At 66.6% G+C, this 56,935-nt stretch carries 53 protein-coding genes and 4 tRNA genes (2 of these 57 running past the window's edge); 24 read left to right on the top strand and 33 right to left on the bottom strand.

What is annotated here, in order from left to right; genetic code table 11:
• Both ACFWPK_RS05060 and ACFWPK_RS05055 read left to right on the top strand, forming a co-directional pair.
• On the top strand, nt 1-271 hold the 3' portion of the coding sequence (locus ACFWPK_RS05060; protein WP_378913257.1) for an FAD-dependent oxidoreductase. Its footprint begins 986 nt before the window's first position; 271 of the gene's 1,257 nt are visible here — the last part of the coding sequence; its start codon lies beyond the left edge, outside the window; the stop codon is at nt 269-271.
• Nucleotides 272-383: 112 nt separating this feature from the next.
• A complete protein-coding gene (locus ACFWPK_RS05055) occupies nt 384-1,025 on the top strand; it encodes a hypothetical protein (RefSeq protein ID WP_378913256.1) in 642 nt (213 codons plus the stop codon).
• 4 nt (nt 1,026-1,029) lie between these two features.
• On the opposite strand, the gene ACFWPK_RS05050 is transcribed toward ACFWPK_RS05055, so the two are convergent.
• On the bottom strand, nt 1,030-1,878 hold the full coding sequence (locus tag ACFWPK_RS05050; protein WP_378913255.1) for a helix-turn-helix transcriptional regulator: 849 nt from the start codon (nt 1,876-1,878) through the stop codon (nt 1,030-1,032).
• Nucleotides 1,879-1,978: 100 nt separating this feature from the next.
• On the opposite strand from ACFWPK_RS05050, the gene ACFWPK_RS05045 reads away from it, so the two are divergent.
• Both ACFWPK_RS05045 and ACFWPK_RS05040 read left to right on the top strand, forming a co-directional pair.
• Entirely contained in the window at nt 1,979-2,989 is a 1,011-nt protein-coding gene (locus tag ACFWPK_RS05045) for an aldo/keto reductase (protein WP_378913254.1), read from the top strand.
• Nucleotides 2,990-3,045: 56 nt separating this feature from the next.
• Entirely contained in the window at nt 3,046-3,726 is a 681-nt protein-coding gene (locus tag ACFWPK_RS05040; protein ID WP_378913253.1) for a hypothetical protein, read from the top strand.
• 63 nt (nt 3,727-3,789) lie between these two features.
• Here the strand turns inward: ACFWPK_RS05040 and ACFWPK_RS05035 are convergent, their stop codons facing one another.
• The gene (locus ACFWPK_RS05035; RefSeq protein WP_378913252.1) at nt 3,790-5,121 is read right to left on the bottom strand and encodes a serine hydrolase domain-containing protein; all 1,332 of its coding nucleotides are present in this window, start codon (nt 5,119-5,121) and stop codon (nt 3,790-3,792) included.
• A 23-nt stretch (nt 5,122-5,144) separates the two neighbouring features.
• Entirely contained in the window at nt 5,145-5,663 is a 519-nt protein-coding gene (locus ACFWPK_RS05030) for a hypothetical protein (RefSeq protein ID WP_378913251.1), read from the bottom strand.
• Between the two features lie 114 nt (nt 5,664-5,777).
• Here ACFWPK_RS05030 and ACFWPK_RS05025 point away from each other — a divergent pair, with 114 nt between their 5' ends.
• The gene (locus tag ACFWPK_RS05025; protein WP_378913250.1) at nt 5,778-6,449 is read left to right on the top strand and encodes a TetR/AcrR family transcriptional regulator C-terminal domain-containing protein; all 672 of its coding nucleotides are present in this window, start codon (nt 5,778-5,780) and stop codon (nt 6,447-6,449) included.
• Between the two features lie 40 nt (nt 6,450-6,489).
• Here the strand turns inward: ACFWPK_RS05025 and ACFWPK_RS05020 are convergent, their stop codons facing one another.
• The gene (locus ACFWPK_RS05020; RefSeq protein ID WP_378913249.1) at nt 6,490-7,020 is read right to left on the bottom strand and encodes a CGNR zinc finger domain-containing protein; all 531 of its coding nucleotides are present in this window, start codon (nt 7,018-7,020) and stop codon (nt 6,490-6,492) included.
• Between the two features lie 38 nt (nt 7,021-7,058).
• On the opposite strand from ACFWPK_RS05020, the gene ACFWPK_RS05015 reads away from it, so the two are divergent.
• On the top strand, nt 7,059-8,057 hold the full coding sequence (locus tag ACFWPK_RS05015) for a DMT family transporter (RefSeq protein WP_378913248.1): 999 nt from the start codon (nt 7,059-7,061) through the stop codon (nt 8,055-8,057).
• Between the two features lie 93 nt (nt 8,058-8,150).
• Here ACFWPK_RS05015 and ACFWPK_RS05010 read toward each other — a convergent pair whose 3' ends face one another.
• Nucleotides 8,151-9,074: a DUF3558 family protein gene (locus tag ACFWPK_RS05010; RefSeq protein WP_378913247.1), complete on the bottom strand. Its 924-nt coding sequence runs from the start codon at nt 9,072-9,074 to the stop codon at nt 8,151-8,153.
• 373 nt (nt 9,075-9,447) lie between these two features.
• A complete protein-coding gene (cynS, locus tag ACFWPK_RS05005; protein ID WP_378913246.1) occupies nt 9,448-9,897 on the bottom strand; it encodes a cyanase in 450 nt (149 codons plus the stop codon).
• 156 nt (nt 9,898-10,053) lie between these two features.
• Between cynS and ACFWPK_RS05000 the strand changes: the two genes are divergently transcribed.
• Nucleotides 10,054-10,893: a formate/nitrite transporter family protein gene (locus ACFWPK_RS05000; RefSeq protein ID WP_378913245.1), complete on the top strand. Its 840-nt coding sequence runs from the start codon at nt 10,054-10,056 to the stop codon at nt 10,891-10,893.
• Between the two features lie 21 nt (nt 10,894-10,914).
• Here the strand turns inward: ACFWPK_RS05000 and ACFWPK_RS04995 are convergent, their stop codons facing one another.
• From ACFWPK_RS04995 to rplJ, 8 genes are all read right to left on the bottom strand, one after another.
• Nucleotides 10,915-11,259: a hypothetical protein gene (locus tag ACFWPK_RS04995; RefSeq protein WP_378913244.1), complete on the bottom strand. Its 345-nt coding sequence runs from the start codon at nt 11,257-11,259 to the stop codon at nt 10,915-10,917.
• Nucleotides 11,260-11,488: 229 nt separating this feature from the next.
• Nucleotides 11,489-11,896: a type II toxin-antitoxin system VapC family toxin gene (locus ACFWPK_RS04990; protein WP_378913243.1), complete on the bottom strand. Its 408-nt coding sequence runs from the start codon at nt 11,894-11,896 to the stop codon at nt 11,489-11,491.
• Nucleotides 11,893-12,093, bottom strand: coding sequence for a hypothetical protein (locus ACFWPK_RS04985; protein WP_378913241.1), 201 nt, complete (start codon nt 12,091-12,093; stop codon nt 11,893-11,895). Before ACFWPK_RS04985 ends, ACFWPK_RS04990 begins: the two co-directional genes overlap by 4 nt.
• Nucleotides 12,094-12,177: 84 nt before the next feature.
• A complete protein-coding gene (locus tag ACFWPK_RS04980) occupies nt 12,178-16,131 on the bottom strand; it encodes a DNA-directed RNA polymerase subunit beta' (RefSeq protein ID WP_378913240.1) in 3,954 nt (1,317 codons plus the stop codon).
• A gap of 105 nt (nt 16,132-16,236) precedes the next feature.
• Nucleotides 16,237-19,737: a DNA-directed RNA polymerase subunit beta gene (locus ACFWPK_RS04975; RefSeq protein ID WP_378913239.1), complete on the bottom strand. Its 3,501-nt coding sequence runs from the start codon at nt 19,735-19,737 to the stop codon at nt 16,237-16,239.
• A 642-nt stretch (nt 19,738-20,379) separates the two neighbouring features.
• Nucleotides 20,380-21,459: an ABC transporter ATP-binding protein gene (locus ACFWPK_RS04970; protein ID WP_378913238.1), complete on the bottom strand. Its 1,080-nt coding sequence runs from the start codon at nt 21,457-21,459 to the stop codon at nt 20,380-20,382.
• Between the two features lie 231 nt (nt 21,460-21,690).
• Nucleotides 21,691-22,074, bottom strand: coding sequence for a 50S ribosomal protein L7/L12 (gene rplL / locus ACFWPK_RS04965; protein WP_378913237.1), 384 nt, complete (start codon nt 22,072-22,074; stop codon nt 21,691-21,693).
• Between the two features lie 62 nt (nt 22,075-22,136).
• On the bottom strand, nt 22,137-22,700 hold the full coding sequence (gene rplJ / locus ACFWPK_RS04960) for a 50S ribosomal protein L10 (RefSeq protein ID WP_062988862.1): 564 nt from the start codon (nt 22,698-22,700) through the stop codon (nt 22,137-22,139).
• Between the two features lie 418 nt (nt 22,701-23,118).
• On the opposite strand from rplJ, the gene ACFWPK_RS04955 reads away from it, so the two are divergent.
• Nucleotides 23,119-24,741, top strand: coding sequence for an MFS transporter (locus ACFWPK_RS04955; protein WP_378913236.1), 1,623 nt, complete (start codon nt 23,119-23,121; stop codon nt 24,739-24,741).
• 94 nt (nt 24,742-24,835) lie between these two features.
• Here ACFWPK_RS04955 and rplA read toward each other — a convergent pair whose 3' ends face one another.
• The 10 genes from rplA to ACFWPK_RS04905 form a co-directional block, all read right to left on the bottom strand.
• The gene (gene rplA, locus ACFWPK_RS04950) at nt 24,836-25,549 is read right to left on the bottom strand and encodes a 50S ribosomal protein L1 (protein WP_266293661.1); all 714 of its coding nucleotides are present in this window, start codon (nt 25,547-25,549) and stop codon (nt 24,836-24,838) included.
• Between the two features lie 81 nt (nt 25,550-25,630).
• Nucleotides 25,631-26,065, bottom strand: a complete 435-nt coding sequence (gene rplK, locus ACFWPK_RS04945; RefSeq protein WP_063004011.1) for a 50S ribosomal protein L11 — start codon at nt 26,063-26,065, stop codon at nt 25,631-25,633.
• A 216-nt stretch (nt 26,066-26,281) separates the two neighbouring features.
• Nucleotides 26,282-27,103, bottom strand: a complete 822-nt coding sequence (gene nusG / locus ACFWPK_RS04940; protein ID WP_378913471.1) for a transcription termination/antitermination protein NusG — start codon at nt 27,101-27,103, stop codon at nt 26,282-26,284.
• A 112-nt stretch (nt 27,104-27,215) separates the two neighbouring features.
• Entirely contained in the window at nt 27,216-27,596 is a 381-nt protein-coding gene (secE, locus tag ACFWPK_RS04935; RefSeq protein WP_378913235.1) for a preprotein translocase subunit SecE, read from the bottom strand.
• Nucleotides 27,597-27,627: 31 nt separating this feature from the next.
• Nucleotides 27,628-27,700: transfer RNA gene (locus ACFWPK_RS04930), tRNA-Trp, on the bottom strand.
• A 194-nt stretch (nt 27,701-27,894) separates the two neighbouring features.
• The gene (locus tag ACFWPK_RS04925; protein ID WP_378913470.1) at nt 27,895-28,968 is read right to left on the bottom strand and encodes a fused (3R)-hydroxyacyl-ACP dehydratase subunits HadA/HadB; all 1,074 of its coding nucleotides are present in this window, start codon (nt 28,966-28,968) and stop codon (nt 27,895-27,897) included.
• A 163-nt stretch (nt 28,969-29,131) separates the two neighbouring features.
• Nucleotides 29,132-29,302, bottom strand: coding sequence for a 50S ribosomal protein L33 (gene rpmG / locus ACFWPK_RS04920; protein WP_056814348.1), 171 nt, complete (start codon nt 29,300-29,302; stop codon nt 29,132-29,134).
• A 36-nt stretch (nt 29,303-29,338) separates the two neighbouring features.
• Nucleotides 29,339-29,414: transfer RNA gene (locus ACFWPK_RS04915), tRNA-Met, on the bottom strand.
• A 59-nt stretch (nt 29,415-29,473) separates the two neighbouring features.
• A tRNA-Thr gene (locus ACFWPK_RS04910) sits at nt 29,474-29,546 on the bottom strand.
• A 231-nt stretch (nt 29,547-29,777) separates the two neighbouring features.
• Nucleotides 29,778-29,860: transfer RNA gene (locus ACFWPK_RS04905), tRNA-Tyr, on the bottom strand.
• A gap of 177 nt (nt 29,861-30,037) precedes the next feature.
• Here ACFWPK_RS04905 and ACFWPK_RS04900 point away from each other — a divergent pair.
• Nucleotides 30,038-30,529, top strand: coding sequence for a YajQ family cyclic di-GMP-binding protein (locus tag ACFWPK_RS04900; protein ID WP_056814350.1), 492 nt, complete (start codon nt 30,038-30,040; stop codon nt 30,527-30,529).
• Between the two features lie 120 nt (nt 30,530-30,649).
• Here ACFWPK_RS04900 and htpX read toward each other — a convergent pair whose 3' ends face one another.
• Both htpX and ACFWPK_RS04890 read right to left on the bottom strand, forming a co-directional pair.
• The gene (gene htpX, locus ACFWPK_RS04895; RefSeq protein WP_378913234.1) at nt 30,650-31,513 is read right to left on the bottom strand and encodes a zinc metalloprotease HtpX; all 864 of its coding nucleotides are present in this window, start codon (nt 31,511-31,513) and stop codon (nt 30,650-30,652) included.
• Nucleotides 31,514-31,575: 62 nt separating this feature from the next.
• Nucleotides 31,576-32,598, bottom strand: coding sequence for a polyprenyl synthetase family protein (locus tag ACFWPK_RS04890; protein WP_378913233.1), 1,023 nt, complete (start codon nt 32,596-32,598; stop codon nt 31,576-31,578).
• A gap of 145 nt (nt 32,599-32,743) precedes the next feature.
• Between ACFWPK_RS04890 and ACFWPK_RS04885 the strand changes: the two genes are divergently transcribed.
• The 3 genes from ACFWPK_RS04885 to ACFWPK_RS04875 are packed head-to-tail and all read left to right on the top strand — an operon-like array spanning nt 32,744 to nt 34,941.
• On the top strand, nt 32,744-34,021 hold the full coding sequence (locus ACFWPK_RS04885) for a geranylgeranyl reductase family protein (RefSeq protein ID WP_378913231.1): 1,278 nt from the start codon (nt 32,744-32,746) through the stop codon (nt 34,019-34,021).
• Nucleotides 34,022-34,053: 32 nt separating this feature from the next.
• The gene (locus ACFWPK_RS04880) at nt 34,054-34,515 is read left to right on the top strand and encodes a helix-turn-helix domain-containing protein (RefSeq protein WP_378913230.1); all 462 of its coding nucleotides are present in this window, start codon (nt 34,054-34,056) and stop codon (nt 34,513-34,515) included.
• 9 nt (nt 34,516-34,524) lie between these two features.
• Nucleotides 34,525-34,941 (top strand): VOC family protein, encoded by a 417-nt coding sequence (locus ACFWPK_RS04875; RefSeq protein ID WP_378913229.1) that lies wholly within the window; start codon nt 34,525-34,527, stop codon nt 34,939-34,941.
• A 42-nt stretch (nt 34,942-34,983) separates the two neighbouring features.
• Here the strand turns inward: ACFWPK_RS04875 and ACFWPK_RS04870 are convergent, their stop codons facing one another.
• Nucleotides 34,984-35,481 (bottom strand): DUF2505 domain-containing protein, encoded by a 498-nt coding sequence (locus ACFWPK_RS04870; protein WP_378913228.1) that lies wholly within the window; start codon nt 35,479-35,481, stop codon nt 34,984-34,986.
• A gap of 94 nt (nt 35,482-35,575) precedes the next feature.
• Between ACFWPK_RS04870 and ACFWPK_RS04865 the strand changes: the two genes are divergently transcribed.
• From ACFWPK_RS04865 to ACFWPK_RS04850, 4 genes are all read left to right on the top strand, one after another.
• Nucleotides 35,576-36,016 carry a DUF3592 domain-containing protein gene (locus ACFWPK_RS04865; RefSeq protein ID WP_378913227.1) on the top strand — a complete coding sequence of 147 codons (441 nt, stop codon included), beginning with the start codon at nt 35,576-35,578 and terminating at the stop codon, nt 36,014-36,016.
• Between the two features lie 72 nt (nt 36,017-36,088).
• Nucleotides 36,089-37,231, top strand: a complete 1,143-nt coding sequence (locus tag ACFWPK_RS04860; protein WP_378913226.1) for a glycosyltransferase family 4 protein — start codon at nt 36,089-36,091, stop codon at nt 37,229-37,231.
• A gap of 51 nt (nt 37,232-37,282) precedes the next feature.
• Nucleotides 37,283-37,996 carry a demethylmenaquinone methyltransferase gene (locus ACFWPK_RS04855; RefSeq protein WP_378913225.1) on the top strand — a complete coding sequence of 238 codons (714 nt, stop codon included), beginning with the start codon at nt 37,283-37,285 and terminating at the stop codon, nt 37,994-37,996.
• A gap of 198 nt (nt 37,997-38,194) precedes the next feature.
• On the top strand, nt 38,195-42,475 hold the full coding sequence (locus tag ACFWPK_RS04850; protein ID WP_378913224.1) for a molybdopterin-dependent oxidoreductase: 4,281 nt from the start codon (nt 38,195-38,197) through the stop codon (nt 42,473-42,475).
• Nucleotides 42,476-42,484: 9 nt separating this feature from the next.
• On the opposite strand, the gene ACFWPK_RS04845 is transcribed toward ACFWPK_RS04850, so the two are convergent.
• A complete protein-coding gene (locus ACFWPK_RS04845; RefSeq protein WP_378913223.1) occupies nt 42,485-43,528 on the bottom strand; it encodes an aldo/keto reductase in 1,044 nt (347 codons plus the stop codon).
• 82 nt (nt 43,529-43,610) lie between these two features.
• Here ACFWPK_RS04845 and ACFWPK_RS04840 point away from each other — a divergent pair, with 82 nt between their 5' ends.
• The gene (locus tag ACFWPK_RS04840; RefSeq protein WP_378913221.1) at nt 43,611-44,243 is read left to right on the top strand and encodes a TetR/AcrR family transcriptional regulator; all 633 of its coding nucleotides are present in this window, start codon (nt 43,611-43,613) and stop codon (nt 44,241-44,243) included.
• 58 nt (nt 44,244-44,301) lie between these two features.
• On the opposite strand, the gene ACFWPK_RS04835 is transcribed toward ACFWPK_RS04840, so the two are convergent.
• Nucleotides 44,302-44,907, bottom strand: coding sequence for a TIGR03086 family metal-binding protein (locus ACFWPK_RS04835; RefSeq protein WP_378913220.1), 606 nt, complete (start codon nt 44,905-44,907; stop codon nt 44,302-44,304).
• Nucleotides 44,908-45,089: 182 nt separating this feature from the next.
• Between ACFWPK_RS04835 and ACFWPK_RS04830 the strand changes: the two genes are divergently transcribed.
• Nucleotides 45,090-45,344 carry a hypothetical protein gene (locus tag ACFWPK_RS04830; protein WP_378913219.1) on the top strand — a complete coding sequence of 85 codons (255 nt, stop codon included), beginning with the start codon at nt 45,090-45,092 and terminating at the stop codon, nt 45,342-45,344.
• On the opposite strand, the gene menD is transcribed toward ACFWPK_RS04830, so the two are convergent.
• The 3 genes from menD to ACFWPK_RS04815 form a co-directional block, all read right to left on the bottom strand.
• Nucleotides 45,299-46,972, bottom strand: a complete 1,674-nt coding sequence (gene menD, locus ACFWPK_RS04825; RefSeq protein WP_378913218.1) for a 2-succinyl-5-enolpyruvyl-6-hydroxy-3-cyclohexene-1-carboxylic-acid synthase — start codon at nt 46,970-46,972, stop codon at nt 45,299-45,301. The two genes, ACFWPK_RS04830 and menD, sit on opposite strands and share 46 nt — an antisense overlap.
• Before the next feature lie 269 nt (nt 46,973-47,241).
• Nucleotides 47,242-47,502 carry a hypothetical protein gene (locus tag ACFWPK_RS04820; protein WP_378913217.1) on the bottom strand — a complete coding sequence of 87 codons (261 nt, stop codon included), beginning with the start codon at nt 47,500-47,502 and terminating at the stop codon, nt 47,242-47,244.
• A gap of 365 nt (nt 47,503-47,867) precedes the next feature.
• The gene (locus ACFWPK_RS04815; RefSeq protein ID WP_067449837.1) at nt 47,868-48,314 is read right to left on the bottom strand and encodes a DUF6918 family protein; all 447 of its coding nucleotides are present in this window, start codon (nt 48,312-48,314) and stop codon (nt 47,868-47,870) included.
• Between the two features lie 141 nt (nt 48,315-48,455).
• Here ACFWPK_RS04815 and ACFWPK_RS04810 point away from each other — a divergent pair, with 141 nt between their 5' ends.
• The 5 genes from ACFWPK_RS04810 (at nt 48,456) to ACFWPK_RS04790 (ending at nt 53,021) form a co-directional block, all read left to right on the top strand.
• Complete coding sequence (locus ACFWPK_RS04810) at nt 48,456-49,349, top strand: 1,4-dihydroxy-2-naphthoyl-CoA synthase (protein WP_378913216.1); 894 nt, start codon at nt 48,456-48,458, stop codon at nt 49,347-49,349.
• Nucleotides 49,350-49,362: 13 nt separating this feature from the next.
• Entirely contained in the window at nt 49,363-49,755 is a 393-nt protein-coding gene (locus tag ACFWPK_RS04805) for a VOC family protein (RefSeq protein WP_378913215.1), read from the top strand.
• Between the two features lie 274 nt (nt 49,756-50,029).
• Nucleotides 50,030-51,154, top strand: coding sequence for an o-succinylbenzoate--CoA ligase (gene menE / locus ACFWPK_RS04800; RefSeq protein WP_378913469.1), 1,125 nt, complete (start codon nt 50,030-50,032; stop codon nt 51,152-51,154).
• 59 nt (nt 51,155-51,213) lie between these two features.
• Nucleotides 51,214-52,200: an ATP-binding cassette domain-containing protein gene (locus ACFWPK_RS04795; RefSeq protein WP_378913214.1), complete on the top strand. Its 987-nt coding sequence runs from the start codon at nt 51,214-51,216 to the stop codon at nt 52,198-52,200.
• A complete protein-coding gene (locus ACFWPK_RS04790; protein WP_378913213.1) occupies nt 52,197-53,021 on the top strand; it encodes an ABC transporter permease in 825 nt (274 codons plus the stop codon). Before ACFWPK_RS04795 ends, ACFWPK_RS04790 begins: the two co-directional genes overlap by 4 nt.
• Before the next feature lie 54 nt (nt 53,022-53,075).
• On the opposite strand, the gene ACFWPK_RS04785 is transcribed toward ACFWPK_RS04790, so the two are convergent.
• Nucleotides 53,076-56,618, bottom strand: coding sequence for a BTAD domain-containing putative transcriptional regulator (locus ACFWPK_RS04785; RefSeq protein ID WP_378913212.1), 3,543 nt, complete (start codon nt 56,616-56,618; stop codon nt 53,076-53,078).
• A gap of 190 nt (nt 56,619-56,808) precedes the next feature.
• On the opposite strand from ACFWPK_RS04785, the gene ACFWPK_RS04780 reads away from it, so the two are divergent.
• On the top strand, nt 56,809-56,935 hold the beginning of the coding sequence (locus ACFWPK_RS04780; protein ID WP_378913211.1) for an SRPBCC family protein. The gene runs 338 nt beyond the window's last position; 127 of the gene's 465 nt are visible here — the first part of the coding sequence; it begins with the start codon at nt 56,809-56,811; its stop codon lies beyond the right edge, outside the window.

Below are 56,935 nucleotides of genomic sequence, written 5' to 3'. Positions count from 1 at the left end.
GACAGCCGACCTGGAAAAGGTGCAGCGCAGGCGGATGCTGCCCGCGAGCTTCACCCAGCGATCCCAGCGTGGCGAGCACGACATGCTCATCGGGCCCGCGCTGCGGGGAACCCTGCACACCGCGCCCCTGCCGCTGCGCGTCGTCGACGCCGTGCCCGCGCTCGCCGGACTCACCGCCTACCTCGGCGGCATCGGCCTGCGCCCCGAGCACGCACCGGAGTTCGCGCGACGTCCACCGACCGGCGCCGAACCGTCGAGCGCGACACGCTGATCCGCCCTACCGCCCAGCCGGCGCTCGACTTTCCGAAACGGGCCACAACGGCTAGGTTTGCCGCGACGAACGGGACTAATCGGACCGGATTGAGCAGCAGGAGGCTTGCGGGATGAGGATCGGCACTGGGGTCGGGGCGGCACTGCTCGCGCTGGGGGTCATCGTGGCGGCGGCCGGAAACGGGCACGCCGAGCCCACTGCGGTTGTCGCCGAACAGCCGACCCCGGCACCTTCGCTGCGTGGGGTGGACAAGGGCCTGAACTACCAGGTGAGCGCGACCGACGATCGGCGCGCGGTGGTCACCAGCATCGACACGGGGCGGTTCCAGCTCGTCCACGACGCGAAAGTTGTCGCGGTGACCGATGAATCGGGTGCCGTGCTCGCCGCGCTGCCGATGGTCGTGCGCGTCGGCGAGCACGCGGTGCCGCTCACCCCGTCGATCGACGAGAAGGGCACCAGCCTGACTCTCACCCCGATCAGCGAATCCACCGCACCGGTGCGCGACATCAGCGCACAGGAACGCTTCTTCGCCGAAACCCAACGCCTGCAGCCGAAGATCATCGAGGGCGCCGCCATCGGGGCAGCCATCGGTTTCGTTCTCGGCTTCCCGCTCGGCCTGTTCATTCTGGACTTCATCACCGTCCCGGTCGCCACGGTGGCGGGCGCGGCGATCGGCGCGCTCGCCGGGTACGCCTTGGCAGGTGGTCAGCCCGCGATCGACACCGCGCTGGCCTATGTCACCGGGGCGCCCTGATCGCCTATCGCGTTGTAGGGCTGAGTAGCTGGGTACCGATCACGCGCAGTAGCGCCATCTTCTCCGCCGCGTCGGTGCCGGGGCGCGGCAGGTAGACGAGCAGTCGCTGGGCCGCGTTCGGGGTGAGCAGGGTTTCGCAGATCGTATCGATCAGACCGATCTCCGGGTGCAGGAACTGTTTGGTGTCGGAGATCCGCACGGCCACTTCGTGTTCGTTCCACAGCTCTTCGAATTTCTCGCTGGTGCTGCGTAATTCGGCGATGAAACTACTGACCTCGGCGTCGTCGGCCCGGCGTGCCGCGGTGGCGCGCAGATCGGCCACGTGGCTGCGGCTCATCCTGGGCCAATCCGATTCGGGGAACAGCGTTCTGGCCGATGGATCGGTGAACCAGCGCCAGGAGTAGAAGCGGTCGAGGCCGCGGCGGGTGCTGTGGTCGCCCGCCAGCAGGCTGTGCATGCGGTTCTGCACGAGGACCTCGCCGAGATCGGTGATCACGGCGGCGGGGATGTCGTCGAGTTTGTCGAGCATGTGCAGCAGTCCGGGACCGACATGCTTGTCGCGCAGCCCGCGGTCCGGGGATTGATGGCCACACAGGTGGAACAAGTGGTCGCGTTCATCGGCGCTCAGCCGGAGCGCGCGGGCCAGCGCGGCGAGCACCTGGGTGGACGGGCGTGGACCGCGGGCTTGTTCGAGCCGGGTGTAGTAATCGGTCGACATGCCGGTGAGCAGGGCGACCTCATCGCGGCGCAGGCCGGGGGTGCGTCGGCGCACGCCGGGCGGCAGGCCCACGTCGGCGGGGGTGAGCAGTTCCCGGTGACGGCGCAGGAAGTCGGCCAGCTCGGATCGGTCCATCTCTCCATGGTGCGCGCCGCGGCGCCGCCCAACCAGGGACCGGCGATCCCCCGATGAACGATCTCTGCCGCGGTCCGCGCTCGCGCCGCAGGCTCGAAGCATGACGAACTCACAGATCCCCACCGTCGCGCTCGGCGAGACCGGCCCCCGCGTCAGCCGCATCGGCCTCGGCGCCATGGGAATGTCGGGCATGTACGGCGCCTCCGACGACCGTGAATCGACCGCGACCGTGCACGCCGCCATCGACGCGGGCATCGATCTGATCGACACCGGCGACTTCTACGGCGCAGGTCACAATGAAATGCTGATCGGCAAGGCCATCGCCGAACGCGCCCGCGAGGACGTGGTGCTCAGCGTGAAGTTCGGCGCGCTGCGCGGGCCGGGCGGGACGTGGGGCGGATTCGACGGGCGCCCGGCCGCGCTCCGCAACTTCCTCACCTACACGCTGACCCGGCTCGGCGTCGACCACATCGACATCTACCGGCCCGCGCGGCTCGATCCCGACGTGCCGATCGAGGACACCGTCGGCGCCATCGCCGAACTCGTCGAGGCGGGATACGTGCGCCATATCGGACTCTCCGAGGTCGGTGCCGACACTTTGCGACGTGCCGCCGCCGTGCATCCGATCGCCGATCTACAGATCGAGTACTCGCTCATCTCGCGCGGCATCGAGAAGGAAATCCTCCCGGTCGCAAGGCAACTCGGCACCGGCATCACCGCCTACGGTGCGCTCTCGCGTGGGCTGCTCAGCGATACCTTCCGAAGCGGTGGGCCATCGGAGGTCGGCGACTTCCGCGCGCACAGCCCGCGGTTCCAGGGCGACAATCTCACCCGGAACCTGCGATTGGTCGAGGCGCTCGCCGATATCGCTGCTACGAAACAGGTTTCGGTCGCACAGTTGGCGATCGCGTGGGTGCTGAGCCGAGGTGCCGACGTGGTGCCGGTCATCGGCGCGCGGAGCCGCACTCGCCTCGACGAGACGCTCGGGGCGCTCGCGATCTCACTCACACCGGACGAACTGGCCGTGATCGAAGCGGCAGCGCCCGCCGACGCCGTCGCGGGCGAGCGCTACGCGGCTGAGCAGATGGCCGTGCTGGACAGCGAACGCTGATCGCGTCGCCCGTCTCCGCTAACGTTGACAGGAGAAGTCCGCACGGGTGGGTGGTGATGAGAGTGGTGTTCGACCCGCTGGCCGATATCGAACGCGCCCTGGCCGAACAGGCCGGGTGGACGTGGTTCGACGACTACCTGCTGTACACGTGCGGGGTGGCCGATCTGCTGGCGCGCGGTGAGGTCGCGCTGATCCCGCACACGGCGACGCGGGTGCGGATCGAGCCCGGTGAGGTCGGCCTGGCCGAGGGCGCGGTCAACTGGTACACGTGGCGGACGACGGGCGATGGCAGCCGGACTCGTCGTCAGGTTCCCGTCGCCGGTCCGGCCCCGATCGCCGCGGCCGCGCAGTTGGGCAACGCGGTCGCGAACCGGACGCGACGCACGCAGGCAGCGGCTGCCGCGCAACCGCGCTGGGTGGCCGAGCGGGCCGGGTCGGTGATGATCTCGGACCGGCGGTTGCACCTGACCAACCCCGAACGGTCGTTCTCGCTGTACTGGTCGGCACTCGAGTCCATCGACCTCACCGCGCCGGATCGGATCGGCTGCCGGTTCCCCGACCGGGAAGGCAAGCTGCAGCAGATTCAGGTCCAGAGTCCCTGGGCCGTACTGCTTTTCGTCACTGCCGCGCTGCAACACTTTCCGCATCATCCGCTGTTGAAGACCGGCACCTGGCTGCCCGCTGGTTTCGAGGACAAGTGTCATCTGGCGGGGAAGAAGTGTCCGAAGGTCCGGTAGGCGCGCAGTCGACACGACCGTACCGCCGGGCAATCGAAACCCGGCGGTACGCCTCGACTGGAGCTAGCCGATGCGCGTGAACAACCGGCCGGCCAGGTCGACTCCGACCACCGCGCCGTGCTCGTCCCGGCTGAAGTACCCACGCTGACCGACGAAAGCTCCTGAGGTGATGATGTATTCGTCACCAGTGCCCGGCAGCAGGCCGAACTCGAACGGCGCGTGGTCGGGCGGGAGTTCCTGGTCGGCCGCGCGCAGCTCCGGCTTGATCCTGACCTCGAGGACCAAACTCGACGGGGTCGCGGTGATGTCGAAGGTCATCGCGTCGATTTCGTAGCGGCCGAGCAGTTCCGCGGCGGACGTGGCGTCGAAGGGCAGCGGCGTCGGGTCCACGTCGTCGATGCCGAGGTAGTGCGCGAGGACCCAGCGGACGATCCGCTGGTTGCAGGCGATGCCATCGGGACCGGCGTTGGCCATCACGACCACCGCGAAGTCACGTTCGGGGACGAGAAGCAGTTCGGCGAACTGCCCGAAGCCCGAACCGCCGTGGCCGATGGTGCGGACACCGTCGATGTCTCGAACGAACCAGCACAGGCCGATCGCGTCACCGAGCGAACTGGCCCGCAGCTGCACGGTCGGCTCCTGCATGCGGGTGAGCAGGTCGGCCGGCAGCACGTCGCCCTTCCCCAGGTGCACACGCATCCACCGCAACTGATCGGCGACGGTCGTGGCCAGGCCACCGCCGGGATTGTTGGCGCGGTTGCCCTTCCACGGCCGCACGACGCTCACTTCGTGGTCGGCACCGAGTTCGTGGCCGATCGCGAAGCGGCGGGTGATGACGTCGGAGAGCTGAAAGACGCTGTTGTTCATGCCGACCGGCGCGAGTACGAGGTCATGGACCGCGCTCTCGAAACTCTGTCCGGTGACGGTTTCGATGACCCGGCCGAGGAGGTTGAAACCGGCCTGGCTGTAGGAGGAGCGTTCGCCGGGCTTGCCGATCGGCGGGAGATCGCTCAGCCGGCGGGCGAACTCGGCGAGCGCGTCGTCACCCTCGCCGGTGTCGACGAGAAGGTTCCAATCCAGGCCCGCGGTGTGGTTGAGCAGGGCTCCTACGGTGATGTCGATCGATGCCGTGAATTCCGGAACATACTGCTGAACAGTCGCGTTCAGGTCGATTCTGCGCTCGGCGACCAGCCGCATCAGCGCGGTCGCGGTCACCGGTTTGGTGATCGAGCCGGCGGCGAACAGGGTGTCGGGGGTGATGGGAAGCGGGTTGTCGATGCCGGTGACGCCGTGCGTCGCGAAGATCTCCTGACCGTCGGCGAAAACGCCGACGGCTAGGCCTGGGATGCCGAATTCGGTGGCGGTAGCGGCGGTGAACTGGGCGAGATCGGACATGATTCTTCTCCTTGCTTGCTGTTTCAGGAAAGGGCGAGGGCGGCGAGGCCGAAGATGGTGCCGCCGAAGACGGTGATGTTGCGCAGCGTCTGCAGCCGCCAGGTCCAGGCGGGGAAGCCGGATTCGGCGGCCGCGAGCAGTGCGGGAACGTCGATGCGGATCAGTTCGGGATCAGCCTTGCGGCCGAACGCGGCGCGCACCGAGCTCACGGCGGTGTGATTGCTGTAGACGATGACGGCGTTGCCGAGCAGCACCAGCGTCAACAGCACCCAGTTCAGCGGCCGGGCGACGGCCAGGTCAGCGAGATTGACCCCGGCGAGCGCGATCATGATCGCGGCGATGCTCAACGGCGCGGCGCTCTCATGGCCGCTGGCGTCGAACCGCATGCCGTTCTCGGTGAGCGCGGTGGTACGCACGCCCTGCCGGGCCAGCTCGGACTCGGCGGTGGCCATGGCGGCCGCGCCGTAGCGATTGCGCACGATCGGCATGCTCACGAATGCGGCGGCGATAGCGAGGTCGATGGTGGCGAGGAGGACGTTCATGCTGGTCAATCCCTTCTTGAACTTTGTAAAAGTACAATAGCCCGCGACTTGAACTAAGTGCAAGAGATTTCTTGAACTTTGTGAAAGTGCCAGGTGAGCCCCTATGGTTGGGGCATGCCGCGTGAGACATTGACCCGCGAACAGATCGTCGCCACCGCGATCGAGCTACTCGACGAAGAAGGCCTGGACGGGCTGAACATGCGCAGCCTCGGCAAGCGGCTCGACTCCGCGCCGACCGCGATGTACTGGCATGTGAAGAACAAGGACAACCTGATCCGCCTGGCCGCCGACGAGACCTGGGGCGAAATCGCCCTGCCCGATCCCGGCTCGCCCGACTGGCGCGCGGCCGCCGAACAGCTGGCTCGCGGGTTGTACACAACCATCACCAGCCATCCCTGGCTGGCACAGGCCCAGTCGAGCTACCTGCTCTACGGGCCGAACAAGGCTCGCCACGATGAGGTCTCGCTCACGGTGTACGAGAACGCCGGGTTCGTCGACGACGCGGCCGACCAAGCGATGGGGGCGGTGTTCACGCTGATCCTCGGCAGTGCCGCCGGCACCGCGGCCGACGTGTCACTGCGGCGGCGGCTCGGGCGCGGAGATCGCGATCCAGCGGTCGAATTGCAGGCCGCGCTCGACGAGGCAAGCGAGATCGCGCAGCCGTACCCGCGGCTGCGGGCGCGGCTCGAGCGTGCCGATATGGATACCCTCACGGCCGTGGCGAGTTTCGAGTTCGGACTCGCGGCTTTGCTCGACGGGCTCGCGGAACGGCTGCCGAGCGGCTAGATCGTGGCAGGTTCCGCACGCCGGATCGCGTTGCGGCGGACTACTTCTGGCGCGCGCGGTATGCGGCGACGGCGTTGCGGTTGCCGCAGGCGGTGCTGCAATAGCGGCGGGAACGGTTGCGAGACAGGTCGAGTACCAGCCCCTCGCAGTCGGCATCGGCACAGATCGACAGGCGGCTCATGTCGTCGGCGCGGATGAGATCGATCATCGCCATCGCGGTTTCGACGGCGACGCGGACCGGGAGTGGGGCTTGCGGCGGGACCGCGTGCACGTGGTAGTCGACGTCGCCGTGGCGGACCAGCTGCGGCACCGCGCGGTGCTCGGCGAGGGTCTTGTTCACGAGCGTGACGGCGGCATCGCGGTCACTGGTGAGCATGGCGCGTAGCGGCGCGCGCAAGGCCCGGACAGCGGCCAGTTCCGCGGGGTCGCCGGTGTGCACGCCCGTGTAGACGTGTCGTTCGAAGAACTCGGCGAGCTGGGCCGTTTCGGTCAAGGTGTCGGGATCCTCGGCGGAATTGACCAGTTCGACCGCCGCCAGCAGGGCCGCTTCGGTGTCATGAGCAAAAACCACATTGACATATTACCGCAGGCTGCTTACCGTCATTAGTCATGGCGACTTTGACTCATGACAGCACGATCCGGATGCGATCCGGGCTGCTGCTCGCGCTGGCGTCGGCCACCTCGTTCGGTCTGTCCGGTCCGCTCGCGCGCGGGCTGATGAACGCGGGGTGGAGCGCGGCCGCCGTCGTCGCCGCACGGGTCATCCTCGCCGGGGTGGTGCTCCTGCCGCTCGCGCTCCCCCAGCTGCGAGGCGACTGGAAACTGGTGCGTGCCAACGCGAGTCTCATCGGCGCGTACGGGCTGGTCGCCGTGGCAGGCACGCAGCTCGCCTACTTCAACGCCGTCGCGCACATGGAAGTCGGCGCCGCGCTGCTGATCGAATACACCGCGCCGATCGCCGTGGTGGGCTGGTTGTGGGTGCGCCACCGGCAGCAGCCGGGCGCGGCCACGATCGGCGGCGCGGTTCTCGGCATCACCGGGCTGCTCCTCGTCCTCGATGTGGCCTCGGGCCTGTCGGCCGATCCGGTCGGCATCGCCTGGGCCATGGCCGCGATGGTCGGCGCCGCAGCCTATTTCGTCCTCTCCGCCCAGGGCGGCGACCTCCCCGGCACCGTCCTGGCCTGCGGCGGCCTCCTGATCGGCGGCCTCACCCTGATCCTGGCAGGCCTCGTGGGCATCGTCCCCCTACGCGCCACCACCGAACCCGTCGTCTTCGCCGACTTCACCACCCCCTGGTGGATCCCCATCCTCCTCATCGGCATCGTCACCGCCGCCATCGCCTACGTCACCGGCATCGCCGCCACCCGCCGCCTCGGCTCCCGCCTGGCCTCCTTCGTCGCCCTCACCGAAGTCCTCGCCGCCCTGATCTTCGCCTGGATCCTCCTCGGCGAAGCCCCCCGACCCATCCAACTACTCGGCGGCACACTGATCCTCATCGGAGTAGTCACCGTCCGCCTCGGCGAACCCAGCGCCCCCGCCCTCGGCGACCCCGAGACACCGGCCGACACCCGCACCGACGCCATCTCGCTGACGCGGCCTGAACCCTGATCCGCCGGGCATGACAACACTCATTCCGTCACACTGCCCGACCCGACATACGGACCAGCAGCGTCGTGCTGAAATCGACTTGTCGAGCGCTTGCTATCGACTGGGCGGGATGTGAGCGACGAGTGGTTCAGCCAAGCGGGCGAGGTCCTTACATACCGCAGCAGGCTCGCGGTCGACGGTGTCCCACAGTTCGATGCTGACACGGCCGGTCGGGATGCCGTTCTTCGTGCCGAAAGGTGTGTCGAACCCGAGCTCGCAGTAGCCGTCGTCGACGTCGGCACCAGCGCCACCGAAGGCCTTCGCCACCATGAGCGCGGGCCGATCTCGGATCTTGATCGGTCGCGGCGTCGGGTACCAGCCGTAGTGGCTGTAGTACACCTCATGAAACGGTTCCGCGCCCGCCAAGATCTCGACCGTGTACCCGTCGCCGTGCCATCGACATCTGCCACCGGTGCCGTTCTCCTTCTTCGACGGGTCCAATCCTGCAGCGGCAATGGCAGATTCAGGGATACCGCACGGGTTCCACACGGGCACAGGTACTGCGGTAGTAGTCACACTGGGAGGAGCGGTCGAAGTAGACGGTGGTTCACTCGTCGCGACGGGCAGGCTTTCAGGCAACTCACGGGCAAGATCGGCGAGGATCGCCTCGGCACCCGAGCTCAGGTCGTCACGCATGGTCAGCGACCTCCAGACCGGAGGCGTCGCACCGCCACTCCAATCCATCCCGGATGTGACGACCTCGAGGCTGACGTTACCCAGCACCGCGGTCGCCCAGCTCCGCATCGCGCCGGCTTGATCCTGGTCCCTGATCATCGCGTCGTCGCCGATTCCGTCGAGCCTGCGCGGCGCGCTGAAGTGCTCACGCTCAACGGCATTCGACGCCATCGGCGGCCTCGTGATGTGAATCTGCGGCAGCAGAACCGGACCCCGGCTCAGCTCGATAGTCACGGTGCGCAGCAGCGGTCCAGCAACAGGCATGACATCACCGGCGGGGACCGGGTCGGCATCGAAGCTCACCGTACAGATCAGCTCGTTCGCGCGGAGCGGCGTTCCGATGTCTGCGGCCTGCAATCGTGCGTCCGGGTCGTCCAGATACCCAGCGAACCGACCTAACGCCTCCCTTACCGCCCCGTCCACCGCCTCGCATGACGAAGGCAACGCCGAATACGACCGGACTTCGGGGACAGCACTTCCCGTCGTACCACCGCCCCCGATCGAGCAACCCGCTGTGAACACCAAGGCGTACAACGCTATTAGGTACGGACGCGAAGGCAGGAACACCCGCAACAACTACCACAGCCGACCTCTGGAAGCACTGCCTCGTGGGCCTACGCGCAAATCCTCGGCGGGCGCGTCGACAGCGTCAGGCTCGTGCCGCACGCGGCCGGGATCACCAGCGGTAGTCGAGGAATTTGCCGTCCAGGGTGATGACGACGCGGTCGCCGTCCGGGTGGGGGCGGCGGGCGATGTCGATGTTGAAGTTGATGGCGCTCATGATGCCGTCGCCGAATTCCTCGTGGATGAGTTCTTTGAGGGCGGGGCCGTAGACCGAGACCGCTTCGACGAGGCGGTAGATGGTCGGGTCGGCCAGTTTTTCCGGGTCGGCGCCGCGGGAGGGCTGGAGGCGCAGGCTTTCGGCGACCGTGTCGTCGAGATCGAGCAGGGTGCAGACGGCGGCGGCCTGTTCCTCGGTCATCGGGTGCTGGCCGAGCAGGGCCGCCGTGGTCCAGACGAGCGGCGCGCCAATCGATTCCGCGATGCCTGCCCACGTGAGACCCTTGCGGATACGGGCGGCGACGATGAGGTCGGCGGCGGCGGACTTGCTCAGGATCGGTTGCATGCGGGCTCCTAGGTCGGGGTCGCCGCCAGCCTGCCATCTCGAACCACTCCCCGCCATAGTGGAATACCACTATTTACGCGAGGGCAACCTCCGGTGATCGCGCGGCAACCTCGACAGCGAAAACTCCTGAGCCAGAGCAACTACGAAGGGGTTTTCATGTCCTATCTCAAACCGGCGGACTTCGTCGAGAAGATGATCGACGCGGGCGAAGCCAAGGCGTTCATGTCCACCCGCGACACCGTGATCCGCGCCTACATGGCGGGTGCGATCCTCGCCCTCGCCGCCGCCTTCGCGGTGACCATCACCGTGAACACCGGCGAACCACTGCTCGGAGCCGTGCTCTTCCCCGTCGGGTTCTGCATGCTCTACCTGCTCGGATTCGACTTGCTCACCGGCGTTTTCACGCTGGTACCGCTGGCCTTGATCGACAAGCGCCGCGGTGTCACCGTGCGCGCGATGCTGCGCAACTGGGGGCTGGTCTTCGTCGGCAACTTCGCCGGGGCGTTCACCGTCGCGGTGATGATGGCCATCATTCTCACCATGGGCTTCTCCGTCGACCCCAGCGCCGTCGGCGAGAAGCTCGGCGAGATCGGCGAATCCCGAACGCTCGGCTACGCCGAACACGGCGGTGCGGGCATGCTCACGCTGTTCATCCGCGCCGTGCTGTGCAACTGGATGGTCTCCACCGGCGTCGTCGCCGCCATGATGTCGACCTCGGTGTCGGGCAAGGTGATCGCGATGTGGATGCCCATCATGCTGTTCTTCTACATGGGCTTCGAACACTCCATCGTCAACATGTTCCTCTTCCCCTCCGGCCTCCTCCTCGGCGGCGACTTCTCCCTCGCCGACTACCTCATCTGGAACGAAATCCCCACCGTCGTAGGCAACCTCGTCGGCGGCCTCACCTTCGTCGGCCTGACCCTCTACGCCACCCACGCCCGCACCGCCCCGTCCCGCCGGCAACCCGAACCCGCAGACTCCGTTGTGGCGGAATGAAGTTCGCCGAGAAGGCGACCACTACCGGTCGCGGTACTCCGCTTCTGCGATCTTCAGCTCCGTACCCGGCATCATGATCGTCAGGAGGGCGGTGTCCGGATTCCAGGTGGCTGCGACGTCGCCTGCGGGGTAGGGAATTTCGTAGAACAAGCCGCGATTGGGCGCGATTCCGACATGGATCACGTACTCGGTGGCCAGCAGCCCTGGCGTTGTTCGGTGGTACACGCAGTACGACCTGCCAGGGTCCGGGCGGCAGCTGACTACTACCTGGTCCGACATCACGCTGGTGGCGACTTGATAGGCGGTGAACGCCGACGCGAGCACACCGATCACCGCGAGCGCGACGACGACTATCTGAGACTTCACACAGCGACTGTACGCACGAAAACGGCCCCCGCTCTCGAAAGAGCGGGGGCCGACAATCTGTTGCCTACCTATTGCTTAGCGGTAGTCGCTGAAGCCGTAGTCGTCCAGCGGCACTGCTGCGCCGGTGGAGGAGCCGAAGCTGTCCGGGGAGTAGTAGGTGTCGTAGTAGGACGGCACCGCGCACGCAGCGGCACGAGCCGAGTGACTGAAAAGGGAACACGCTGCCAGATCAGGGAACGACGTTGAGGTAGTCAAGGCCCGCCGTGCGGACGGCACGGAAGTGGTGGTCGGCTGTGGCGATGTCGCGAATGTGTAGGCGCTCGGCGACAGCGATCACCGACGCGTCGGCCGCTCCGAGCGGGAAGTCGGCGAACTGCTTCATCAACTCGACGATTCGGGTTGAGTCCGCCGAGTCGAATTCCTCGCGGAAGAGCGCGTCACGCACCGTCTCCATGAACTGAATCTCGGCTTCAGCTCCAGCGTACTTCTGCAGGAGATATGTCACCTCAGCGACGATATAAGGCGTCACGACAAAGTCATCGGTTCTGGATGACAGGAACGCCTTCATCTCGGCGTGCCGTTTGTCCTTGCGGTTCATCACCGCGACAAGCACATTCGCGTCGACGATGAGTGTCACTGTGCATCGAACAGATCGTCGTCCATACGCTCGCTGAGATCTTCCGGACCGTCGAAGGACGGCAGCGCCGCCAAACGATCTGGCGCGTTGTCCTTGACCAGCCGCAACAATGCTTCGCGCGCGGCAGGGGCCGTCTCGGGTCGGAGTTGTTCGACCAGACGGTGCAGCTCCGGGTAGTGATCATAGGCCGCGGTCATGAGTCCAACGATACCGAAGTCGCGTGACCCCGGGACGACGAACGCCCCGCTCCCTGGTAGGAGCGGGGCGTCCATGTTCACGGACTAGCGGTAGTCGCTGAAGCCGTAGTCGTCCAGCGGCACTGCTGCGCCGGTGGAGGAGCCGAAGCTGTCCGGGGAGTAGTAGGTGTCGTCGTAGGACGGCACCGCGTACGCCGCGGCACGGGCTTCTTCGGTCGGCTGCACCTGGATGTTGCGGTAACGGTTGATACCGGTACCGGCCGGGATGAGCTTACCGATGATCACGTTCTCCTTCAGGCCGATCAGCTTGTCGGAGCGGCAGTTGATGGCCGCGTCCGTCAGCACTCGGGTGGTCTCCTGGAAGGAGGCCGCCGACAGCCACGAATCGGTGGCCAGCGACGCCTTGGTGATACCCATCAGCACGGGACGGCCGGAAGCCGGCTCGCGGCCTTCGGCCACCACGCGACGGTTCGAGTTCTCGAACTCGGCGCGCTCGGTGAGCGAACCGGGCAGGAACTCGGTCGCACCCGAATCGATGATCGTCACACGACGCAGCATCTGGCGAACGATGACCTCGATGTGCTTGTCGTGGATCGACACACCCTGCGAGCGGTAGACCTCCTGGACCTCGTGGACCAGGTGGACCTGCACCTGACGGGGACCCATCACGCGCAGCACCTCGTGCGGATCGGCAGCGCCCTCGAGCAGCTGCTGACCCACCTCCACGTGGTCACCGTCGGCCAGCAGACGCTCGGAGCCGTCGTCGTGCTTGAACACCCGCAGACGCTGACGCTTCGAGAGCTTGTCGTAGACGACTTCTTCCGACCCGTCATCAGGGATGATCGTGATCTTGTAGAAGCGGTCGTCGTCCTCGAGACGCACCCGACCCGAGACCTCCGCGATCGGCGCCTTGCCCTTGGGGACACGGGCCTCGAAGAGCTCCTGAACACGCGGCAGACCACCGGTGATGTCGTCGCCCGCGACACCACCCTGGTGGAAGGTACGCATGGTCAGCTGGGTACCGGGCTCACCGATGGACTGGGCCGCGACGATGCCGACGGCCTCGCCGATATCGACCAGCTTGCCGGTGGCCATCGAACGGCCGTAGCAGGTGGCGCAGACACCGGTGCCGGTGGTGCAGGTCAGCACGGAGCGGACCTTCACCTCGGTGATACCGGCCTCGAGCAGCGCCTCCAGCGCGGGGTCGCCGAGGTCGGCGCCCTTCGCCACGATGACGTTGCCCTTGGCATCCACCGCGTCGGACGCCAGGGTCCGGGCGTAGGTGGAGGTCTCGACGTGCGCGTCACGAATGATCGTGCCGTCGGCCAGCTTCTCCGCGATCGGCACCAGGATGCCGCGCTCGGTGCCACAGTCCTCTTCGCGGACGATGACGTCCTGCGACACGTCGACCAGACGACGGGTCAGGTAACCCGAGTCGGCGGTACGAAGCGCCGTGTCGGCCAGACCCTTACGAGCACCGTGGGTGTTGATGAAGTACTCGAGCACGGTCAGGCCCTCACGGAACGAGGACTTGATCGGACGCGGGATGAACTCACCCTTCGGGTTCGTCACCAGGCCCTTCATACCCGCGAGGGTACGGGTCTGGGTGAAGTTACCCGTCGCACCGGAGTCGACGATCGTGATGATCGGGTTGTCCGGCGGGTAGTGGGTACGCAGCGCGGCGCCCACTTCCTCGGTGGCTTCCTGCCAGATCTTGACCAGGGCGTTGTTGCGCTCCTGGTGATCGAGCGCACCACGCTGGTACTTCTTCTCGATCAGGTCCGCCATGGTCTCGTAGCGTTCCATGATCTCGGGCTTCTCCGGCGGAACGAGCACGTCCGACATGGAGACGGTGACACCCGAACGCGTGGCCCAGTAGAAGCCTGCGTCCTTGAGCTTGTCGACGGTCTGCGCGACGACGATCATCGGGTAGCGCTCGGCCAGATCGTTGATGATCGTGGCCTGACGCTTCTTCGGCATCGGCTCGTTGATGAACGCGTAGTCCGCCGGGAGCAGATCGTTGAAGATCACCCGTCCGAGAGTGGTCTCGGCCAGCCACGCTTCGCCGCGCTTCCAGCCGTCCGGGAACAGCTCGCTCTCGACATCACGCGGCGGGCGCTGCTCGGTCAGTCGCACCTTGATGGTGGACCGCACGGTCAGCTCGCCACGATCGACGGCCATCTGTGCCTCGGCGGGCGAGGAGTACACGCCGTACTCCGGCTCGTCCTTGGCGGCGGCCTTGTAGGTGCCGACACCGTTCTCGTCGAGACGGGTCAGGTAGAACAGGCCCGTCACCATGTCCAGACGCGGCATCGCCAGGGGGCGACCCGACGCCGGGGACAGGATGTTGTTCGACGACAGCATCAGGATGCGTGCCTCGGCCTGCGCCTCCGCGGACAGCGGAAGGTGCACGGCCATCTGGTCACCGTCGAAGTCGGCGTTGAACGCCTCACACACGAGCGGGTGCAGCTGAATGGCCTTGCCTTCGACCAGCTGGGGCTCGAAGGCCTGGATGCCGAGGCGGTGCAGGGTGGGCGCGCGGTTCAGCAGCACGGGGTGCTCGGCGATGACCTCTTCGAGGACATCCCACACCTGTGCGCGCTGACGCTCGACCATCCGCTTGGCGGACTTGATGTTCTGCGCGTGGTTCAGATCCACCAGACGCTTCATGACGAACGGCTTGAACAGCTCGAGCGCCATCAGCTTCGGCAGACCACACTGGTGCAGCTTCAGCTGCGGGCCGACGACGATGACCGAACGGCCCGAGTAGTCGACGCGCTTGCCGAGCAGGTTCTGACGGAAACGACCCTGCTTGCCCTTGAGCAGATCGCTCAGCGACTTCAGCGGGCGGTTACCCGGTCCGGTGACCGGACGGCCACGACGGCCGTTGTCGAACAGTGCGTCGACCGACTCCTGCAGCATCCGCTTCTCGTTGTTGACGATGATCTCGGGCGCACCCAGATCGATCAGTCGCTTGAGGCGGTTGTTGCGGTTGATCACGCGGCGGTACAGGTCGTTCAGGTCGGAGGTGGCGAAACGGCCACCGTCGAGCTGAACCATCGGACGCAGCTCCGGCGGGATCACCGGAACAGCGTCGAGCACCATGCCCATGGGCGAGTTGCCGTTGGTCTGGAAGGCCGCGACGACCTTCAGACGCTTGAGCGCGCGCAGCTTCTTCTGACCCTTGCCGGAGCGAATGGTCTCGCGCAGGCTCTCGGCCTCGGCGTTGATGTCGAAGTTCTCCATCAGCTTCTGGATGGACTCCGCACCCATGGCGCCGGTGAAGTACTCGCCGTAGCGGTCGACGAGCTCGCGGTAGAGCACCTCGTCGACGATGAGCTGCTTGACCGACAGCTTGGTGAAGGTCGTCCAGATCTCGTCGAGACGGTCCAGCTCACGCTGCGAGCGGTCGCGCAGCTGACGCATTTCGCGCTCGCCGCCGTCCTTGACCTTGCGACGCACGTCGGACTTGGCGCCCTCGGCTTCCAGCTCGGCCAGGTCGGCTTCGAGCTTCTGCGCGCGGGCCTCGAGGTCGGCGTCGCGCTGATCGGCGACAGCCTTCTTCTCGACCTCCATCTCGGCTTCGAGCGTGGAGAGCTCGTTGTGACGCAGCTCCTCGTCGACACCGACGATGACGTAGGCGGCGAAGTAGATGATCTTCTCGAGATCCTTCGGCGCCAGGTCGAGCAGGTAGCCCAAGCGCGACGGAACGCCCTTGAAGTACCAGATATGCGTAACCGGAGCGGCCAGCTCGATGTGGCCCATCCGCTCACGACGCACCTTGGCGCGAGTCACCTCGACGCCACAGCGCTCACAGATGATGCCCTTGAAGCGGACGCGCTTGTACTTGCCGCAGTAGCACTCCCAGTCCCGGGTGGGACCGAAGATCTTCTCGCAGAAGAGCCCGTCCTTCTCCGGCTTGAGCGTGCGGTAGTTGATGGTCTCCGGCTTCTTCACCTCGCCGAAAGACCACTGGCGGATGTCATCGGCGGAGGCAAGGCCGATCCGGAGTTCATCGAAGAAGTTGACGTCTAGCACGTAACTTCCTTTCCCCTATTCGGGTCGAATTCGAGCAAAAGTTCACTAGTTGTCGAGCGCGGTGCGCGGTGCGGTCGCTTCCACAGCGACCGCACCGCTTACCACCTAGTTCGCCAGATCGTCGATGGTGGCGGCTTCGTTCCTGGACAGGTTGATGCCCAGGTTCGCGGCCGCGCGCTCCAGATCCTCGTCCTCGCCGCCGCCCATCTCGATCGCGGCGCCGTCCGAAGACAGCACCTCGACGTTGAGGCACAGTGATTGGAGTTCCTTGAGGAGCACCTTGAACGACTCCGGAATGCCCGGCTCCGGAATGTTCTCGCCCTTGACGATCGCCTCGTAGACCTTCACGCGGCCGACCACGTCGTCGGACTTGATGGTCAGGAGTTCCTGCAGCGTGTACGCCGCGCCGTAGGCCTGCATGGCCCAGCACTCCATCTCACCGAATCGCTGACCACCGAACTGCGCCTTACCACCCAGCGGCTGCTGCGTGATCATCGAGTACGGACCGGTCGAACGGGCGTGGATCTTGTCGTCGACCAGGTGGTGCAGCTTCAGGATGTACATGTAACCGACCGCGACCGGGTACGGGAACGGCTCGCCGGAGCGACCGTCGAACAGGGTCGACTTGCCGTTCTCGTCGACCATGCGCTCGCCGTCACGGTTGGGCAGCGTCGACGCGAGCAGACCGGTCAGCTCGTCATCCTTGGCACCGTCGAAGACGGGCGTGGCGATGTTCGAGTCGGCGGGCGCGGCCAGCATCTCCTCGGGCAGCGTGGCCGCCCAATCGGGGCGAGTGCCGTCCGTGGCCACGTCGATGTTCCAGCCGGCCTTACCGATCCACCCGAGATGGGTTTCCAGGATCTGGCCGATGTTCATACGACGGGGCACACCGTGGGTGTTCAGGATGATGTCGACCGGCGTGCCGTCGGGCATGAACGGCATGTCCTCGATGGGGAGGATCTTGCCGATGACGCCCTTGTTGCCGTGGCGACCGGCGAGCTTGTCGCCGTCCTGGATCTTGCGCTTCTGGGCCACATAGACGCGGACCAGCTCGTTCACACCGGGAGGCAGATCGTCGTCGTCCTCGCGCGAGAACACGCGGATGCCGATGACCTTGCCGGACTCACCGTGGGGCACCTTCAGCGAGGTGTCGCGAACTTCGCGAGCCTTCTCACCGAAGATGGCACGCAGCAGACGCTCTTCCGGGGTGAGCTCGGTCTCGCCCTTGGGCGTGACCTTGCCGACCAGGATGTCGCCGTCGCGAACCTCGGCACCGATGCGGATGATGCCGCGCTCGTCGAGGTCGGCGAGGACCTCGTCGGAGACGTTCGGGATATCCCGGGTGATCTCCTCGGCACCGAGCTTGGTGTCGCGGGCATCGATCTCGTGCTCTTCGATGTGGATCGAGGTGAGAACGTCCTCTTCCACGAGGCGCTGCGACAGGATGATCGCGTCCTCGTAGTTGTGGCCTTCCCACGGCATGATCGCGACGAGCAAGTTCTTGCCCAGCGCCATCTCACCGTTCTCGGTGCAGGGGCCGTCCGCGAGGACCTGTCCCTTCTCCACCCGATCGCCCTCGTCCACGATCGGACGCTGGTTCGAGCAGGTGCCCTGGTTGGAGCGGTTGAACTTGCGCATCCGGTAGGACTTGCGGCTGCCGTCGTCGGCCATCACAGTGACGTAATCGGCCGAGACCTCTTCGACCACACCGGGCTTCTCGTTCACGACGACGTCACCGGCGTCGACGGCTGCGCGCAGCTCCATGCCGGTACCCACGATCGGGGACTCGGAACGGATCAGCGGCACGGCCTGACGCTGCATGTTCGCACCCATGAGGGCACGGTTGGCATCGTCGTGCTCGAGGAACGGGATCATGGCGGTCGCGACCGACACCATCTGGCGCGGCGAGATGTCCATGTAGTCGACCTGGGCCGGCGTCACGAACTCGACCTCTTCGCCCGCACGGCGGACGAGGACCTTCTCCTCGAGGAAGCGGCCCTCGGCGTCGACCGGGGAGTTGGCCTGCGCGCGAACGTAGCGGTCTTCCTCGTCGGCGGTCAGGTACTTGACCTCGTCGGTGACCTTGCCGTCGACAACCTTCTGGTACGGCGTCTCGATGAAGCCGAACGGGTTGACCCGCGCGTACACCGACAGCGAACCGATCAGGCCGATGTTCGGGCCTTCCGGGGTCTCGATCGGGCACATGCGGCCGTAGTGCGACGGGTGGACGTCACGAACTTCCAGACCGGCGCGCTCACGGGACAGACCACCGGGGCCGAGCGCCGACAGGCGGCGCTTGTGGGTCAGACCCGACAGCGGGTTGTTCTGATCCATGAACTGCGACAGCTGCGAAGTTCCGAAGAACTCCTTGATCGCCGCGACAACCGGACGGATGTTGATCAGGGTCTGCGGCGTGATCGCCTCGACGTCCTGAGTGGTCATCCGCTCACGAACGACACGCTCCATGCGGGACAGGCCCACGCGGATCTGGTTCTGGATGAGCTCGCCGACGGTACGCAGACGACGGTTACCGAAGTGGTCGATGTCGTCGATCTCGACGGGGACCTCTTCACCGCCGGGGGCGGTCATCGTGCGGTCACCGGCGTGCAGACGCACCAGGTACTCGATGGTGTCGACGATGTCTTCCTTGGTGAGAACCGAGGAGGTCACCGGCTCGTGCACGTGGATGCCGAGCTTCTTGTTGATCTTGTAACGACCGACGCGGGCCAGGTCGTAGCGCTTCTCCTTGAAGAACAGGTTCTCCAGCAGAGTCTGCGCGGACTCCTTGGTCGGCGGCTCGCCCGGACGCAGCTTGCGGTAGATATCGAGCAGCGCCTCGTCCTGGCCGGGCGTGCTGTCCTTCTCCAGGGTGGACATCATGATCTCGGAGAAGCCGAAACGCTCGACGATCTCCTCGGTCGTCCAGCCCAGCGCCTTGAGCAGCACGGTGACCGGCTGACGGCGCTTGCGGTCGATACGGACACCGACGGTGTCGCGCTTGTCGACGTCGAACTCCAGCCACGCGCCGCGCGACGGGATCACGCGCACGCTGTGCAGGTCCTTCTCGGTGGTCTTGTCGATGTTGTGATCGAAGTAGACGCCCGGGGAACGGACCAGCTGCGAGACGACGACACGCTCGGTGCCGTTGATGATGAAGGTGCCCTTGTCGGTCATCATGGGGAAATCGCCCATGAACACCGTCTGGCTCTTGATCTCGCCGGTGTTGTTGTTGATGAACTCCGCGGTGACGAACAACGGCGCCGCGTAGGTCATGTCCTTCTCTTTGCACTCGTCGATGGAGGCCTTGACCTCTTCGAAGCGCGGATCAGAGAACGACAGGGACATGGACCCGGAGAAGTCCTCGATCGGCGAGAGCTCCTCGAGCACCTCCTCGAGGCCGCCTGCGAGACCGACGTCGCCGCGAGCGGCTGCCTTCTCGCGCCAGTCGGGTGTACCGACCAACCAGGCGAACGAGTCCGTTTGTAGGTCGAGAAGTCCGGGCACCTCCAAGGGCTCTCGGATCTTCGCGAACGAAACCCTCAACGGGGCTCCGGGGATACCAGCCTTGGTCTGGGTGGAGACTGCCAAGATGCGTCCTTCCAGCACCTCACGCGCGTCGCGTGGTGGTCCGCGACCGTCGCTTGTCTGCTACGAATTCCGCTGGTTACAGCCCGAACGAAACCAGAACAAGCAGCAGCGGAAGTAACACCGGAAGGGTGGAACTTTCGAGTGCGAATCAAGGTGTGGACAGGAGGCAGCCAGCGCAACGTCCAAACTTACACCCCTAGACAAGGGAGTGTCAACATACCATCCGTGTGACCGCACGCACGGGATAACGCGCCGAAGCCCTGGACGCTGGCCGCGTCGGGTTCCTTCACCGCTGCGCCCTGCTGCCGACTCCCCCGAGCCGACTGCTCACTTGGCGCTGAGCTCTCTATTCAACTGGCGCTCGGCCCTCGTCAGCTGACGCTGGGCCGAATTCTCGCTGGCGCTGATGCCCCTCAACAGCTCACGCTGCTGTGAATAGGGTGACGGTTTGCGGGCCCCTCGTCAAGTGGCGCGCGCAGGTCTGTTCGCGATGCGAGATCGCCTGGCGCGCTGGGGATCCCCCACCCGGCGCCGCGGTCATTTTACTCGCGACACGCCGTGCGCGCCACCCGGCTGACGGCCGGTCAGCAGCTGTTTCCGCCCCGTCACGCAGAAGAGCCCCGGCCGTAGGCCGGGGCTCATCCGAGGCGTAAAAGTCGCTCAGCCGTTGATCTGGCCGTGCGGAACCGTCTTGAACGTTTCGGTGGGCTGGTCGTTGCCACCGTAGGCCGCCATCACCTGAGTGTCATCGGAGGAATCCAGCGACTCGCGGATCGCCACCTGCGCCGCGTGCGGCAGGGTGTGGATGATCTCGCGCACCCGCGCCTGGCGGCGGAAAACGGCCTGGCGGGCGGGCATGCCGGGCTCGGCCTTCATCTGCGGGATGATGCCGTCGATCTCCTCGGCGCCACCGTGGTGGTGACCGGCGTCGACGAGCGCCTGCTCGCGCGCCATCTGCGCCTCGTCCTTCTCCTCCGACATACCGATCGGGCCGATCATGCGACCGTTGAGGAACTGCTTGACCACCGGCTCTTCGCTGGTGAGCAGCACCTCACGGGGGCCGAACATCACCAGGTTGCGGCGGAAGAGCATGCCGATGTTGTCCGGCACGGTACGGGCCAGGTTGATGTTGTGCGTCACGATCAGGATCGTGGCATCGATCTGCGCGTTGATGTTGAGCAGCAGCTGCGCCAGGTACGAGGTACGCACCGGGTCGAGGCCCGAGTCGGGCTCGTCGACGAGGATGATCTGCGGGTCGAGTACCAGCGCACGGGCCAGACCGGCGCGCTTGCGCATACCGCCGGAGATCTCGCCGGGCAGCTTGCCCTCGGCACCGAGCAGACCGGTGAGCTCGAGCTTCTCCATGACAACGCGACGGATCTCGGATTCCGTTTTCTTCGTGTGCTCACGAAGCGGGAACGCGATGTTGTCGTACAAATTCATCGAGCCGAACAGCGCGCCGTCCTGGAAAAGGACGCCGAACAGTTTGCGGATCTCGTAGAGCTCCTTGTTGGAGCAGGTCATGATGTCGGTGCCATCGATGAAGATGGACCCACGCTCGGGTCGCAGCAGACCGATGAGCGACTTCAGGAACACCGACTTACCCGTACCCGAAGGGCCGAGCAACGCACTGACCTCACCCGAAGGGAGCGTGATCGACACGTCCTGCCAAATTCGCTGTGAACCGAAGGATTTGGTAACACCCTCGGTCCTGACCTCGACGCCCACTGCTACCTCCATTGATCCCTGCGAGCACCCCACCCGCGTTCCCGCGCGCTCACATCACGGCGGTGCGCTACGACTCTGTGGGTCCGGTCACTGTAACCCATCAGTGAGACGGGGCACACCCCTTCATGACTGAAGAGTAACCTCGCGCGGTTCCTACGACCCGGATCACTTTCGCATGTCCGGACAAATAGCAAACGGGCGGCCCGGAAAGGACCGCCCGTTCACAACAGCACTGGTTCCGAATTACTTGACGGAAACCTTGGCGCCGGCCTCTTCGAGCTTCGCCTTGGCGGCCTCGGCGGCATCCTTGGCGACCTTCTCCAGGATCGGCTTCGGGGCGCCCTCGACCAGGTCCTTGGCTTCCTTCAGGCCCAGGCCCGAGACGATCTCACGGACCACCTTGATGACCTGGATCTTCTTGTCGCCGGCACCCTCGAGGATGACGTCGAACTCGTCCTGCTCTTCGGCAGCCTCGGCCGGGGCAGCGCCACCGACGGCCGCGACGGCGACGGGGGCAGCAGCGGTGACGTCGAAGGTCTCCTCGAAGATCTTGACGAACTCAGCGAGCTCGAGCAGGGTCAGCTCCTTGAAGGCGCCAATCAGTTCTTCGGTGCTCAGCTTTGCCATGGTGGTTCCTTTCGTGGTGTACCTCGCAGCGCATACGCACCCCGAGGCGGGTAATAGATGTCTTATTCGGCGTCAGCCGCGGGTGCTTCTTCGGCAGCAGGAGCGCCTTCGGCACTCGTGCGCTTCTCGAGCAGCGCCTGGGCGAGCCGGGCGACCTGCGAAGCGGGAGCGGCGAACAGGGCGGCAGCCTGCGAAGGCTTGGCCTTGAACGCACCGGCCAGCTTGGCCAGCAGCACCTCGCGCGAGTCGAGGTCAGCGATACGCTCGACCTCGGACACGGATAGCGCGCGGCCGTCCATGTACCCGCCCTTGATGACCAGGGACTTGTTGTCCTTGGCGAACTGCTTGAGCGCCTTGGCGGCATCGACCGGCTCACCCTGGATGAAGGTGATGGCGGTCGGGCCGACGAACAGCTCGTCGAGACCCGCCACACCGGCTTCACCGGCAGCGATCTTGACCAGGGTGTTCTTGGCGACGGAGTACGTGGCGTCGGCGCCGAGCGCACGACGCAGCTCGGTGAGCTTGCCGACCGACAGGCCACGGTATTCCGTGACAACAGTGGCCGTGGAGTTCTTGAACTGCTCCGCGATCTCCGCGACAGCGGTGACCTTTTCAGGTTTCGCCATACTTCGCCTCCTCTCTGATGTCGGTTTCGTTGGTGCACTACCGAATCAGGGGCCGGCGACAAAACGAACGCCCCGGACGCAAGGCGTACCGGGGCGCAAAAATAACTTCGGCCTCAGCTCTCCCTGCGTGGGTCGCCGGCAATGTCGCCGGACCTTCGATCGACACCGTGAAATTTCGGCGTCAACGACCAACGGTCTTCGGTAGAACGAATGGGTGTGGTCTCCGCCGGATGTATGCACATCCCGCATGACCGTTGACCACTGTACCCGCACCTACCCCCATCTGCCAAAACGGGGTCCTCCAGTCCGATTCGGCCGAATTCGTTGTGACTCAGGCCACTTCATTGCGGCGATGTGGCAGTGATCCTACAAAGAAGGTGTTACGAACGGTGACAGTAATCTGGTTCACTTCATGACTATGGCAACTTCCATAGTCGCTCCACCAGTGCTGCTGGACCGGCGTTCGCAGCGGTTTCTCGCGCTCGCCGTCATCTGTCTGGCCGAATTGCTCGTGGTGCTCGACAACACCATCGTCAACGTCGCCCTCCCCTCGATCGGCGTCCAGCTACGTACCGTAGTCTCCGGCCTGCAGTGGGTCGTCGACGCCTACACCCTCACCTTCGCCGGCCTGCTGCTGGCCGCGGGCAATCTCGGTGACCGCTACGGTCGCCGCCGGATCATGACCATCGGCCTGGTCGGCATCGCGGCGATGTCGGTCGGCGGGGCACTGGCCGAATCGATGACACAGGTCATCGTCGCCAGGGCCGCGATGGGCGTCTTCGCCGCCGCGGTCTTCCCCGCCACCCTGGCCCTGATCATCAACATCTTCACCGACCGGCGCGAACGCGCACTCGCCATCGCCGCATGGACCGCGATGGCCGGGTTCGCGATCGCCATCGGCCCCATCTCGGGCGGCTGGCTGCTCGAGCATTTCAGCTGGCATTCGGTGTTCTGGATCAACGTGCCGGTGGCGCTGGTCGCGCTGGTCGCGACGCTGATCTGGGTGCCCGAATCGCGCGCCGAGCAGATCGGCAAGCTCGATCTGGTCGGCATCGGGCTCTCGATCGCGGGGATCACGCTGCTGGTGTGGTCGATCATCGAAGCGCCGCACAATGGCTGGCTCTCGCTCACCACGCTGTGCACCGCCGCGCTCGGCACCGTCCTGCTCGCGGCCTTCGTCACTTGGGAATTGCGCACTACCGCACCGATTCTCGATATGCGGCTGTTCCGGAATCGCCGATTCTCGTTGCCCGCCTTGGCTATCGCCATCGGCTACTTCGCGATGTTCGGCTTCCTGTTCCTGATCACCCAGTATTTCCAGGGCGTGCGCGAATACACCCCACTCGAATTCGGTATCGCCTCACTGCCGTTCGCCTTCTCGGTCGCGATCGGCGCACCGGTCGCGACGCTGCTGGCGCAACGGGTCGGCACCACCGCGGTGCTGGTGATCGGCCTGCTACTCATCGGCGCCGGTCTCTACCTGGGTGGACAGGTCACCGTCGACAGCAGCTACGTGATCGGCGTGCTGCCCGCGATGGTGTTGATGGCGCTGGGTCTTGGCATCGTGCAGGGACCGGCCACCGAATCGATCATGTCCTCGCTGCCACTGAACGAGGCCGGCGCGGGCTCGGCAGTCAACGACACGACTCGCGAGATCGGCGGCACCCTCGGTGTCGCGGTGCTCGGCTCGATCGTGGCCTCGTACTACACCAGCCGGATCGGCGCGCGAATCGACGCGATCCCGGCGGGCATCATGAACGACAACGAGAAGAGCCTGGTCAAGGCGAGTCCACTCAGTGTGCTGGAACTGCGTAAACGCGAGCTCACGCCGTTCCTCGAGACACAACGCGAGAATCTGATCGTGGCCATGAAGTCCGCGACGCTGCAGGGCGCGCACGCGGCCTCGCTGGTCGCCGCAGGCGCGGTGCTGGTGTGTGCGGTGATCGTGGCCGTCTTCCTGCCGTGGAAGCCGCAGAGCGGTGAATCGGTGCTGCTCGGCTGGCGGGACAAGGCACCCGAACCACCGATCGACAAGAGCTGACCGCACAGTCCGCAACAAACGCCGCGAGGGTGGGAACGCATTGCGTTCCCACCCTCGCGGTTGCTCTCAGGAGGAGCTAGCTGTCAGCCGAAGCTCACGCATCCTCGTCGAGGAGGTTGCGGGTGCGGTTCGGGTCCACCGGGATGCCCGGTCCGGTGTTCGTCGAAACCGTGATCTTCTTGACGTAGCGACCCTTGGCGGTCGACGGCTTCACACGCAGGATCTCGTCCAGCGCGGCGCCGTAGTTCTCCACCAGCTTGGCGTCGTCGAAGGACGCCTTGCCGATGACGAAGTGCAGGTTGGCCTGCTTGTCGACGCGGAAGTTGATCTTGCCGCCCTTGATCTCGTTGACGGCCTTGGTCACATCGTTGGTGACGGTGCCCGTCTTCGGGTTCGGCATCAGACCACGCGGGCCGAGGACACGCGCGATGCGGCCGACCTTGGCCATCTGATCCGGGGTGGCGATCGCGGCGTCGAAGTCGAGCCAGCCGCCCTGAATCCGCTCGATCAGGTCCTCGGCGCCCACGGCGTCGGCGCCCGCGGCCTCGGCCTCGGAAGCCTTCTCGCCCGCGGCGAACACGATGACGCGGGCAGTCTTACCGGTGCCGTGCGGCAGGTTGACGGTGCCACGGACCATCTGGTCGGCCTTGCGGGGATCGACGCCGAGACGGACGGCGACCTCGACGGTCGCGTCGGTCTTGGTGGTCGCGGTCTCCTTTGCCAGGCGCGCGGCGGCCAGCGGGGAGTACAGAGCGTCGCGATCGACCTTCTCAGCAGCGGCGAGGTACGCCTTGCTTCGTTTTGCCATGATTTTCTGTCCTTAAGTTTCTGAGTTCAGATGTGGTTTGTTCGGGCCTGGCCGGCCCTCCCACACAGAGCGAGGATTCGCTCAGCCTTCGACGGTGATACCCATCGAACGCGCGGTACCGGCGATGATCTTCGCGGCCTGATCGATGTCAGTGGCGTTGAGATCCTCGGCCTTGGTCTTGGCGATCTCCCGGACCTGGTCCATGGTGACCTTGGCGACCTTGGTCTTGTGCGGCTCAGCGGAGCCCTTCTGCACACCGGCGGCCTTGAGCAGCAGACGAGCGGCAGGCGGGGTCTTCAGCTTGAAGTCGAACGTCCGGTCCTCGTACACCGAGATCTCGACCGGAATGACGTTGCCACGCTGCGACTCGGTCGCGGCGTTGTACGCCTTGCAGAACTCCATGATGTTGACGCCGTGCTGACCGAGCGCGGGGCCGACCGGCGGTGCCGGGTTGGCTGCGCCGGCCTGGATCTGCAGCTTGATGATCCCGGCGAGCTTCTTCTTCTTGGGGGGCATCTTTCTTCCTTGGCTTTCTGGGGTTCGGTTCCTTACGGTTGCCGTAAGCCTCGTATCCGCGCACGACTAGGCCCCGACAAGTACTGCGGGGAAGTCAGAACACGAACCATCACACTCTACTTGACATAGGTCATGACCTAGCAATCGGGTGGCGACCAGCGCAAACACCAACGGCACCGCCGGTGAGCGGTGCCGTTGACGCGAGTGTGGAAAATCTTAGATCTTGGAAACCTGGGTGAAGTTCAGCTCGACCGGGGTCTCACGACCGAAGATCGACACGAGCACCTTGAGCTTCTGCTGCTCGGCGTTGACCTCGGAGATCGACGCGGGCAGGGTCGCGAACGGGCCGTCCATGACGGTGACCGACTCGCCGACCTCGAAGTCGACCTCGATGGTGGGCTTGCCCGAAGCCGAGCTACCGGCATCCGAACCACCGGCGGCGGCCGCGGCGGCCTTCTTCTGCGCCTGCGCACCGGCCGGGACCAGGAACTTCACGACCTCGTTGATGGTCAGCGGGGTCGGCTTGGCGCCGGGGCCACCGCCGGTCATGCCGACGAAACCGGTGACGCCGGGGGTGTTGCGAACCGCGCCCCACGACTCGTTGTTCAGTTCCATCCGGACCAGGATGTAGCCCGGCAGCACCTTGCGGTTGACGTTCTTCTTCTGGCCGTTCTTGATCTCGGTGACCTCTTCGGTCGGTACCTCGACCTGGAAGATGTAGTCCTCGAGGCCGAGGTTCTGCACGCGGGTCTCGAGGTTGGTCTTGACCTTGTTCTCGTAGCCGGCGTAGGAGTGCACGACGTACCAGTCGCCGGGCACGCGGCGCAGCTTGGTCTTCATCGACTCGATCGGGTCGGCCTCGGGGTCTTCTTCGGTGGCGACTTCTTCGATCACGGCTTCGTCGACGACAACCTCGTCGGCGGCGGCTTCGTCGGCATCGGCGGGCTCGGCGGCCTCGACCTCGTCGGTGGCGGTTTCTGCCACGACAGCGTCGTCAACCGGGAACTCGTCGTTGGTTTCGTTCTCCGGGGTGCTCACTGAGGCACTCGCTTCCTGTGTCGTCACGTACATCCTCTGGGCCGGGTCGGGTGCGCGGAGGCACACTCCGCCGTTCCGACCCGCGATCGGCTACCGGCGTGGGTGTCGGCGATCAGCCGAACAGCCAGTCGACACCCTTGACGAACGCTACGTCGATCCCGGCGATGAACGCGACCATGAAGACCACGAACACCAGAACGACGGCCGTATAGGTGACCATCTGCTTCCGGTTGGGCCAGATCACCTTGCGCAGTTCCGCGATGACCTCTCGCAGGAACTTGAGCAGCCGCTTGAACGGGTTGCCCGTCTTAGCGTTACCGGCAGTCTTGTCTGCCTTGTGCGAGGCCGATGACCGATCGAGCGTGGCCACCGATCCGGTGTCTGCCGGAGCGTCCGACGCGCGCACACGACGAGCAGACCGCTTGCCACTCGGTCGAGTGGCAGCGGCGGTGTCCTCGCCGTCTTCGCCGCGAGTATCCCGCTCGTCGCTCACGTCGATCCTCTCTCGTCGCTGGCATTAAGGGCAGGGGCGACAGGACTTGAACCTGCAACCTGCGGTTTTGGAGACCGCTGCTCTGCCAATTGAGCTACGCCCCTTCGGTTGGACCAGCCTGAGCTGTAGTGCCCAACCACATTCGATATTCGGTTGTCCCCAGTGTCACACAACACGCGCGCCGCTTCCATGAGGAGCTAACCCCTCGGGAAGATCAGCGCGCAGCATCTCGTGACCCCAGAGTCCCGACTATACGTTACCGCTCGCGGTTATCGCCAATCCGGGACACTCGACCAGGTCAGGACAGCGCGACGGTTGCGGTGGCGCGGCCGAAGATCTTTTTGCCCGCCGACTTCGCCGTGATGGCGATAACGGCGGTGCGGGTCTGCGGGTCGACCGATTTCACCTTGCCGGTGTATTCGACCTCGGCGGGGACGGCGGACCCGACATAGACCGGGCTGGTGAAGCGGACGTTGTATTCCTTCACCGCGCCGGGATCGCCCAGCCACGAGGTGACGAAACCGCCACCCAAACCCATCGTGAGCATGCCGTGCGCGACCACGTTGTCCAGGCCGACCAGCTTCACGACCTCGTCGCTCCAGTGGATCGGGTTCGCGTCGCCGGACACGCCCGCGTAGTTGACCAGATCGCCGCGGGTGAGTCGCACCACGCGCGCGGGCAGCTCGTCGCCGACCGACACACTGTCGAAGGACAGGGCATGCGCGCTGACCGTCGGTTCGGGCTGTTTGGTGATCGGGTCGGAGGCGATCCCGACGGAGAGCTCGGACGGCGCGTGGTGGTCGGGTTCTTCGTCGCCGAGTCCGTGCATGAGCACGTTGCGTACCGCGTCCGACATCCGTGGATCGATATCGCCCCCGCTGCGGCCGATCAGGGTGGTGTAGGTGGTGAGCACCAGTTCGTCGTCCTGGGCGGTGACGATGTTCTTGGTCACGATGATGTCGCCGCCGAAGGCCTGGCGGAAAGAATGCAGATACACATCACAGGTCAACTGGTCGCCGACCCGGATCGGGCGGTGGAACTCCAGGATCTGGTCGGTCTGCATGATCTGACTCAGGTCGTACCCGGTCACGATCTGTTCGAACAGTTTGCGCTGGGCAAGAATCCCGACCAGGGAGATGAAGGTGAGCGGGGCGACCAGACCCTGGTGGCCGTACTCGCGCGCGATGTCTTCTTCCCAGTGCACCGGGTGGTAGTCCTGCACCGCGCGGGCGTATTCACGCACCTTCTCGCGGCCGACCTCGTAGTAGTCGTCGACGCGGTAGTGGTGGCCGACCATCGACGCCGCGTGGGCGGCGGGATCGAATGATTCGGCAGCTGCGGCAGAGACCGCTTCGTGAGTTCCGGTGTTCACTGTCACAACGTGGACCTTACTCACTTGTAAGACAGCACCGAAGTCGACCGGTGTAAAACGTGACGCGTCCGGATACTGTATCGGCCCCGAACTTCGCGTGAACTTCCCGGGAAAAGCACAAAGGCCGGACTCTCGTCCGGCCTTCGGCAGATGCTGTTGAAAACTAGCGCGACTCGCGGTGCGCCCGGTGAGTTCCGCAGTTCGGGCAGAACTTCTTCAGCTCGAGGCGATCCGGGTCGTTACGCCGGTTCTTCTTCGTGATGTAGTTGCGGTGCTTGCACTCGTCGCAGGCCAAGGTGATCTTTGGCCGGACATCGGTGGACTTCGCGGCCACGATTTGCCTTCTTTCCGGTCTGGGCTGAGTTGAAATTGGTAGCGATGGCCGGACTTGAACCGGCGACACAACGATTATGAGTCGTTTGCTCTACCAACTGAGCTACACCGCCACGGCGGACTAATATCCCGATGATGCCGCGGTTAGCCGCTCACCACCGGCAATCCGGCGAGCCCCCTAACGGAATCGAACCGTTGACCTTTTCCTTACCATGGAAACGCTCTACCGACTGAGCTAAGGGGGCATGACAACGTGGCACAGAGTCTGAACCGGCAAGCCGATCAGCGTGACCCCGTGCTCCGGCGTCCTGAACGAGATTACACACTCCCCACCCAGAGCACCAAATCGGCAGCTCAAAGGGCGTTTTCACGGAGTTCAACCCGCTAGATCCGTACCGGCTCATGTCGAGGCTACCCCGATGGGCGGTGAAACCAAGGAACCCCCGCCGATCTTCATGATCGACGGGGGTTCGATGTGGCAGATGTAGGATTCGAACCTACGTAGGCATAAGCCGACGGATTTACAGTCCGCTCCCATTGGCCGCTCGGGCAATCTGCCGTGTGCGCCGTTTCCGGTGCGCTGAGCAGCTTACAACGTACTCACCCGGACTATCAAAACGCCTGCACAGACCCCCTGCGAGCACCGGTTGTCCCCCTATGCGGGTACAACTGTCTCGGTGGCCGGTAGAACCCCGGCCCCGGAGTTCGCCGGACCTTCACAGGACAGGAGCGCAGTGTGGCTGATTCGTCATTCGACGTCGTGAGCAAGGTCGATCGTCAGGAGGTCGACAACGCTCTGCATCAGGCGGAGAAGGAGCTGAACTCGCGCTACGACTTCAAGGGCACCGATGCGTCCATCGCGTGGTCGGGCGAGGAAGCCATCGTGCTCACCGCCAACGCCGAGGAGCGGGTGCAGGCGGCACTCGACGTCTTCAAGGAGAAGCTGATCCGCCGCGATATCTCGCTGAAGGCGTTCGACGCCGGCGAGGCGCAGCCCTCTGGCAAGGTGTTCAAGATCACCGGCACGCTGGTGCAGGGCATCGACACCGAGAAGGCGAAGAAGATCTCGAAGAAGATCCGCGACGAAGGCCCCAAGGGTGTGAAAGCGCAGATCCAGGGTGAGGAGCTGCGGGTCAGCAGCAAGAAGCGTGATGATCTGCAGGAAGTGATCTCGCTGCTCAAGGGCGAGGATTTCGGCATCGCCCTGCAGTTCGTCAACTACCGATAGGTCCGGTGTGGCGGCACTCAGTGGTGATGAGTGCCGCCTGGAATGATGCGAATGGCGGAGGACGGCGCTCAGTACTGGGTGTTGTCTCCGGGAATGATGCGAATGGCGGGGGGACAGCACTCAATACTGGGTGTTGTCTCCGGCCATTTCCTCTAGACGCCTGATTCGTTCGTCCATCGGGGGGTGGGTGGAGTACCAGCGGGCGACTCGGTCGCCCGCGCGGAACGGGTTGGCGATCATCAGGTGCGATTCGCTGGTGATCTTGGGATCCGGCGGAAGTGGGGCCGCCTGTACGCCGCGTTCGATCTTGCGCAGGGCCGAGGCCAGGGCCAGCGGGTCACCGGTGAGTTCGGCGCCGGACTGATCGGCCTGGTACTCCCGCGATCGGGAGACCGCCATCTTGATCAGGCCCGCCGCGATCGGGCCGAGCAACGAGACCAGCAGCACACCGATGATGTTCGGGCCGTTTCCGTCTCTGTTGCCGAACGAGCTCGCGAAGAACGCCATGTTCGCCAAGCCGGTGATGATCGAGGCCATCGCGCCCGCCACCGACGAGATCAGGATGTCGCGGTTGTAGACGTGGGACAGCTCGTGGCCGAGTACGGCCCGCAGCTCCCGTTCATCGAGCAGTTGCAGGATGCCGCTGGTACAGCAGACCGCGGCGTGACGCGGATTGCGGCCGGTCGCGAACGCGTTGGGGGCGCTGGTCGGACTGATGTAGAGGCGCGGCATCGGCTGACGCGCCGTCGTGGCGAGCTCGCGCACGATCCGGTACATGACCGGCGCTTCCAGTTCGCTCACCGGTTGCGCGTGCATCGCCTTCAACGCCAGCTTGTCGCTGTTGAAGTAGGCGTAGGCGTTCATGCCGACGGCCAGCACGATCGAGATGATGAGGATCGTCGGGCTGCGGAACATCGCCCCGATGGCGACGATCAGCGCCGACATGCCAACCATCAAACCGAAGGTTTTGATCCCATTGGGCATGAATGAGCAACGCGAATCGCGGCCGGAAAGTTCCGGCTGGTGGACGCGTCGATCTTTCCGGCTCAGCCCACGCGTTCGATGGTGTAGCGGACCAGGCGGGTGAGGGCGTCGTTGGCGGGACCGGCGGGGAGGGCGGCGAGTTCGGTGTCGGCGAGGTCGGCGTATTCGGCCAGCTTTTCCTTGGCCAGCGCCATGCCGGGTGAGCGGCGCAGCAGTTCCAGTGCCTCGTCGACCTCGGCATCGTTTTCCAGCGGGTTTGCCAGCAGGGTACGCAGGCGGTCGCCGTCGGCGCCGGTCTCGCGCAGGGCGTAGAGCACCGGCAGGGTGTGCACGCCTTCGCGCAGGTCGGTGCCCGGCGTCTTGCCGGACTGCTCGGCCGAGGACGAGATGTCGATGATGTCGTCGGAGATCTGGAAGGCGGTGCCGACGGCGTCGCCGAGGCGGGCAAGGCGTTCGACGTGCTCGGGGCCCGCGCCGGAGAAGGTGCCGCCGAAGCGGCCCGCGGCGGCGATGAGCGAGCCGGTCTTCTCCCACACCACGCGCAGGTAGTGCTCGACGGGGTCCTGGGTCTGCTTGGCGCCCATGGTTTCCCGCATCTGGCCGGTGACCAGCTCGGCGAAGGTCTCGGCGATGATGCGGACCGCGTCGGGTCCGAGGGTGGAGGTCAGGCGCGAGGCGTGGGCGAACAGGTAGTCGCCGGCCAGGATCGCGATGTTGTTGCCCCAGCGCGAGTTGACGCTCTCGGCACCGCGACGCTGGGTCGCCTCGTCCATGACGTCGTCGTGATAGAGCGTGGCGAGATGCACCAGTTCCACGACCGTGCCCGCGGTGACCAGCGCCGGATCGGTGGGATTGGGGCCGAGCTGGCCGGTGAGCACGGTGAACAGCGGCCGGAACCGCTTGCCGCCCGCCCTGGCCAGGTGCAGGGCCGCCTCCTGGAGGAATTCCTCACCGTCGGAGAGTTCGTCGACGAGCAGTTTCTCGACCGCGGCCAAGCCGTCGCGCACGGTGACGGCGAGTTCGGGATCGACGAGATCCACCCCGGCAACCACGGTGCTTTCGTCGCTCACAGCCGATGTGCTCATTATCTTCTCCCAGCGATGCGTCCGACCCCGACGGGTAGCAACCTAGCGTGTTCCGGCACGATGGCCGATGAACCCCGTCACACAGTGACAATTCCCGGTGTACCCGACACTCTCGCACAGCGGCCGACAGTGCCAGTATTGAGCCATGGGTTCACCGGATCTCACCCCCGCCGACCGTGCTCCGCTGCCTGCCGCCGTCGAGGTGTTGGTGGTCGGGGCAGGGCCCGCCGGTTCGGCATCGGCGGCGTGGGCCGCGCGCGCCGGACGTGATGTGCTGCTGCTCGATTCGGCGGTCTTCCCGCGCGACAAGACCTGTGGTGACGGGCTCACGCCGCGCGCCACCGCCGAGCTGGAGCAGCTGGGTCTCGGCGAATGGCTGCGCGCGCACACGGTGAACCACGGCCTGCGGATGGCGGGCTTCGGCAAGGAGGCACTGCTGCCGTGGCCGGGCGGGTCGTTCCCGACGTACGGAAGTGCCGTTCCACGAACCGAACTCGACGACAAGCTGCGCGAGACCGCGATCAAGTCCGGTGCGCGGATGGTCGACGGCGCCAAGGTCACCGAGGTGCTGCGCGAAGGTGAGCTGGTCACCGGGGTGACGGTGCGCATCGGCGCGAACACCCATACGGTCCGCTGCCGGGTGCTGGTGGTGGCCGACGGGGTGCGCTCCCCCATCGGAAAGCAATTGGGCCGCATCTGGCATCGCCGCTACGCCTATGGCACGGCAGCCCGTGCCTACATCAAGTCCGGCCGCAGCGACGACCAGTGGATCTCCTCGCACCTGGAACTGCGCAATGCCGCCGACGAACTGGTCCCCGGCTACGGCTGGATCTTCCCGCTCGGCAACGGCGAGGTGAATATCGGCGTCGGCTCGCTGGCCACCGAGGCGCGGCCCTCGCACGTCGCGCTCAAGCCGCTGCTCGAGCACTACACCCGGCTGCGCCGCGAGGAATGGGAACTCGAGGGCGAACTGCGCGCGGTGGCCTCCGCGCTGCTGCCGATGGGCGGCGCCGTCTCCAATGTGGCGGGCCCGAACTGGGTGCTGGTCGGCGACGCCGCGGGCTGCGTGAATCCCCTCAACGGCGAAGGCATCGACTACGGCCTCGAAGGCGGGCACATGCTCGCGGACCTGCTCGACGAGCCCGATCTGAGCCGGGCGTGGCCGCAGCTGCTGCGTGACCACTACGGACGCACTTTCTCGGTGGCGCGCAGGCTCGCGGGCCTGGCCACCCAGCCGAGGATGGTCCCGCTCGGTGGCCCGCCGGTGATGCGCTCGAAGTATCTGCAGCGCACGGCGGTTCGGGTGATGGGCAATCTGGTGACCGACGAGGATCTCGACCTCACCGCCCGCGCCTGGCGTGCGGCGGGACGAGCCTCGCTCCGCGCCGACGACCTCCAGCCCTTCTCGTCCACCTCCCCATAGCTGGTGGTGAACAGCCGTAGGAACAGGTGGTTATGAGCACGTCAGGTCGTCGTCCGGTGCTGGCCCTGCTGCCGCACCTGCGCAGGGCGCGCGACCTTGTCGACCGGCGCTACGCCGATCCGCTCGACTTGGACGAACTGGCCCGGTCCGCCGGTGTGTCCAAATATCACTTCCTGCGCGCGTTCGCCGCCGTGTACGGCCGCACGCCCGCGGTGTATCTGGCCGAGCGACGGATCGAGCGGGCGCAGGATCTGCTGCGGTCGACCAACCTGACCGTCACCGAGGTGTGCATGCTGGTCGGCTATACGAGCCTCGGCTCGTTCAGCGCCAAATTCCGTCAGCTCGTCGGGGTGACGCCGAGCGAGTATCAGTCGAAATTCGCCGACGGGGCACCGCACATTCCGGGCTGTTATGTCTTCATGCACGGGCTCTCCGATCGCGTCCGCCGCGACACCGCAATTTCGGAGAAGCCGGATGACACCGCGCGGCAATAGCCTCGAATCATGACAACGATCACGAACGTTTCCCTGGTCACCGTGTACGTCACCGATCAGGATGCCGCCAAACAGTGGTACATCGACAAGCTCGGTTTCGTCGAGACCGCGGATGTGAGCATGGGCGACAACGGGTTCCGCTGGGTCAGCATCGCGCACCCCGATCATCGCGAGCTCGAGGTGACGCTGATGGTGCCGGGGCCACCGCTCACCGACGACCTCGCCGACGCGATCCGGCGGGCACTGGCCGACGGCACCCACGGCGCCCTCGGGCTGCGCACCGCCGACTGCCAGAAGACCTACGAAGAACTCACGGCGAAGGGGGTCGAGTTCATCCAGCCGCCGTCCGAACGCCCGTACGGCACCGAGGCGATCATTCGCGACAACTCGGGCAACTGGCTGGTACTGGTCGAGAATCGCGGCTGACGCGAGGGTGCCGCTCGGTGGAGCGGCACCCGTCGCCGCGGCTCAGAGCTTGGCGAACCAGTTTTCGATGAACTTGCGTTCGCTGTTGAGGACGCGCTGATGCAGCTGCTCGGCCAGTGGCTCGATGGCGCCGCCGACCAGGGGAACCTTCACCTTCACGGTGCCGACGACCTCGATTTCGCTGCCTTCGGCGGTGGGGCGCAGTTCGTAGGTGCCCGACATCTCGGTGGTGATGCCGCTGGTGTTGCCGGTGAAACTGCCCTTGGCGATCTCGCCCTGCAGCGGCTGCCAATTGTCGGTGCGTACCAGCACGAGATCGCTCTTGAGGACCTTCCGCACGAGGGCGGGAACCTTGTCTTTACCTGGGGTTTCGGTCATATGGATGGTAATCGAGCCGGGGCCGTCGGGATGGGAGAGTTCGATGGTCGCGGTCTCGGCGGCGGCGAAACGCTCCTGCCAGACAGCGTCGTCGACAAGTGCCCGGTGAAGCTCTTCGACCGGGACGGTATAGGGCACGGTGAAGCTGAATTTGCGGGACATGACGGGAATGCTAGGCGTATTCGCGATGCGCGGCTGCGGCAGTCCGAACCCGCGGCACCAGCCCGCCGGAAATACAGCCGGTACTGTGTGGCGGGTGTCGGAAACCAGCCTGTCGGAGCGGCGGGACAAGCGCCTGCGACGGGTTCGAGCGTGGGTGGTCGGTGCGGCGACCGTGATCAGCGTGCTGATGGTGTTGCTGGTGCTGGCGGCCTGGCGCAACGATTTCGAGATCGAGCGGCATCGCGGTGTGACCTCCGGCGAAGTGCTCTCCGCGGGTCGGCTGCGTTCGGCGGTGACCTATGTGACGCCCGACAGCGTGACCCACAATCCGAAGGTCGGCATCCTGTATCCGACGAACCTGACCGCTGGTCAACGGATCAACGTGGAGTACAGCACGCGCGATCCCGACCTGGTCCGGGTGGCAGGCCGCGACTCACGGGTGGCGATCATCCCGGCGGCGTCGGTGATCTTCGTGGCGTGGGCGCTCGCCCTGCCGGTGCTGTGGATCGTGCGCCGCAAGCGGCGCGAGCTGTAACTTCGTTTGCTGTTCGTCCCGGCTTCACGTCGGTGTGGGGGTGTCGCGCGCTGTGGCGGTCACCCTGAGAGAGTGCGCGTAGCCATCGTCTCGGAGTCTTTCCTGCCGAACATGAACGGCGTCGTCAACTCCGTGCTGCGGGTGTTGGACCACCTGGACCAGCACGGACACGACGCGATGATGGTGGCGCCCGATTCCCTGCGCGGCGCCCCACCGGCACCACGTTTTCACGGCCGCTTCCCGGTGCACCGGGTGCCCGCGATGATGGTGCCGAAGGTGAGTTCGCTGCCTGTGGGTCTGCCGCAACCGGGAATCACCGCCGCCATCGCCGATTTCGATCCCGATGTGGTGCACCTGGCCTCGCCGTTCCTGCTCGGCGCCGGCGGGCTCGCCGCGGCGACGCGGCTGGATCTGCCGACCATCGCGGTGTACCAGACCGACGTGGCCGGGTTCGCCAAGAGCTACGGGCTCGGGCTCGCCGCACGGGCCGCGTGGGCATGGACGCGCCGGATCCACGAGGGCGCTACCCGCACGCTGGCGCCGTCGTCGGCGGCCGCGCACGACCTCGCCGAGCACGGGATCCCGAGAGTGCGTCGCTGGGGCCGTGGCGTGGATATCGCCAGGTTCAACCCGGCCGCGCGCAGTGCCGAGTTGCGGGCGAGCTGGCTGGGGTCCGACGACCGGCTCGTCGTCGGCTTCGTGGGCAGGCTCGCACCGGAAAAGCACGTGGAGCGGCTGGCCGCGCTGGCCGGCGACCCGTCGATCCAGCTCGTCGTGGTGGGCGACGGACCGGAACGGGCCCGGCTGCGCAGGTTGATGCCCGACGCGGTGTTCACCGGCGAGCTGGGTGGCAGCGAACTGGCAACGCACTACGCGAGCCTGGACGTGATGGTGCATCCCGGCGAGCACGAGACGTTCTGCCAGGGCGTGCAGGAAGCGCTGTCCTCGGGTGTGCCGGTGATCGGGCCCGACGCCGGTGGGCCACGGGATCTGGTCTCCCACTGCCGCAACGGGTACCTGCTGCCGGTCGACCGGTTCGCGGAATTGCTGCCGAGCGCGGTGTCGGCCCTGCGTGATGCGGGGCAGCGCGGGTTGTTCGCCGCGGCGGCGCGCAAGTCGGTGCTGCACCGCACCTGGCCCGCGGTCTGCACCGAACTGATGGGCCACTACGCCGACGTCACCGGGATGCGCGAGCGATTGCCGCGTACGGCCTGAGTGGTGAAACCCACCCGCGCTATCGCGGCGAAAAAACTCTAAGCTCGGTTCGTGGCGACAACAGAGCAGCGAGAACCGATTCGGGCTTCGCTGGACAAGCAACCCCACGAGGTCGCGTCGATGTTCGACGGTGTGGCGAAGCGCTACGACCTCACCAATACGGTCATCTCCGGTGGCCAGGATCGGTACTGGCGGTGGGCGACGCGACGGGCACTCGGGCTGCGCCCCGGCGAACGGGTCCTCGATCTGGCCGCGGGTACCGGCGTCTCGACCGTGGAGCTCGGCAAGTCCGGCGCCTGGTGCGTGGCCACCGACTTCTCCCAGGGCATGCTCGCGGCGGGCCGGTTCCGGCAGGTGCCGATGGTGGCCGGCGATGCGATGGCACTGCCGTTCGCCGACGATTCGTTCGACGCGGTGACCATCTCGTTCGGGCTGCGCAATGTCGCCGATATCGATCTGGCACTGCGCGAGATGCTGCGCGTGACCAAACCGGGCGGACGGGTCGTGGTCTGCGAGTTCTCCACGCCGGTGTTCGGGCCGTTCCGCACCGTGTACATGGAGTATCTGATGAAGGCGCTGCCCAGGGTGGCGCGCGCCGTGAGTTCCAACCCGGACGCGTACGTGTACCTGGCCGAGTCGATCCGCGCCTGGCCGAACCAGCGCAGGCTGGCCCGCCGGATCGCGGACGCCGGCTGGGACTCTGTGCAGTGGCGTGACCTCACCGGCGGAGTGGTGGCACTGCACCGCGGCTACAAATTGGGCTGAAACCCTGTCGATCGCCGGGGTGAGTCCGGTCACCCCGGTCCGTGCGCCGTTGCATGCCTTCGGCCCGGAATGCGCCCTGATCAGGGGCGATATTCGGGCCATCTCCTCACCGTCGAAATTTTGACTTGTGAGGTCGATTGTCACCTGGACATAACGTTCGGTAAATCGAGCGCAACGACAAATGCGGATGATCGAGTCATGACAGGGGAAGCGGACGGCCGCGACACGGACACTGTGCGTACACAGTGCTCGTATTGTGGCGTCGGCTGCGGCATAAACGTCCAGACAAAGACTGATCAGTCTGGCGCGCGGTTGATCGCGAAGGTCAGCGGCGACAAGCTGCATCCGGCGAACGCGGGCAGGCTTTGCACCAAGGGCGCCACCCACGCGGAGATGATGGCCGCACCCGGCCGGATGGACACCGCCTACCGGCGCCCCGAACGCGGCCAGGTCCCGGTTCCGCTGCCGGTCGACGAGGCCGTGCACGAAACCGCCACCCGCCTGCGCGCGATCCTCGACGAGCACGGCCCCGACGCGATCGCCCTCTACGTCTCCGGACAGATGTCGCTGGAAGCCCAGTACCTGGCCACCAAGCTGGCGAAGGGCTACCTGCGGACAAAGCACATCGAAGCCAACTCGCGCCTGTGCATGGCCAGCGCGGGCACCGGCTACAAGCAGTCGCTCGGCGCGGACGGCCCGCCCGGTTCCTACGACGACTTCGAACACGCCGACCTGTTCCTGGTCAGCGGCGCGAACATGGCCGACTGCCACCCGATCCTGTATCTGCGCATGGCCGACCGGCTCAAGGCGGGCGCCAAGCTGATCGTGGTCGACCCGCGCCGCACCGATACCGCCGCCCGCGCCGACCTGTTCCTGCAGATCGCCCCGGGTACCGACCTGGCCCTGCTCAACGGACTGCTGCACCTGCTGGTCGCCGACGGTGCGATCGACACCGCGTTCATCGCCGAGCACACCGAGGGCTGGGACGCGATGCCCGAGTTCCTCGCCGACTATCCGCCGGCCCGCGTCGCCGAGCTGACCGGCTTGGCCGAGGCCGATATCCGCACCGCGGCCACGATGATCGCCGAGGCGGGCGAGTGGATGTCGCTGTGGACGATGGGGCTCAATCAGTCCACGCACGGCACCTGGAACACCAACGCACTGGTCAACCTGCACCTGGCGACCGGCACCATCTGCAGGCCGGGCAGTGGGCCCTTCTCGCTCACCGGCCAGCCCAACGCCATGGGTGGCCGCGAGATGGGCTACATGGGCCCCGGCCTGCCCGGCCAGCGCAGCCTGCTCTCCCCCGCCGATCGCACCTTCGTCGAAACCGCCTGGGATCTGCCCGACGGCACCCTGCGCACCGAGTCGGGCCCCGGCACCATCGACATGTTCCGCGGGCTGGCCGACGGCGAGATCAAGGCCGCGTGGATCATCTGCACCAACCCCGTCGCCACCGTCGCCAACCGCAAAACCGTGATCGCGGGTCTCGAAGCGGCCGAGTTGGTCGTGGTGCAGGATGCCTACGCCGAGACCGCGACCAACGCCTACGCCGATCTGCTGCTGCCCGCCGCGCTGTGGGCCGAAACCGATGCGGTGATGGTGAATTCGGAGCGCAACGTCACCCTGCTGCAGCAGTCGGTCGACCCGATCGGCGACGCGCGACCGGACTGGCTGCTGATCGCCCAGGTCGCCACCGCCATGGGTTTCCCCGGCTTCGACTTCACCTCCAGCGCCGAGGTGTTCGCCGAGCTGCGCCAGTTCACCAACCCGGCCACCGGCTACGACCTGAGCGGCATGAGCTACGAGCGCTTGGCGGAAGGGCCGATGCAGTGGCCGTGCAAGGACGCCGACAGCCCGCGCAACCCGATCCGCTACGTCAACGACGGCACCCATCAGCCGCTGCACGTGGCGGCCGACGGCACCACTCCGCGGCTCGCGTTCGCCACCCCGAGCAGGCGCGCGGTGTTCTTCCCCCGTCCGCATCTGCCCGCCGCCGAGCTGCCCGACGACGACTACCCGTTCCTGCTCAATACCGGCCGGCTGCAACATCAGTGGCACACGATGACCAAGACCGGCAAGGTCACCAAGCTGACCAAGCTGACAGGCGGGCCGTTCGTCGAAGTGCATCCCACCGATGCCGAGCGACTCGATCTGAAGCCGGGCGATCAGCTCGAGATCGCGTCGCGCCGGGGCCGTGCTGTGCTGCCGGTGCGGATCAGCGACCGGGTGCGACCTGGTGATTGTTTCGCTCCTTTCCACTGGAATGACGAACAGGGCGAATATCTGACGATCAACGCGGTCACCAACGACGCGGTGGATCCGGCTTCGTTGCAGCCGGAGTTCAAGGCCTGCGCGGTGGCACTGCGCCGGGTCGGCCCCGCCGCCACCCCCGAGCAGGCGCCGACACAGCCCGCACAGCTGCCCGCGCAACCGGCCGCGCATCCGCTGGCCGGGATACTCGGCCTCGACGCCGGTACCTCGCCCACGCTCAGCGAGACCGAGCGCATCTATCTCGGCGGCTACCTCGCCGCCCTGCAGTCGCTGCCGGTGACCGGGCAGCCGGTGCTGCCGGTGAGCGCACCGTTGTCGACACAGTCGCGCCTGTGGGTCGACGGGCTACTGGCCGGCATGTACTCCCGCAATACGGGCGACACCGCCGAAGCCACCGACAGCGCTGCCCCCCACCCGGTCACCGTGCTGTGGGCCTCCCAGACCGGTAACGCCGAAGAACTGGCCGCCACCGTCGCGGCCCGCCTTTCGGAATCGGGCCTCATGCCGTCGTTGCTCGATATGGATTCGTGCGAGCTGACCTCGATTGCCGGTGACGTTCTGATCGTCACCAGCACGTTCGGTGACGGTGGCCCACCGGATAACGGTGCCGACTTCTGGACCAGGCTCGAAGACAGCATCATTCGCCTCAATGGTGTTCGCTACGCGGTGTTCGCGCTCGGCGACTCCTCCTATGACGATTTCTGTGGACATGGCCGCAAGCTCGACACGCTGTTCGCCGAACGTGGCGCGAAGCGGCTGCTGCCGCGGGTGGACAGCGAACCCGATTTCGCCGACACCGCCGAGCAGTGGCTCGATGACGTCCTGGCCGCGATCACCAGCGGATCCCCCGACGACGGTGGCACCCCACCGGGTCGCGACGCTGTTCCGGCAGGCACTCCGCGCGGCCGCGGCGGTTCGCTCGCCGGTGCATCGAACGGCCGCGATTCGCTGGGTGCCAACGGCCATGCCCTACAAGCGAATTCGTCCCATACGATGCCGTCACCGGCCGGTCGCGGTGGCGCGATCGTGCTCGACCGGCAACTCGCGCCTGCCCCCGCCCGGGCACAGCGCACCACCGCCGCTCCGTTCACCCGTCAATCCCCGGTCCGCGCCACCCTGATGCGCAACGAGATCCTGAGCGCACCCGGCTCGCCGAAAGAGGTGCGGCGCTTCGGTTTCGACCTCCACGACCTCGATGCCGGGTACGAAGTGGGCGATTCCCTCGGCGTGCTGCCCGCCAACTGTCCCGACCTGGTCGACGAATGGCTCGCCTGCACCGGCCTCGACGGTCGGCGCGTGATCGAAGTCGACGACCGCGAACTCACGCTCACCGATGCCCTGCGCACGCACTACGACATCACCAAGGTGAGCCAGGATCTGCTCGGCTTCATCGGCGAGCGCAACCCGCACCCGCAGCTGGCCAAGCTGCTGCGCCGCGACAACCGCAATGAGCTCGCCTCTTACCTGTGGGATCGCCAGGCCGTCGATGTGCTGCGCGACTTCCCGGTGCGCACCGATCTCGTCGACTGGCTGGGTGCACTGAAAAAGCTACAACCACGCCAGTATTCGATCTCCTCGAGCCCGTTGACCACTCCCGACGAGGTGCAGCTGACGGTCGGTGTCGTCCGCTACGGCGACCCGGTGGGCACCTCGGCGCGTCGTGGTGGGGTGTGCTCGACGTTCCTGGCCGACCGGGGCACTACCGAGGTGCCGATCTTTCTGCAGCGGGCACCGCATTTCCGTCCGCCGCTGGACCCGAATGCCCCGATGATCATGGTGGGGCCGGGTACCGGTATCGCTCCTTTCCGCGGTTTCCTGCACGAGCGGCGGGCTATCGGCGCGACCGGCCGCAACTGGTTGTTCTTCGGCGACCAGCACGCCGCCCAGAACTTCTACTACCGCGCCGAGCTCGAGGACATGTTCCGCTCCGGTTTCCTCACCCGCCTCGACCTGGCCTTCTCCCGTGATCAGCGCGAACGGGTCTATGTCCAGCACCGGATGATCGAGCACGGCGCCGAGCTGTGGTCGTGGCTGCGCGACGGCGGCCACTTCTACGTCTGCGGTGACGCCGCCCGCATGGCCAAGGATGTCGACGACACCCTGCTGCGGATCGCCCAGATCCACGGAAAGCTGGACGAGGCGGGCGCGCTGGCCTTCAAGAAGCAGCTCGTGGCCGAGAAGCGGTACGTGCGCGACGTGTACTGACCTGCTCGATCAGGCCGCGCGGATCGCCGGCGGGTTGAGCCGGGCGAAGTCGGGCAGCCGGTGGTACGGGTAGTAGGGGTACGGGGGTGTGGTCGCGCTCGCGGCATCGAGGGCGGCCAAGTGCTCGGGGTCGAGTTGCCAGCCGACGGCGCCCAGATTCTGGCGTAACTGTTCCTCGTTGCGGGCGCCGATCAACACGGTGGCGACGGTGGGACGGGTGAGCAGCCAGTTCAGGGAGATCTGCGGGACGCTGCGGCCCGTTTCGGCGGCGATCCGATCGAGCACATCGACAACGTCGTAGAGCCGTTCATCGTCGACTGGTGGGCCTGCCTGCGCCGTCTCGTGCAGGCGGCTACCCGCTGGAAGCGGTTGTCCACGACGGACTTTGCCGGTGAGCCTGCCCCAGCCGAGCGGGCTCCAGATGATGGAACCGACGCCCTGGTCGGTGCCGAGGGGCATCAGTTCCCATTCGTAGTCGCGACCGACCAGCGAGTAGTAGACCTGATGTGCCACCGGCTTTTCCAGGCCGAGTGCCTCTGCGGTGGCGAGCGTTTTCATCAACTCCCAGCCGGCGAAGTTGGAGACGCCGAGGTAGCGGATCTTGCCTGCCCGCACGAGATCGTCCAGGGCCGTGAGGGTCTCCGCCAGTGGGGTGCCCGCATCGAAGGCGTGCAGCTGGAACAGGTCGAGGTAGTCGGTGCCGAGGCGGCGCAGCGAGGCGTCGACGGCACGGATCAACCTGGCGCGGCTCGAGCCCGCCTCGTGCGGGCCGGGGCCGGTGGGCAGGGCCGATTTCGTCGACAGCAGCACCTGCTCGCGCCTGCCCTTGATCGCCGCGCCGAGCACCTCCTCCGACGCGCCGTCGGAATAGACATCGGCCGTGTCGAACAGGGTGACACCGGCCTCCAGGCTGATGTCGATCAAGCGCCTGGCCTGCGCGGCATCGGTATCGCCCCATGCGCTGAACAGCGCACCACGGCCGCCGAAAGTACCTGCGCCGAAGCCGAGTGCCGGAACGAGAAGACCAGATGCGCCGAGCCGCCGGTATTCCATGAGAGCTCCTAAAGGGTCTATTGTTTCGTTAACACGACCGACAGTACACCCGATTCGCGCTAAATGAAACAGGAGTTCCGTTATGGATCACGACATCGCTTGGCCGGGCTCTGTTCGCCCTGGTGGGCGCACCGCCCGGGTACGCGAGTCCGTCCTGGAAGTGGCCGGTGATCTGCTCGCCGACCGGGGATTCGCGCAGCTCGACCTCACCGAGGTCGCCACCGGCGCCGGGGTCGGCAAAACCACCGTCTACCGCCGCTGGCGCACCCCGGCGGGCTTGGTCGCCGACCTGCTCGTCGACATGGCCGAACAGTCGCTGCCCCGCGCCGACACCGGCTCACTGCTCGACGACCTGACAGCCAATGCCCGGCTGGTCGCGAAGACCCTGGCCGACGGTCGCCAGAGCAACCTCTTCCGCGCCGTCATCGCCGCCGCCACCTGCGACGATGCCACCGCCGCCGCGCTGCACACCTTCTACGACACCCGCCTCAACGAGTGGGCACCGTGCGTGGAACAGGCCGTCATCCGTGGCGAGGCACCCGTCGGCACCGACCCGCGCGCCGTGCTCTCCGCCGTCTCCGCACCGCTCTACTACCGATTACTGGCCAGCGGCGATCCCATCGATGACGACATCGCCGATCGCTCGGCCAGAGCCGCCACCATCGCCACCGCCGCGGGAACGTTCGTCGTCACGCCCGGCGACGGCAGCGCGTGACCACCTGACGAGTTCGCCCGGGGTCTAAATCGACTCAGCGCCGGTATCGGAAGTCGCGTCAAGCCCGAGGATTCGACGCGACCGTCGCGGAGCGCCAAGCGGGGTCACGTCCGGTGAGGCCGAGCAATCGGTCGAATGCCGGTGCGTCGGCGGGAATCTCGACAACCGGGCCGAACAAGCCTGGCGTACCCGCGGGGTCGGTTTCGCGCAGGAACTCGTGCAGGATCGCCAGGTCAGCGGGGGTGACGGTCAGCTGCTGTCCCGTCGCGACGGCGAGGTCCCACGCGTGGATGGTGATCTCGTCGAGCGCGACGATCGCCATGACAGCGGCAGGCAGCTCGACCCCACCGGCCTCGGTATCGCCGTCCCATGCCTCGGCCACCCGCCACACCGACATCAATGTCTCGAGCTGCGCGGCGATGCGGGTGCGCCAGTCATCGGGCAGCGGGCTGTCGGAACCGGCCGGTGGCGGCGCGGACCGACCGACCGATTCCTTGGTCGCGGCCTGCCGGAAAGCCTCGGTGAGCCCGACCACATGGGCGAGCAGATCACGCACCGTGGACTCGGCACACGGCGTCGGGTCGGCGAGCTGATCATCGGTGATGCCGTCGACGATCGCGGCAAGCGACCGGGCGGCGGGTTCGAAATCGAACTGCGGTTGCATGAGCACTCCTCATCGGTGGCAGGTGGCTGCACTCATGAAGACGGCACCGTCGCCGGAAAGTCATCGGTGCGGGTTGCCGTGCGCACCGGATCGGCGCACGCTGGACAGCGCAGGACCCGATCAGCGTCCACATCACGTCCGAGGCTCGACGGATCGAGCAGGCCGACGAACGAGGAGCACCGATGATCGACCACGAACCCGCTCGCCCACTGGACGAAGTCCCCGAGGCCGATCGTGTCGAGCAGGAACAGTCCGCCTTCCGCGATGACGACCCCGACGATCCGGCCTACTTCGACGCCGCCGACTACACCGACGAGATGGCCGCACAGATCGCCCGAGACGCCGAAACCGCGAATCCGGCGGACGTGATCGAACAGGCCATCCCCGTTCCCTACGACGAGGGCGGCGAGGGGTTCACCGGCGCGGAGGACGCCTGACCGGCGATCTTCGCCCGCAGGCCCGCGTGCAGTTCACGCAGGCTGGAACGCTCGGTCGCGACCTCCAGCACCCGCAGTCCGTGCGCGTCGGCGACCAGTTCCAGAGCCAATTCGTCGGGATCGACCTGCCGGTGGGGGATGCGGTAGGCGGCGCACAGTGCGGCCAGATCCATGCCGTGCGGTGTGCCGAATACCCGCTCGAATACGCCCGCGTACTGCGGATCGCCCTGCTCGAGCAGTTCGAAGATGCCACCGCCGTCGTCGTTGGCGACGACGATCGTGAGGTTGTCCGGCCGTGGTTCGCCGCGCCCGATCAGCAGGCCGGACGCATCGTGCAGAAAGGTGAGGTCACCCATCAGCGCCACGGTGCGGCCCGGATGTGCCAGGGCGGCGCCAACGGCACCGGAGACGGTGCCGTCGATACCGGCGACACCACGGTTGGACAGCACCCGGATGCCCGGGCGCGGATGCGAGACCAGAGCGGCGTCGCGCACCGGGTTCGACGCGCCGAGCAGCAATTGATCGCCGTCTCGCAACGCGTCCATGACCACGGCCGCCACGTGCAGACCGGTCGCCTTCGGATGCCCGGCCAGCTCGGCCCGCACCACCGATTCGGCCTGTTGGTTCAGGTCCGAGCAGCGCGCCAGCCAGGCGGGACCGGGTGCGCCGGTGGTCACCGCACGAGTGCCGGTGCCGACGACATTGCCGGAGACATCGGGCCAGCGCGGACCGGTGGTGAGCGCGAACACGGTGACGTCCGGATCGGCCAGCACCCGCGAGACCTGCCGGTGCAGGGTCGGGCGGCCGGTGATGATCGCCTGGGTCGGCTTCAGCAGCGACAACGCGAGCGGATGCAGGGCGGGTCCGTGCATCGGCGCGGTGGGCTCGGCCACCGTCGGCAGCGCGGCGAGTTCGGGCAGCAGCCGCGCGCCGTGGCCGGAGATGACGACGGTGTCGGGCGTCAGGTCGATGTCGAGCGGCACGTCGAGAGTGGCGTACTGGGTTGCCGTCCACGGTCGTTCACCCTCGCGACCGACGGGCAGCGGATCGTCGGACAGCTCGGGGACCAGCGGTTCACGTAGCGGGATGTCGAACTGCACGGGACCCGCGTTGCCGGAGCGGGTTCCGCGCGCGGCGGCGAGCACCCGGCATACCGACGAGCGCCACACACTGTTCTGCCGCGGATAGGCCGACTCCCCCGCCTCTGCTTCGGCCAGCCCGAGGCTGATCGTGGCGCGCACCTGAGAGCCGAACAACCCGAGCTGTTCCACCGTCTGATTGGCGCCGGTGCCGAGCATCTCGTAGGGCCGGTTCGCGCTGACGACGATCAGCGGCACCCGCGCGTAGTTGGCCTCCAGCACCGCCGGACCCAGGTTCGCCACCGCGGTGCCGGAGGTCATCACGACCGGGACCGGCCGCCCCGACGACACCGCGAGACCGATCGCGAGAAATCCCGCGGTGCGCTCGTCGACGCGCATGTGCAGCCGAAGCTCCCCGGCCGCGTCCGCCGCCTGCAGCGCGAAGGCCAGTGGCGCGTTGCGCGATCCGGGACACAGCACCACCTCGCGGACGCCGCCGCGGACGAGCTCGTCGACGACCACTCGTGCCTGCGCAGTAGACGGATTCACAATCACAGCCTGTCAGACCGGCGCGCACCCGTCTGCCCCCGGCCCGCGTTGCCTACGTCACCGAGTGCGCGCGGCGCACCGGAATTCGGCCATACGACCAATTACCGCGGGGCCAAGGGCGAGATGAACAGCAATTCATAGACGAGGGCGGCCGATATTCATGAAATCGCAAAGAGAACAACAAAAGAGAGAAATCCGGCGACGAGCTACTGGCCCGCCGCCGGAATTTCCGCCAACCCGGCAAAAGGCTGGTCGAACGAATATTCAGCTCACTCCGCGGGCGCGGTGAGATCCTGGATGCCCGTGATGGACTCGATGATGTTGAGGACGGCGGACGTCGCGCTGTCGACCGCGGCGCTGCCCGACTCGAGCACACCCGAACCCGCGGACGAGCCGGTCAGCACGTCAGCCGAGCCGGTGGCGGCGTCGGCGGAGCCGGTGTCGGCGCCCGCGACGGCGACGGGACCGAGGAACATGACAGCGGCGGCAGCGGCAGCACCGGTGGCGGCGAGGGTCTTGCGAGAGATCATGTGAGCAAACTTCCTTTCGACCTGTGCATTGCAGTCATTCAAAACAATTCGTATTCCGAATCGCTTGATTGGCAACGTAACCGATGGGGCCGGGTGGTTGTCAATCGCGCAGATGACTCGCGCGCTCTTGTCGAATTCGTGGCAACCCGCAATTATCCTGGAGTTCACCCTGGCGGTAATGTTTCTCACACAGCCCGTCGTGGAATTTACCGCCGACCGGGAATCGATGTGTCCGCCGCCACCGCCTACCCCCGTTACGTGAGGGTGGTCACCTGCGAACGCGAAAAGGCCGGTGCGGTTCGGTTGCCCGAACTCGCACCGGCCTGGATCAAACGATCGCGGCGAGGGCTACCCCGCCGTACCGCTCAGCCCGCGTGCTTCTGCACCAGATCGCCCACGCGCGGCAGTGCCTCGATGACGTGCTTCTTGGCGGAGCCACGCATCGACGAATACACCTTCTTCAGTGCCGGCCGGGTGGACGATTCGGCGCGGGCGTCGGTGACGGCCAGCAGCGACTCGGCGACCTGATCGGACTTCGCGGCCAGCAGATCGGCGAAGGTGCCGGTGCCGGAGGCGGTGAATTCGGCCCAGTACGGCTGGAGCTGATCGAGCAGTTTCGGCGCCAGCGACGCGAGGCCGTCGGGAACGATGGTCGGGCTGATCTTCTTGACCGCCGCGTAGCCACCCTTCACGGCGAGGCCGGACGCACCACCTTTGTCCGAGACCTCGGCGTCGAGCACCTCGACGGCGTCAGCAAGGAAAGCCGGACGCTTGGCGTCGTCGAGCAGGGATTCAGACAGTGCTGCAACCACTTTCAGGTTCCTCCGGATCGGTTCGATGTACGAGCAGGCGCAACTATACGCATCGGGTGTTCAGAGTATGCGGCGACCGCTCGAGCTGCGGTGTTACGACCTTGTACCGAGCTGCCGGACAGTAGGGCAATAATCGTGTTCGTGACTTTCGATCCGAAGCTGTGGCAGCCCGTCCCCGGGTTCGAGGACCTGACCGACATCACCTACCACCGACATATCGGGCAGGGCACGGTGCGGGTCGCGTTCGACCGGCCCGAAGTGCGCAACGCGTTCCGCCCACACACCGTCGACGAGCTGTACCGCGCGCTCGATCACGCGCGGATGAGCCCCGATGTGGGCGCGGTGCTGCTCACCGGCAACGGTCCGAGCGAGAAGGACGGTGGCTGGGCGTTCTGTTCCGGCGGTGACCAGCGCATTCGCGGCCGCAACGGCTACCAGTACGCCGACGGCGAGACCGCTGACACCGTCGACGCGGCGCGCGCGGGCCGACTGCACATCCTCGAGGTGCAGCGGCTGATCCGCTTCATGCCCAAGGTGGTGATCGCTCTGGTCAACGGCTGGGCGGCGGGTGGCGGGCACAGCCTGCACGTGGTCTGCGATCTGACGCTCGCCTCGCGCGAGCACGCGCGGTTCAAGCAGACCGATGCCGACGTCGGCTCGTTCGACGGTGGTTACGGCAGCGCGTATCTGGCGAAGATGGTCGGCCAGAAGTTCGCCCGCGAGATCTTCTTCCTCGGCAGGCCGTACACGGCCGAGGAGATGCACCAGATGGGTGCGGTGAACAAGGTCGTCGACCATGACGAGCTGGAAAACGTCGCGCTCGAGTGGACCGCCGACATCAACGGCAAATCGCCGCAGGCGCAGCGCATGCTGAAGTACGCGTTCAACCTGCTCGACGATGGTCTGGTCGGTCAGCAGCTGTTCGCGGGCGAGGCGACCCGCCTGGCGTACATGACCGACGAAGCGGTCGAGGGCCGAGACTCGTTCCTGGAGAAGCGCAAGCCCGATTGGACGCCCTACCCCTGGTACTTCTGAGAACGGACACCCCATGGAGATTCTCAACAGCCGGATCATCGTGCGTCCCAGCGACTACGGGCGCACGCTGGCGTTCTACCGCGACGGCCTCGGCTTGGCGATCGCGCGGGAGTACCCCGGCGGCACGGTGTTCTTCGCCGGGCAGTCGCTGATCGAAGTCGCCGCGCACGGTGGCAGCGGACACTCCGGCAGCTTCGACGGCGCGATCTGGTTGCAGGTGCGCGATGTCGAGGACGCGGCGGCGGAGTTGTCGCTGAAGGGAATTGCGATCGAGCGCGCACCGGTGCTCGAACCGTGGGGTCTGTGGGAGATGTGGGTGCGAGATCCGGACGGGGTCGCGATCGTGCTGGTTCAGGTTCCCGCCGAACATCCGATCCGGCGGGATTCACGCTGGTCGCCGGAGTGAGCGAGCAGTGCCCGCGGCCGAGCCGAGTTGCCGATGGCGGCTCGGCCGCGCACGATAGCTGCGAGCAAGCGCCCGACCGACGCCGTCCGGAACGCAGTACGAGTGTCCACCTACTGAATCGCAGTCGCTATGTCTGGCTTTCCCGACCCGTTTCCCGGCAAACCGACCCGTTGGCCGGGTCTTGTCGGTCGCATGACACGATCGAAGCCGTGAGGGCGCGCGGCAAGCTGTTTCCGGAGGTGGTGGGGTGAGCAGAACCTTGCGGACGCTGCAGATGCCGACCGGTGCCGGGGTCAGCGAAGTGATGCCCCACCTGCGCCAAGCCCTCGACGGCAGCGGACCGGCGTGGCTACCGATCCCGACCACCGACCGGCGGGAGGCGCGCAGGCTTTCCGACGCGCTCAAGCCGGGCGATCCGATCGATGACGATGTCGCGCTGGTCGTGACGACCTCGGGCACCACCGGCATCCCCAAGGGCGCGCTGCTGGGCGCCGAGGCTCTGCGTGCCAGCGGCAATGCCACCCACGACCGCCTCGGCGGACCGGGTAGCTGGCTGCTGGCTCTGCCGACTCATCACATCGCCGGTATCCAGGTGTTGCTGCGCAGCATCCTCGCGGGCACCGAGCCGACCGTGCTCGACGTGTCGGGCGGGTTCCTGCCCGAGGCGCTGGCCGGGGCGGTCGGGGCGATGCGTGGACCGCGTCGCTACACCGCGCTGGTGCCGACGCAGCTGATCAAGTCGCTGGATTCGCCGGTGGCGGCCAAGGCGCTGGCCGGGCTGGACGGTGTCCTGGTCGGCGGTGCGGCCACGCCCGCGCCCGTCCTCGACCGGGCACGTGACCTCGGTATCACCGTGGTGCGGACGTACGGGATGAGCGAGACCTGCGGTGGGTGCGTCTACGAGGGCGTGCCGCTCGACGGTACCGAGGTGCGGATCGAGGACGGTCGCGTCATCCTCGGCGGCGCGATGATCGCGCACGGCTACCGCAATCTGCCCGACCATCCGGCCTTCGCCGAGCCCGGCTGGTTCCGGACCGAGGACGCAGGCTCCTTCGAAGACGGTGTGCTCTCGATTTCGGGGCGCCTCGACGAGGCGATCATGACCGGTGGGCTGCTGGTGATTCCGCAGGTGGTGGAGGCCGTGCTGGCCAACCACCCCGGTATCCGCGAATGCATCGTGCTCGGTCTGCCCGACGAGCGGCTGGGTCAGCGGGTCGCGGTCGCGATCGTGCCGACACCGGGTGCCGCGCCGACGCTGGACGAACTGCGTGCCCACGTGGTGGCCGAACTCGACTCGATCGCCGCACCGCGTGAGCTGGCCGTCCTGTCCGAAATCCCGCTCCGCGGCCCCGGCAAGCCCGACCGCACCGCCCTGCGCAAGCTCCTGCTGGCCGAGTAGCCGCACGACGACAGCGCCGTGCAAGGGGCGTGCAAGTCGGGGTGGGCACGGTAGTGCTCATGACTTACACACCCACTTCATCCCTCGCCGTCGAGGCGGACGGGCTGGTCAAGGTGTTCGGGAAACAGCGGGCGGTCGACGGCGTGAGCCTGGCGGTGCCGCGCGGCGCTGTGTACGGCGTGCTCGGACCGAACGGCGCGGGCAAGACCACGACCATCAAGATGCTGGCCACCCTGCTCCGCCCCGACGGCGGTAGCGCCCGGATCTTCGGCCGCGACGTGGTGGCCGAACCGAACGCGGTGCGCTCGCTGATCGGTGTCACCGGCCAGTACGCCTCGGTCGACGAGATGCTCAGCGCCACCGAGAACCTGATCATCTTCGCCCGGCTGCTCGGTCTGAGCCGCCCCGACGCCCGCCGCAAGGCCGTCGAACTGCTCGAGGAGTTCGACCTCACCGAGGCGGCGAACAAGCCGCTGAAGAACTTCTCCGGCGGCATGCGCAGGCGCCTCGACCTCGCCGCCAGCCTCATCTCCACCCCGCCCCTGCTGTTCCTCGACGAACCGACCACCGGCCTGGATCCGCGCACCCGCGCGCAGATGTGGGAAACCATCCGCAGGCTGGTCCGCGAGGGCGCGACGGTGCTGCTCACCACCCAGTACCTCGACGAGGCCGACCAGCTGGCCGACCGGATCGCGGTGATCGACCGCGGCAAGGTGATCGCCGACGGCACCGCCGACCAGCTCAAAGCCTCCATCGGCGGCGCATCGGTCCACCTCACGCTGGTCGATCCCGAGCAGCTCGACGAGGCCCGCCGCATCGTGGGCGACTTCCTCGACGTGAGCGCGCAGATCAGCCCCGAAGCGGGCAGGCTCACCGCGCCGCTGCCCGACCCGAATCTCACCGCCGACCTGCTGATCCGGTTGCGCGACTGGGAGATCGGGGTCTCCGAGATCACCGTCAGCAAGCCGACGCTGGACGAAGTCTTCCTCACCATCACCGGCCACCCGGCCGACGAATCCGACGACACCGAACGGAGCGCGGCATGACCGCAGTACTCACCGCTCCCGCGACCATCGACGACATCCCCCAGGCCAGCGACCGGATCGGCCTGCGCGACACGATTTCCACCTCGTTCACCATGGCCTATCGCGGCCTGCTCAAGATCAAACACAATCCCGAACAGCTCTTCGACGTGACGGTGCAGCCGATCCTGTTCACCGCTCTGTTCACCTATATCTTCGGCGGGGCGATCTCGGGCAGCGTGTCCGGCTATCTGCCGGTGCTCATCCCGGGCATCCTCGTGCAAACCGTGGTGCTGACGTCTGTGGTCACCGGTACGCAGTTGCGCGAGGACATGGACAAGGGCGTGTTCGACCGCTTCAAATCCCTGCCCATCGCCCGGGTTTCGGCGCTGGCAGGCGCGTTGCTGGCCGACATGGTGCGTTACGCCATCGCCTCGACACTGACCGTGCTGGTCGGGCTGTGCCTGGGCTACCGGCCGGGCGGCGGTCTGGTCGGCGTGGTCGCGGCCTGCCTGGTGGTCGTGGTGTGCTCGTTCGCGGTCAGCTGGATCTGGGCGCTGGTCGGTGTCACCGGTAAGAGCGCCGCGTCCGTGCAGGGCATCTCGATGATGGTGATGTTCCCGCTGACGTTCATGTCCGGCGCCTTCGCCCCGGTGAGCACCATGCCGGGCTGGATGCAGGCGCTCAACCACGCCAACCCGGTGTATTACATGGTCAATACCTGCCGGGAACTGATGAACGCCAACAGTTATGGCAGTGATCTCATCTGGTCGCTGGTCGGGTCGCTCGTGGTGATCGCGGTGTTCGCGCCGCTGGCGGTGCGGGCCTATATGCGCCGCGCTTGAACATCGATCTCCCGCAACGGCATCCGATCCACCGGGTCGGGTGCCGTTGTCGTGTCAGTGCAGTCCGGCGATGATCTCGATGATGCGCATCGCGGCGTCGAGACGACGCGTACCCGCCGCGCGGTGCAGCGCGGCATCCATCGCGGCATCGCCCACCGCGCTCCGATGCAGGGCGAGGTGGGCGACCAGTTCCGTCGACGGCCCGTCCTGTCTGGCCATCGATGTCTTTGCCAGAGTGAGCAGTTCGAGACCGTCGGTATGCCGGTTCTCGGTGGCGAGCAGGTAGGACCCGAGTGCGCACGCGACCGCGCCGATCTGCGGCAGGTCTATGTACTGCGCCAGCCGTTGATCGGCGGTCTCGATCACCTCGGTCACCAGGCCGGTGACAACGGACGCCCGGCCGTGCAGCACATGGGCGCTCACGGTGGCCGCCGCCACCATCAGCGAACCGGGACCGGGCGTCGGTTCGAAATCGGGCCACCCGAGCAGCTCCAACCCGCGCCGGTAATGGCGGAGTCCGGCGTCGATATCGCCCTCGGCGAGTTCGAGCTCGGCCAGGGCGGTAGCTGCGTTCGCCAGCCGGTGGTTGCGGCGAACGGTGGGGTCGTCGACCGGGCTGACGCCGGAATCATCCGGGCGCACAGCGAAGTCGAGTTCGGTGCGCGCCTGCTCGAGCCTGCCGCTGCCAACCAGGGCGGCGGCCAGGTAGCAGCGGCTCTCCATGATCTCCTCGTGCACGCGGAGCTTGCCCATCAGCTCCAGCGCACGGCGGTAGTACTCCACGGCGTCGTCATAATGCGCGGACTGGCCGGCCAGCTGGGCCAGGTGCTGGCACACCGTCGCCATGCCCCACACCTCCGCCTGGTCCATGTCGTCGAGGGCACGTAAGGAGTCGTGGGTCGAGCCCGCGACGTTGCCGCCGTTCTCCCAGAAGTTGGCGCGCGCTACCAGCGCCGCGATGCGGACTTGCCGATGGCGTGAGCGCGCGCCCCGGGCGAACAGCCTGCCCAACCGGAACTGCCTGGGCTGCACGGTGATCACCGCACCGAGGAAGAACAGGCCGGGATCCAGATCAGGGTGCGTCAGCAACCGCCGCGCGCGCGAGCGCACGATCGCCGTCGCGCGGACGCCACCGTCCTTGAGGAACAGCATGTGCAAGCAGGTCAGCAGATGCGCGATCATCTGCAGGTCGGCGGTCTCGCCCGTCGACGGTGGCGGCGGCACGAGGGCGACCAATCGCATTGCCCACCCGGTGAATTCCAGGTGCGCGCCGCGCATCACCCAGACCATCGCGACCACGGGAAAGACCGAATACGCGGTGTGTGGGTCGGCGCGATCGACGGCGGTACGCAGTACGGCGACCAGGTTGTCCAGGTCGGCCGTCACCGCGAGCACCGATGTCACCTGATCGCCGCCGCGGTAACCACGAAACGACTCCAGCGCGAATTCCCGCGCCCAGCAGAACATCCTGTCGAGCACGAGCGCGGATTCGGCGCCGTCGGTCACCGCGTCGACGGCGGCGATCTGCTCGACACCGAACTCACGGACCGTTTCGAGCATCCGATAGCGGATGCCAACGCCGTCCGGGTCGTCGAGGACGGTGAGCAGAGACTGGCCGACCAGCCCGTCGACCGCGGCGGCCACATCCGGGCCCGCCGCGACGACCTCGGCCGCGGACAGGGTGAACCCGGCCACGAAACGGCTCAGCCTGCGCAGGGTCACCTGTTGATCGGGGTCGAGGAGGTTCCAGCTCCAAGCGATCACCGCGTGCAGTGTGCGATGCCGGTGCGGCGCGGACCGATCACCGCTGCGCAACAGGGCGAAACGATGCTCGAGTCTGGTCTCGATCTCGGCGACGCTCATCGTGCGCACCCGGGCGGCGGCGAGCTCGATCGCCAGCGGGAGACCGTCGAGGGTGCGGCACAACCGGGCCACGGTGTCGGGGTCGAGCCGCACGTCAGGGCGCACTGCCCGGGCGCGAGCCGAGAACAGCTCGGTGGCGGGCGAACCGGCCGCATCGATCGCCAGAGGTGCGAGGGGATAGACGGATTCGGCGGTGATCGCCAGCGGCGAGCGGCTGGTGGTGAGCACGGTCAGCTGGGCGCAACTGCCGACGAGATCGGCGACCACCTCGGCCGCGGCATCGATCACGTGCTCGCAATTGTCCAGAATCAGCACCATCGGCCGCGCCGCGAGCGCCTCACGCAGCCGGGTTCTCGCGTCGATGTGGATGCCCTGTCGGACGGCACCCGGTTCACGAATCACCTCACCCAGGCCCATCACCTGCCCGATCGCGACCTCGATGCCGGTGCGCGATTCGGCACCCGCCTCCGATTCGGCTTGCACCGAGGCCAATTCGACGAGCACCACAGGCACCGAACGAGCCAGCCGTTCACCCACCGCGTTGGCGACCCGGGTCTTGCCCGTACCGCCGGGTCCGAGGACGGTGGTGACCCTCGAGCGATGCGCCAGATCGGCGATCGCGTCGAGATCTGCCGAGCGACCGAGCAATTCATTGGGTGCGGCACGCAGGCCGACAGCTGTGCGGTGGTTTGCCGCAGATCGGTCAGGCCTGCTGCCGTTCGCCGCTTCGGCGGGCAGCGTGTTCACCCGCTCCCGGCCGCCCACCTGCACGGTGGGTGACGCGCCGGTCCGTCGAGAGCCACCGTCACTGGTCGAGTTCGCCGCTGAGTCGACCGGATCCGCCTCGGCAACGGAATGCGACCGGGCGGCAACAGCCGAGTAGAGGTTTCCGGGCGTCGAGGCGCTCAGGTCGGCCTCAGCGTTGCGCTGTCGCGCGCGGGTTCCGGGAAGCTCGTCGCCACGAAGGATGGCGGTGTTGAGAGCCAGGAGGGTGGGGCCGGGGTCGGCGCCGAGTTCTTCGATCAGGCGCAGGCGGTACGTGGCGAAGACTTCGAGGGCTTCGTTGGTTCGGCCCGCGGTGGCGAGGAGGCGGATCAGGGTCGTGTGGGCGGATTCGTCCAAGGGATTGGTCGCGGCGGCTGCGCGGGCCAGCGGGATGGCCGCGGTGAAGTCGCGCTGGGTGGTGCGGGCGGTGAGCTCGATGTGATCGAGGTGGCGGCGGAGGTCGTCGGCGGCCGTGCGCAGGTCGTCGGCGGGGGCCGAATCGGGGAGATCGGCACCCGGTTCGCCACGCCAGAGGGTGCGGGCAAGGGCGATCGCGGCGAGGCTGTCGACGGTGTTGCCCGCGGCAAGGAGTTCGTCGGCTCGGCGGGCCAGCGTGGTGACGGCGGTGAGGTCGACGCTGTCGGCGGGCAAGGTCAGCCGGTAGCCCGCGGGGCCGATCTCCAGCGCGCCATCGGGCAGCATCGCCCGCAGTCGCGAGACCTGGGTGTGCAGCGCGTTCATCGGCGCGCGGGGTGGTTGTTCGCCCCACACCTCGTCGATCAGCGCTTGGGCGCCGCGCGCCCGGCCCGGATGCACCGCGAGAGCGGCGAGCAGCAGCCTGGCGCGGGCGCCGGGCAGCGCGATCATGGCGTCGTCGCGGCGGATCGCGATCACGCCGAGCACCCCCACTACAACGCGGGCGAGGGCCTCGGATGGCGGCCCCTCGGGGCCGCGGTGCTGTACAGACATGCCGCAAGTCATCGTAGGCGAGCACAGCGACAGCATCTCGGTTCGCGCCACGCGCACGACTCCGACACCACGGTCGACGTGTGCCGAGAAAATGTCCCCACCTCGGCTTAGGCGTACCTCCGCCTTCGCTCCGGCCATGCGCGAAAGAATGGCGAACGCTATCGCGCCTGCGCCCATTAGGCTCACGCACATGGGCAACTTCGAGGTGTCGCGGCACACTGTCATCGCGGCCGAACCGGCACGAATCCACGCACTGATCGACAACTTCCACCAGTGGCGGCTGTGGTCGCCATGGGAAGATACCGACCCGCAGCTCG

Source organism: Nocardia sp. NPDC058519 (assembly GCF_042719755.1).
Classification (GTDB): domain Bacteria; phylum Actinomycetota; class Actinomycetes; order Mycobacteriales; family Mycobacteriaceae; genus Nocardia.
This window is presented reverse-complemented; position numbering and strand designations above follow the sequence as displayed.

Coding starts and splice junctions, on each gene's coding strand:
- ACFWPK_RS04955 (WP_378913236.1), top strand. CDS start 23,119: ATGGCAACTTCCATAGTCGCTCCACCAGTGCTGCTGGACCGGCGTTCG.
- ACFWPK_RS05030 (WP_378913251.1), bottom strand. CDS start 5,663: ATGAACGTCCTCCTCGCCACCATCGACCTCGCTATCGCCGCCGCATTC.
- ACFWPK_RS05040 (WP_378913253.1), top strand. CDS start 3,046: ATGAGAGTGGTGTTCGACCCGCTGGCCGATATCGAACGCGCCCTGGCC.
- ACFWPK_RS04880 (WP_378913230.1), top strand. CDS start 34,054: ATGAGCACGTCAGGTCGTCGTCCGGTGCTGGCCCTGCTGCCGCACCTG.
- ACFWPK_RS04970 (WP_378913238.1), bottom strand. CDS start 21,459: ATGGAGGTAGCAGTGGGCGTCGAGGTCAGGACCGAGGGTGTTACCAAA.
- htpX (WP_378913234.1), bottom strand. CDS start 31,513: ATGCCCAATGGGATCAAAACCTTCGGTTTGATGGTTGGCATGTCGGCG.
- ACFWPK_RS05025 (WP_378913250.1), top strand. CDS start 5,778: ATGCCGCGTGAGACATTGACCCGCGAACAGATCGTCGCCACCGCGATC.
- ACFWPK_RS04870 (WP_378913228.1), bottom strand. CDS start 35,481: ATGTCCCGCAAATTCAGCTTCACCGTGCCCTATACCGTCCCGGTCGAA.
- ACFWPK_RS04890 (WP_378913233.1), bottom strand. CDS start 32,598: ATGAGCACATCGGCTGTGAGCGACGAAAGCACCGTGGTTGCCGGGGTG.
- rplK (WP_063004011.1), bottom strand. CDS start 26,065: ATGCCCCCCAAGAAGAAGAAGCTCGCCGGGATCATCAAGCTGCAGATC.
- ACFWPK_RS05050 (WP_378913255.1), bottom strand. CDS start 1,878: ATGGACCGATCCGAGCTGGCCGACTTCCTGCGCCGTCACCGGGAACTG.
- rplA (WP_266293661.1), bottom strand. CDS start 25,549: ATGGCAAAACGAAGCAAGGCGTACCTCGCCGCTGCTGAGAAGGTCGAT.
- ACFWPK_RS04985 (WP_378913241.1), bottom strand. CDS start 12,093: ATGACCGCGGCCTATGATCACTACCCGGAGCTGCACCGTCTGGTCGAA.
- ACFWPK_RS04840 (WP_378913221.1), top strand. CDS start 43,611: ATGGATCACGACATCGCTTGGCCGGGCTCTGTTCGCCCTGGTGGGCGC.
- ACFWPK_RS05055 (WP_378913256.1), top strand. CDS start 384: ATGAGGATCGGCACTGGGGTCGGGGCGGCACTGCTCGCGCTGGGGGTC.
- ACFWPK_RS04875 (WP_378913229.1), top strand. CDS start 34,525: ATGACAACGATCACGAACGTTTCCCTGGTCACCGTGTACGTCACCGAT.
- ACFWPK_RS04885 (WP_378913231.1), top strand. CDS start 32,744: ATGGGTTCACCGGATCTCACCCCCGCCGACCGTGCTCCGCTGCCTGCC.
- ACFWPK_RS04845 (WP_378913223.1), bottom strand. CDS start 43,528: ATGGAATACCGGCGGCTCGGCGCATCTGGTCTTCTCGTTCCGGCACTC.
- ACFWPK_RS05015 (WP_378913248.1), top strand. CDS start 7,059: ATGGCGACTTTGACTCATGACAGCACGATCCGGATGCGATCCGGGCTG.
- ACFWPK_RS05000 (WP_378913245.1), top strand. CDS start 10,054: ATGTCCTATCTCAAACCGGCGGACTTCGTCGAGAAGATGATCGACGCG.
- rplL (WP_378913237.1), bottom strand. CDS start 22,074: ATGGCAAAGCTGAGCACCGAAGAACTGATTGGCGCCTTCAAGGAGCTG.
- ACFWPK_RS05035 (WP_378913252.1), bottom strand. CDS start 5,121: ATGTCCGATCTCGCCCAGTTCACCGCCGCTACCGCCACCGAATTCGGC.
- cynS (WP_378913246.1), bottom strand. CDS start 9,897: ATGCAACCGATCCTGAGCAAGTCCGCCGCCGCCGACCTCATCGTCGCC.
- ACFWPK_RS04795 (WP_378913214.1), top strand. CDS start 51,214: ATGACTTACACACCCACTTCATCCCTCGCCGTCGAGGCGGACGGGCTG.
- ACFWPK_RS05045 (WP_378913254.1), top strand. CDS start 1,979: ATGACGAACTCACAGATCCCCACCGTCGCGCTCGGCGAGACCGGCCCC.
- ACFWPK_RS04835 (WP_378913220.1), bottom strand. CDS start 44,907: ATGCAACCGCAGTTCGATTTCGAACCCGCCGCCCGGTCGCTTGCCGCG.
- menE (WP_378913469.1), top strand. CDS start 50,030: ATGCCGACCGGTGCCGGGGTCAGCGAAGTGATGCCCCACCTGCGCCAA.
- ACFWPK_RS04790 (WP_378913213.1), top strand. CDS start 52,197: ATGACCGCAGTACTCACCGCTCCCGCGACCATCGACGACATCCCCCAG.
- rplJ (WP_062988862.1), bottom strand. CDS start 22,700: ATGGCGAAACCTGAAAAGGTCACCGCTGTCGCGGAGATCGCGGAGCAG.
- ACFWPK_RS04805 (WP_378913215.1), top strand. CDS start 49,363: ATGGAGATTCTCAACAGCCGGATCATCGTGCGTCCCAGCGACTACGGG.
- ACFWPK_RS04850 (WP_378913224.1), top strand. CDS start 38,195: ATGACAGGGGAAGCGGACGGCCGCGACACGGACACTGTGCGTACACAG.
- ACFWPK_RS04820 (WP_378913217.1), bottom strand. CDS start 47,502: ATGATCTCTCGCAAGACCCTCGCCGCCACCGGTGCTGCCGCTGCCGCC.
- ACFWPK_RS04785 (WP_378913212.1), bottom strand. CDS start 56,618: ATGTCTGTACAGCACCGCGGCCCCGAGGGGCCGCCATCCGAGGCCCTC.
- ACFWPK_RS04830 (WP_378913219.1), top strand. CDS start 45,090: ATGATCGACCACGAACCCGCTCGCCCACTGGACGAAGTCCCCGAGGCC.